The organism is Lentzea sp. CC55, assembly GCF_021056325.1.
In the GTDB taxonomy this organism is placed as follows: domain Bacteria; phylum Actinomycetota; class Actinomycetes; order Mycobacteriales; family Pseudonocardiaceae; genus Lentzea; species Lentzea jiangxiensis.
On sequence record NZ_JAJCXE010000011.1, the window covers coordinates 171573 to 227950 of the forward strand.

The following is a 56378-nucleotide window of genomic DNA, read 5'->3' on the forward strand; positions in this document are numbered from 1 at the left end:
GCGCAACGCGCCCACGGCCAGCACGACCGCGTCGAACTCGGCGCGCAACTGTTCGACCGTGACGTCGACGCCGACCTCGCAGCCGGTGACGAACTTGGTGCCCTCGCGGCGCAGCTGCGTGAGACGGCGGTCGAGGACCTTCTTCTCCATCTTGAACTCGGGGATGCCGTACCGCAGCAGCCCGCCCAGGCGGTCGTCCCGTTCGTACACCACGACCTCGTGGCCCGCGCGGGTCAGCTGCTGCGCGGCGGCGAGCCCGGCGGGACCGGATCCGACGACCGCGACGCGCTTGCCCGAGGTCACGGCTGCCTGGGACGGCTGCACGTAGCCGTTCTCCCACGACATGTCCGCGATGGTCTCCTCGACCCGCTTGATCGCGACCGCACCGCCCGCGTCGTGCGAGATCGACAGCACGCAGGCGGCCTCACACGGTGCCGGGCACAGCCTGCCCGTGAACTCCGGGAAGTTGTTGGTGGCGTGCAGGCGGTCCGAGGCGAGCTCCCAGTCGCCACGGCGCACCAGGTCGTTCCACTCGGGGATCAGGTTCCCGAGCGGGCAGCCCGCGGTTCCGCTGTGGCAGAACGGGATTCCGCAGTCCATGCACCTCGTCGCCTGCGTGCGCACGGCGGCGTTGCGCTCCTCCGGGGTTTCCTGGAGGTAGACCTCGTTCCAGTCCTGCAACCGTTCCGGCTTCGGACGCTTCGGCGCGTCGGAGCGGGAGTGCTTGAGAAAACCCTGTGGATCAGCCACGAGACGCCTCCATGACAGCCGCGTCAACGTCCCGGCCCTCAGCGCGGGCGAGGCGCATGGCCTCGAGAACGCGCTGGTAGTCGCCGGGCATGACCTTCGTGAACGCACCGGCCCGACGGGTCCAGTCACCGAGCAGCGACGCGGCCACCGCGGAACCGGTGTGCCGGTGGTGCTTGGTGACGGCGTCCTTGAGCCAACGCAGGTCCTCGGCGCTGAGGCGCTGCAGTTGCACCATCTCCTGGTTCACCGACAACGGGTCCAGGTCGAGCACGTACGCGATTCCGCCGGACATGCCGGCCGCGACGTTGCGCCCGGTCGGCCCGAGCACCACTGCCCGGCCACCGGTCATGTACTCGAACGCGTGGTCGCCCACGCCCTCCGCCACGAGCAGCGCGCCGGAGTTGCGGACGCAGAAGCGTTCGCCGACGCGGCCGCGCAGGAAGACCTCGCCGGACGTGGCGCCGTAGCCGATCACGTTGCCCGCGATCACCTGGTCCTCGGCGCGGAACGGCGCGTCGTCGTGCGGCCGGACGATGATCCGCCCGCCGGACAGGCCCTTGCCGACGTAGTCGTTCGCGTCGCCGACCATCTCGAGTGTGATGCCGCGCGGCAGGAACGCGCCGAGCGACTGGCCGGCCGAACCGGTCAGCTTCACCCGGATCGTGTCGTCCTCCAGGCCCTCGCCGCCGAAGCGGCGGGTGACCTCGGCGCCGAGCAGCGTGCCGACCGTGCGGTTGACGTTGCGGACCGGCAGCTCCAGCTTCACCTGGTGCGCGTCCTCCAGCGCCGCCTCGGCGAGCTGGATCAGCGTGCGGTCCAGGGCCTTGTCGAGACCGTGGTCCTGGTCGCGGACGCGGCGCTTCGCCGTCGGGTACGGGGTCTCGGGCACCTCGAAGACGGGGTCCAGGTTCAGGCCCGCGGTCTTCCAGTGCTCGATCGCCTCGTCCTTGTCGAGCAGCTCCGCGTGACCGACGGCCTCGTCGATCGTGCGGAAGCCGAGCTCGGCCAGGATCTCCCGGACCTCCTGCGCGATGAACTCGAAGAAGTTCACGACGTGGTCGGCCTGACCGGTGTAGCGGGCGCGCAGGTCGGGGTTCTGCGTGGCGACGCCGACCGGGCACGTGTCGAGGTGGCAGACGCGCATCATCACGCAGCCCGCGACGATCAGCGGTGCCGTGGCGAAGCCGAACTCCTCGGCGCCGAGCAGCGCGGCCACCACGACGTCGCGGCCCGTGCGCATCGCGCCGTCGACCTGGACGGTGATGCGGTCGCGCAAACCGTTGAGCAGCAACGTCTGCTGGGTCTCGGCGAGGCCGATCTCCCACGGCGTCCCGGCGTGCTTGAGCGAGTTCATCGGCGAGGCGCCGGTGCCGCCGTCGTAGCCGGAGATCAGCACGACGTCCGCGTGCGCCTTGGCGACGCCCGCCGCGACCGTGCCCACGCCGATGGACGAGACGAGCTTCACGTGAACCCGTGCCTGCTCGTTCGCGTTCTTCAGGTCGTGGATGAGCTGCGCCAGGTCCTCGATCGAGTAGATGTCGTGGTGCGGCGGCGGCGAGATCAGGCCGACGCCCGGCGTGGAGTGCCGGGTGCGCGCGACCCACGGGTAGACCTTGAAGCCGGGCAGCTGGCCGCCCTCGCCGGGCTTCGCGCCCTGCGCCATCTTGATCTGGATGTCCGTCGAGTTCACGAGGTACTCGCTCGTGACGCCGAACCGTCCACTCGCGACCTGCTTGACCGCCGAGCGGCGCTCGGGGTCGTACAGGCGCTCGCGGTCCTCGCCGCCCTCACCGGAGTTCGACCGGCCGCCCAGGCGGTTCATCGCGATCGCGAGGGTCTCGTGCGCCTCGGCCGAGATGGAGCCGTAGGACATGGCGCCGGTGTTGAAGCGCTTGACGATCGCGCTGACGGGCTCGACCTCGTCGATCGGGATCGGCGTGCGGCCCTCGCTGCGGAACTTGAACAGGCCGCGCAGCGTGCCGCCCTGCCGCGAGATGCGCTCGACCTCCGCCGTGTACTGGCGGAAGACGTCCTCCTTGCGCGTCTTCGTGGCGTGCTGCAGCAGGAACACCGTCTCCGGCGTGAACAGGTGCAGCTCGCCCTCGCGGCGGTAGGAGTACTCGCCGCCGACCTCGAGCCTGCGGTGCTCGCGCGCCGTCGGGTTGTCCGGGTGGGCGCGGCGGTGGCGCAGCGCCACCTCCTCGGCGAGCACGTCGAGGCCGGCGCCGCCGAGCTTCGACTGCGTGCCGGTGAAGTACTCGTCCAGCAGGTCGTTCGACAGGCCGACCGCCTCGAAGATCTGCGCCGCGGTGTAGGCGCCGACGGTCGAGATGCCCATCTTGGACATGATCTTCAGGACGCCCTTGACGAGCGCCTTGACGTAGTTGCGGATCGCCTTGTGCGCCGGGACGCCGGTGATGGCGCCCTGGCTGATCAGGTCCTCGATCGTCTCGAACGCGAGGTACGGGTTCACCGCGGCGGCGCCGTAGCTCAGCAGCGCGGCGACGTGGTGGACCTCGCGGCAGTCACCGGACTCGACGACGAGCGCGACGCGCAGGCGTTCCTTGGTGCGCACCAGGTGGTGGTGCACCGCGGAGACCAGCAGCAGCGACGGGATCGGCGCCATGCGGTGGTCCGAGTCGCGGTCGCTCAGCACCAGCGTGCGCGCGCCGTTCGCGATGGCCTCCGACGCCTCGCGGCGCACGCGCTCGATCGCCGCGGCCAGCGCCTCACCGCCACCGTCCACCTCGTACAGTCCGGACAGGACGGTGCACGCGAAGCCCGGCAGGTCGCCGTCGTCGTTGATGTGGATGAGCTTGGCGAGCTCGTCGTTGTCGATGACCGGGTAGTCGAGCGTGACGTGGCGGCACGACACCGGGCCGGGCTCCAGCAGGTTCTGCTCGGGGCCCATCACGCGCTTGACCGACGTGACGATCTCTTCGCGGATCGCGTCCAGCGGCGGGTTCGTGACCTGCGCGAAGTTCTGCACGAAGTAGTCGTAGAGCAGCCGCGAGCGCTGGCTGAGCGCCGCGACCGGGGTGTCGGTGCCCATGGACGCGAGCGGCTCGGCGCCCGAGATCGACATGGGCGTGAGCAGGATCCGCAGCTCCTCCTCGGTGTAGCCGAAGGTGAGCTGGCGGCGCACGACGGACTCGTGGCTCTGCACGACGTGCTCGCGGTCCTGCAGGTCGGCCAGGTCGAGCAGGCCGGCGTGCAGCCACTCGTCGTAGGGCTGCTCCGACGCGAGGGTCGACTTGAACTCCTCGTCGTCGATGATCCGGCCCTGGGCGGTGTCCACGAGGAACATGCGGCCGGGCTGCAGGCGGCCCTTGGCGACGACCTGGTCGGACGGCACGTCGAGCACGCCGGTCTCCGACGCCAGGACGACGCGGCCGTCGGCGGTCTGCCACCAGCGGGCGGGACGCAGGCCGTTGCGGTCGAGGACCGCGCCGACGATCTCGCCGTCGGTGAACGTGACGCAGGCCGGGCCGTCCCACGGCTCCATCAGCGAGGCGTGGAACTGGTAGAACGCGCGGCGCTTCGGGTCCATCGTGGCGTGGTTCTCCCACGCCTCCGGGATCATCATCAGCACCGCGTGCGGCAGGCTGCGGCCGCCGAGGTGCAGCAGCTCCAGCACCTCGTCGAACGACGCCGAGTCCGAGCCGTCCGGGTTGCAGATCGGGAACAGCCGGGCGAGGTCGCCGGGGATCAGGTCGCTGTCCAGCAGCGCCTCGCGGGCGCGCATGCGGTTGCGGTTGCCGCGCACGGTGTTGATCTCACCGTTGTGGGCGACGAACCGGAACGGGTGTGCGAGCGGCCACGAGGGGAACGTGTTCGTGGAGAAGCGGCTGTGCACCAGCGCGATCGCCGTGTAGAGGCGCTCGTCGTGCAGGTCGGGGAAGAACGCCGGCAGCTGCTCGGTCGTCAGCATTCCCTTGTAGACGATCGTGCGCGCCGACAGCGAAGGGAAGTAGACGCTGCCCTCGTGCTCCACGCGCTTGCGCAGGCAGAAGGCGAGGCGGTCCAGGGCGATGCCGGACTCGTCGCGCGTGCCCTTCACGAACAGCTGTGCGAAGTGCGGCGCCACCGACATGGCCGTCGGGCCGACGCCGGCGGACTCCGGGGCGACCGGGACGTCGCGCCAGCCGAGGACGACGAGGTTCTCCTCCTCGGCGATGCGCTCGATCTGCCGCATGGCGGCTTCGCGTTCTTCGGCCTCGAACGGCAGGAAAGCGATTCCCGCCGCGTACTGCCCGCGCTCGGGCAGGTCGAACCCGGCCACCGCGCGGAGGAACTCGTCCGGCAGCTGCAGGAGGATGCCCGCACCGTCGCCCGAGGTGGGCTCGGCACCGGCGGCACCCCGGTGCTCCAGGTTGGCCAGCGCCGTCAGCGCATCGCTCACGATGCCGTGCGAACGCCTGCCCTGGATGTCGGCCACCATGGCGACGCCGCAGGCGTCGCGCTCATCAGCCGGGTCGTAGAGACCCTGGGGGCCGGGGATGGCGGAGAAGATCACTGCGCAGACCTCCTTCGTCGTCCTCGCGAAAGAACAATGTCCTCGTGCTCAGACCTCGAACCAACAGGTGGGAGCACGGGACGACGATGGCCCGCGTGTTGACGCGACTTTAACAGCCGCGAAACCCAGGGACACCCGCCAATGGGTGATCTAGGTCATGGATGTGTAACGATTCCCCGCTGCGGAGCGACATTGCGGCCAACGTCGGCGTTCGTTACATCCGGGTTAGCGTAACCGAACGTTCAACTGGCGCCAGTCCGATGAGAGCTGCACTACATTCGGTGCTTCCCACTGGATCAGCACGCGCTACCGGCGTCTTCGCTGGTCAGCGCCTTATCGTCTCAGTTAGCGGACGCTCACGTCGTCCCACTTCAGATGGTACGCGCACCGTGCAAACCGGGTCGCGGCAGTTGTTTCCGGTCAAACGACAGCGAGGCCCCGTTCATCCCGCGCCGCAGGCGGGAGAGCGGGACCTCGCTGTTCGCGGAGGTCGTGGGTCGCGTGGCCGGAGGCGGGAAGAGACGCCTCCGGCCACGGACGTCTCAGTGAGCCGCGACCGGCTCCTTCTCGTCGTCGCCGGCGCCGGTCTGCTTGGCCAGCAGGTCGTCGACGTCGACGCTGTCGGGGTTGTTCAGCACCTCGGTCAGGCGGTCCTTGTCGAGGGCCTTCTGCCACGCGGCGACCACGAGCGAGCCGACACCGTTGCCGATCACGTTGGTGATGGCGCGGGCCTCGGACATGAAGCGGTCGATGCCGACGATGAGCGCGATGCCGACCGCGGGGATGGCCGAGTGGGCCTCGAACGCCTGCAGCGAGGCGGCCAGGGTGACGAGGCCGGCGCCGGTGACGCCCGCCGCGCCCTTCGACGCGATCAGCATGAACAGCAGCAGGCCGATCTGGACGCCGATCGACACGTCGTGACCCGTGGCCTGGGCGATGAAGATCGCGCCCATGGTCAGGTAGATGCAGGTGCCGTCGAGGTTGAACGAGTAGCCCGTCGGGATGGTGAGGCCGACGACCGACTTCTGCGCGCCCGCCGCCTCCAGCTTGACCATCATGCGCGGCAGCACCGACTCGGACGACGACGTGCCGAGGACGATGAGGATCTCGTCCTTGATGTAGCGCAGGAACTTGAAGAGGCTGAAGCCCGCGAACTTCGCCACGAGGCCGAGCACCACGACGACGAACAGGATGCAGGTCGCGTAAAACGAGCCCATCAGCCAGAGCAGCTTGCCGAGGACGCTGCCGCCGAACTTGCCGACGGTGTAGGCGATACCGCCGAAGGCGCCGATCGGGGCGACGTACATGACGATCTTGATGATGCCGAACATCACCTTGGACAGCGTCTCCATCGCGGAGACGACCTTGGCGCCGCGCTCACCCATGCCGGCGACCGCGACGGCCACGAGGATGGCGACCACGAGCACCTGGATCAGCTGGCCGTCGGTGAACGCGCTGACGAACGACTTCGGCACCAGGCTCAGGATGAAGCCGGTGACACCGGTCTCCGCGTTCGCCGCGGACTTCAGCGTCGCGTCGGCCTGGCTCGCGTTGAGCTGGATCTCACCACCGTGGTGACCCGGCTGGACGATGTTCACGACGACGAGACCGATGGCGAGCGCCACCGTGGTCATCGCGGTGAAGTAGAGGATCGTGCGAAGGGCGAGGCCACCCGCCTTGGCGAGGTTCCCGAGGCCCGCGATGCCGACGATGATCGTCGCGAAGATGGTCGGCGCGATGACGACCTTGACGAGGTTCACGAAGAGGTCGGCGAGCCACTTCATCTCGGACGCCTGTTTGGGGAACAGGAACCCGACGGCAGCGCCCAGAACGATGGAGACGAGCACCCAGAAGTAGAGGTGCTTGTAGATCGGTTTGCGCCCTGTGGTCGTGGTGGCCACTGTTCCTCCTTGAACTACGTGTTGGGAGAGAGAGTGAGCCGCGCCACCAGGCCCGACAAGCGGACGTCCGGAAACTTCAGACAGCCCTGACGTAACAGCTAGGCTTCATCGGTGTCGTTCAGCCGTCGCACGCTTCTGCTGGGGGCCGGGCTGGCTCTCGCCGGGTGCACCCCGCGCAGGGTCGACGCCCCCGCTGAGCTGGTGCTCGCGACCGGTCCCGAGGGCGCGGTGTTCCGCGAGGTGGGCGGAGCACTGGCCGCCGCGCTGGCCGAGCAGCTGCCCGGCACGAAGGTCACCGCGATCCCCACGGCCGCGTCGGTGGAGAACCTGCAGCTGCTGCGCTCCGGCGAGGCCCAGCTCGCGCTGTCCTCTTTGGACCCGATCGACGACCCGCAGAGCGTGCGCGCGGTGGGCAGGCTCTACGACAGCTTCATGCAGATCGCGGTGCCGGTGGCGTCGCCGGTCCACACCTTCGCCGACCTCGCGGGCAAGCGGATCTCGCTGGGCCCCATCGGTTCCGGCACGGAGTTCACCGCCAAGCGGATGCTGGACGTCTTCAACGTGTCCGCATTGGACGAACGCATGGCGCACGCGGAGGCCTCGCGCAGGGTCGCGAACGGGTCGCTGGACGCGTTGCTCGCGCTGACCGGGATCCCGACTCCCGCGATCTCCGACCTGGTCGGGAACGTGCGGCTGGTGAACATCCCGGCCGAGGCCGTCCAGCTGGCCGACGAGTACAAGGGCCCGTACATCCCGGCGACGATCCCGAGCACCACCTACGAGGGCGTGCAGGCGAACCAGACGTTCGCGGTGCCGAACCTGCTGCTGGCGCGGGAGTCGCTGAGCGCGGACGTCGTCGAGGTCGTGACACGCACGGTGTTCACCGAGACGGCGCGGATCGTGGAGGGCCACCCGGAGGCGTCGCGCATCAACGTCCGCACCGGCATCGCGACCGGTCTCGTGCCGCTGCACGAGGGCGCTATGCGCTGGTTCCGTTCCGTGAAGCGCTGAGGGCGACCTTCACGTCCAGGCCCGGGCCGGCGTCGTGCAGCGAGAGCGTGCCCCCTGCCGACTCGATCAGCTCGGCGCAGATCGCGAGCCCGAGCCCCGTACCGGCGATGTTCTGGTGCTTGGTCGCGCGCCAGAACCGTTGCAGCGCGAGTTCGCGCTCCTCGTCGTCCAAGCCGTCGCCGTTGTCGACTACGTGCAGCTCACCGGGCTTGCCGGTGACCACGACCTCGGTGGCGTTGGAGAGGCGGACGGCGTTGCTGACGAGCTCGTCGAGGACGCTGCCGAGCCCGCCCGGCGGTTCCTGCATGGTGAGGCCCGCCGGCACGTCGATCTTCAGCTCGACCCCGCTCCTGCTCGCGAGCGCCTGCCAGGCGGCCCGGTGGGTCGTGATGAGCTGGTCGATCTCGACGGGTTCGGTCTGCCGCGCGCTGTCGAGCCGGGTCGCGGCGAGCAGCGTGTCGAGCACGCGACCCATCTCCTCGGCCTCCTCGACGGCGATCTGGTGGGCCTCTCTCGCGTCCTCCCCCTGGACGTGCGGCTCCAGGTTGTCCACGGCGAGCCGCAGGCTGGCCAGCGGGTTGCGCAGCTGGTGCGAGGCGTCGGCGACGAACGCCTTCTGCCTGTTCAGCGCCCTGCCGACCACGTCGACCATCGTGTTGAAGCTCTTCGCGAGCCTGCGCAGCTCCGCCGGTCCGCCGACCTCGTCCGCCCGCACGTCGAGGTTGCCCTGCGCGACAGCCGCCGTGGCCTCGTCGAGCTTGCTGACCGGCCGCAGCACCCACCGCGACATCGGCCAGGCCGCGGCGACCACGGCCAGCATCGGCGCGAGACCCGCGAGCGCCAAGAGCCCCCACTGCCGCAGCACCTCGGCGCGCAGGCCGTTCGTCCGCGAGGTGGTGACCACCGCGGCCACCACCTCGCTGTCGCGCCCGACCGGTTCGACGACGACCATCGGCCCCGTGCGCCACGGCCAGCCCGTGTACTCCGGTTCGGGCCGCACGCCGCCGTTCAGGGCGGTGTTCAGCAGTGCGGTGACCTCGGGGTCGCTGCTCGGGTTGAAGCCCTGCCGTGACGCCAGCACGATCCGCCGGTCGGCGCTGACGATCGCGACGGGGATGTCGTAGAGGGTGTCGTAGCGCTGGATCTCCTGGCTCAGCGCCTCCAGCCGGTCCGACTGGAGCGCGCTCTCGGCGAGGGAGGCGAACCTGCTCGCGTCACCGAGGCGGTCGAGGTAGGTCGTCTGCGTCTCCCGCTGCACCACCGCGGACGCCAAGGGGATGCCGAGCGCCGCGACCAGGGCGACGAGCAGCGGAACGGTGATGACGAGCAGTCGGCGGAGCATCGGTGGGAATTGTTCCGCACCGGCCTGTGGATGTCTCCCGGAGACTCGTCACGTGGCGAGCCGGTACCCCACCCCGCGGACCGTCTCGATCTTGACCTGGTCGCCGAGCTTCCCGCGCAGCGCCGCGATGTGCGTGTCCAGCGTCCGCGACGGCGCCTCCCAGTGCGCCTGCCACACCTGGTCCACGATGAAGTCGCGGCTCACCACCTCGCCCTTGCGGGCGGCGAGCAGGGCGAGCAGGTCGAACTCCTTGCGCGTGAGCGCGAGAGCCTCGCCGGCGAGCGTCGCGCTGCGCGTCGAGGCGATGATCCGCAACGGGCCGACCTGGATCGGCCCCTCGCTGTCGGGCTCGGCCCGGTGGGTGCGCGTGCGGCGGAGCACCGCCTCGATCCGGGCGAGCAGCTCGGACGTGCCGAACGGCTTCACCACGTAGTCGTCCGCGCCGGCCCGCAACCCGAGCACGCGTTCACGTTCCTCACCGCGCGCGGTGACCGTGATGACGGCCGTGCCCGGCCGGTGCCGCAGCTCGCGCAGCACGTCCAGGCCGTCGCCGTCGGGCAGGCCGAGGTCGAGCAGGACCACGTCCGCCGGCGCCGCACGCAGCGCGTCAGCGGCCGTGGCCACCCGATGAACCTCGTAACCCGCGTGCCGCAACGCGGTCAGCAGGCCCCTGGCCACCCGGTCGTCATCCTCGACGACGAGCACGCGCACAGATCACTCCGGTTTGACGGACTCCGAGGAGTTCTTCTTGTCCTTCTCGGCGTCTTCCTCGACCGCCTCGGCTTCTCGCGACGGGGTCTCGCCCGGTTCGACGGGCTCGCCGTCGGTGGGGTGGGCGGTGCGCACCGCCGCGACGTCCTCACGCCCACCACGCGAACGGGCGACGACGAAGTACGCGATGGCCCCGAAGAACACCAGCGCCGACACGAAGACGTTCACCCGCTGCCCGAAGACCAGCGTCGCCTCGTCCGTGCGCATCAGCTCGATCCAGAACCGGCCGGCCGTGTAGCCCGCGACGTAGAGCGCGAACACCCGCCCGTGCCCGAGCCGGAACTTCCGGTCCGCCCACACGATCAGCAGCGCGACACCGAGGTTCCACAGCAGCTCGTAGAGGAACGTCGGGTGCACGACCTGGATCGGCGTGTGGTCGATCGCAACGCCCGCCAGCGCGTCCTCGCGCCCCTCGGGCGTGACGCGGCGGTAGATCTCGAGCCCCCACGGCAACGTCGTGTCGCCGCCGTAGAGCTCCTGGTTGAAGTAGTTGCCGAGCCGCCCGATCGCCTGCGCCACCACGATGCCGGGCGCGAGCGCGTCCGCCATGGCGGGCAGCGGGATGCCCTTGCGCCGGCACCCGATCCACGCACCCACCGCACCGAGGGCGATGGCACCCCAGATCCCGAGGCCGCCATTCCAGATCTCCAGAGCCGCGAGCGGGTTCTTGCCCGGCCCGAAGTACTTCTGGTTGTCCGTGATGACGTGGTAGAGCCGCCCGCCGACGAGCCCGAACGGCACCGCCCACACGGCGATGTCCGTGACCTCGCCCTTGATGCCACCCCGCTCGACCCACCGGCGCTCACCCCACCAGATGGCGACGATGATGCCGGCGATGATGCACAGCGCGTACGCCCTGATGGGGAGCGGTCCGAGGTACCAAACACCACGGTCTGGGCTCGGGATCGTGGCCAGGACGGCGGCGTTCAACCCGTTCAACACGACGCCCACCGTACCGGTGGGCCTGTGTGCGCCTCGTTCGGACGCGCGATCGTTACCGAGCCGAACCTGTCGGTGCCGAACACTAGAATTGAATTTGGGGGTACCCGGCCGGACGCGTGTGTGTGGTAGCTGCGCATAGGCTCGTTGGACCTCGGCCGCGCGAGGTGCGGGAGGCTTGCTCAGCCGCTCGTCGGACGCGTGGGCCGTGCCCGTTCGATCGCTTGCGGGGCGAGTGCCGTGTGGGGCTGATCGGTGTGCGGCTGGCTCGCTGAGGTGGGCAGGGACGGCCGCGTCACGCTGCCCCGCCGGGTCGAGCCGGGAGTCTGGCCAGGCTCAGCGGACCAGGCGACGCCCGAGCCGAGTTGGGCCGAGCCTTGCTGGCCTGCTTCGCGGATGCACGCGACCGCCCAGCCTGCCGCACACCCGTGGACCCCGCGGCGCTCAGCCTCGCCCCGGCCATTTCCACGATCGCGTGATCGCGGAGCCGCAATACTCGGACGCGGTCTCTGGCGGGCTCACGAAAGGGCGGACATGACGGTCCTGGTGGTCGGCGGCGGCATCGGCGGTCTGGCAACGGCTCTCGGTCTCGCGCGAGCCGGGCACCGCGTGGCGGTGCTGGAGGCCGCGCCCGCGTTCGAGGAGATCGGCGCCGGCATCCAGGTCGGCCCGAACGGGTTCCGCGCGCTCGACGCTCTCGGCGTCGGCGCCGAGGTGCGGGCCCGGGCCGTGCACGTCGACGAACTGCGGCTGCGCTGCGGTGTGTCCGGGCGGCGGATCGCCGGACTGGCCGTCGACGAAGAGTTCCGAAGGCGCTTCGGGACGTACGCCGTTGTGCACCGCAACGACGTGCTCGCACCGCTGCTCAAGGCCTGCCGGAGCCACGAGCGCGTTGAGCTGAGGGGCGACAGCGCTGTCGAGTCCTACGCACAGGACGGTGACGGGGTCACCGCAAAGCTGCGGTCCGGTGAGCTCGTGCGCGGCGAAGCGCTCGTCGGAGCCGACGGGTTGCGATCCGCGGTGCGTCGGCAACTCGTGGGTGACGGGGAGCCGCGGGTTTCCGGGCACACCGCCTTCCGCGCGGTCATCCCGGCGCAGGACGTACCTCGGTCGTTGAAGGAGAACGTCGTCACCCTCTGGGCCGGGCCTCGGTACCACGTGGTCTGGTACGTGATCGCCGGCGGGCGGTACGTGAACCTCGTGGCCACGACGGACAACGGCGCCACGGAGCCCGTCACCGGCAAGCCGACCGAGCACGCCGAGGTGCTGCGGCACTTCGCGCCGTTGTGCGACGACGCTGCTCGCGTCATGGCGTTGGCGCGCGAGTGGCGGGCGTGGGTGTTGTGCGATCGGGAGCCGGTCGCGACGTGGCAGGACTCGCGGGTCGTGCTGCTCGGCGACGCCGCCCATCCCGTGCTGCAGTACGCGGCGCAGGGAGCTTGCCAGGCGTTGGAGGACGCCGTGTGCCTCTCCGAGGTGTTCGACTCACGGGACGTGGCCGGCTCTTGTGCGCGGTACGTGGCGCTCCGCTCGGAGCGGACCGCGCGCGTCCACCACGTGTCGCGGTTGATGGGCCGGGAGGTCTACCACCCGGCTGGTGGGGCGGCGGAGGCCCGTGACGCGCTGTTCGCCTCGTGGACCACGGCCGACCTGCACGAACGGCTGGAGTGGCTCTACGGCTAGGAAGGCAGCTCGATGGTGACCGGGAACGGTCGCTCGATGGTCAGGACGCCCTCCTCGCTCCGGGCGATCTCGGCGTACTCGCCTTCGTCGTCCAGTTCGAGCAGCACCGCTTCCGGCACGCCCTTCGCCGGATCGATGATCAGGTAGTAGGGCACGCGTGCTTCCGCGTACACCTGGCGCTTCACCACCAGGTCCTTCAGCTTGGTGCTCCTGGAGATCACCTCGCCGATGAGGAGCACGTCGGCCACCGGAACGGTCAGGCCCTTCGCACCCTTCCTCTTCAGCACGGTGAAGTCGGGGATGAACAGACGGCGGTCGTCGAACTCGACGTTCAACTCGATCGTCGCCTCGTAGTCCTGCGGACAGGCTCCGCGCAGCGCGTACGACGCCTCGAACACCAGTCTCTGATGTGCGGCCGTGCCCAGCGGGCTCACGTAGAGCATCCCGTCGACGAGTTCGATCCGCTGGCTGTTGTCCTCCGGCAGGGCGAGGACGTCCGCGATCGTCCAGGGCCCCTCGTGGCTGGGCAGCAGGAAATGGGTCTTGGCTTCGGTTGGCGCCACCACCGGGCATCACCTCCGTTGACCACCTGCGCACCACCAGTGTGGCACGCCGGGCGGGCGGCTGACTCGTGCATGAGGACAGGTTCGCAGGTGGGACCGACGCTCAACTGGGGTTCTGACCCCACCGGCCGCAGATTCACTCGATCAGGTGTTCGAATTCGTGTCATGCTCATGGCGGAACATCGAGGACTCCGGAAGGAGGCGGGTCCGACATCCGCGCCGCACAGGACGAAGCCGCCCGGTTCCGGAGAACCGAGCGGCTTCGCGAAGAGAGAGGAGGTTCAGACGGTCGCAGCCGCCGACCGCACGCCCTTGGCCAGATCAGCGGCCAGCGCACGCACAGCCGTCTCACCCTCGGCCACCGCCGACACGAACGCCGACCCCACGATCACCCCGTCCGCGAACCCGGCGATCTCCGCCGCCTGCGCACCGGACCGCACGCCGAGCCCGACGCCGACGGGCAGCGACGTGTGCTCGCGGACGCGGCCGACGAGCTCGGGAGCAGCGGACGACACGACGTCACGAGCACCGGTGACGCCCATGACCGCGGTGGCGTACAGGAAGCCGGATGAGGCGCGGGCCGTCATCGCGACGCGCTCCTCGGTCGACGACGGCGCCACCAGGAAGATCCGGTCGAGGCCGTGCGCCTCGGACGCGGCCATCCAGTCGTCGGCCTCGTCCGGGACGAGGTCGGGCGTGATGATGCCGAGGCCACCGGCGGCGGCCAGGTCGCGCGCGAACGCGTCCACGCCGTAACGCAGCACGGGGTTCCAGTACGTCATCACGACCGCACGCCCGCCGGCGTCGGAGACGGCGGACACCACGTCGAACAGGTCGCGCACGCGGAAGCCCGCGGACAGCGCCTGCTCGGCGGCGGCCTGGATCGTCGGGCCGTCCATCACCGGGTCGGAGAACGGCAGGCCGACCTCGACCAGGTCACAACCAGACTCGATCATCGAACGGAGGTGGTCCTTGGACCCGTCGACCGTCGGGTAGCCCGCGGGCAGGTAGCCGATCAACGCGGCACGCGACTCGGCGCGCGCGGTGGAGAACACGTCGGACAACGACATCAGGCCTGTCCCCCGTCAGCGAGGCCGAAGTACTTCACGGCCGTGTCCATGTCCTTGTCACCACGCCCGGAGAGGTTCACGACCAGCAGCCCGTCCGGCCCGAGCGACGGCCCGAGCTTCAACGCGCCCGCGAGCGCGTGCGAGGACTCGATCGCCGGGATGATGCCCTCGGTGCGGGAGAGCAGCGCGAACGCCTCCATCGCCTCGGCGTCGGTGACGGGGAAGTACTCGGCGCGGCCGATGTCCTTGAGGTGCGAGTGCTCCGGGCCGACACCGGGGTAGTCGAGACCGGCGGAGATCGAGTGCGCCTCGGTGATCTGGCCGTCCTCGTCCTGCATGACGTACGACATCGCGCCGTGCAGCGAGCCGGGCGTGCCGGCCGTCAGCGTGGCGCCGTGGCTGCCGCTGTCGAGACCGGAGCCGCCGGGCTCGACACCGACCAGGCGCACGTCGGCGTCGTCGATGAAGCCGTGGAAGATGCCGATGGCGTTCGAGCCGCCACCGACGCAGGCGACGACGGCGTCGGGCAGCCGGCCTGCCTTCTCGAGGATCTGCTCGCGCGCCTCGATGCCGATGACGCGGTGGAAGTCGCGCACCAGCAGCGGGAACGGGTGCGGGCCCGCGGCAGTGCCGAGCAGGTAGTGCGTCTCGTCGACGTTGGTGACCCAGTCGCGCAACGCCTCGTTGATCGCGTCCTTCAGCGTGCGCGAGCCGGACTTCACCGGGATGACCTCGGCGCCCAGCAGGCGCATGCGGGCGACGTTGAGCGCCTGCCGCTCGGTGTCGACCTCGCCCATGTAGACGACGCAGTCGAGCCCGAGGAGCGCGCACGCCGTCGCCGTCGCCACGCCGTGCTGGCCGGCGCCGGTCTCGGCGATCACGCGCTTCTTGCCCATGCGCTTGGTCAGCAACGCCTGGCCGAGCACGTTGTTGATCTTGTGCGAGCCGGTGTGGTTGAGGTCTTCGCGCTTGAGGAAGACCCGCGTGCCGGCGTGCTCCGCGAACTTCGGGGCCTCGGTCAGCAGGGACGGCCGGCCGGCGAAGTCCTTCAGCAGCCGTTTGAACTCGTTCACGAACTCCGGGTCCAGGCGGGCCTTGTCGTACTCGGCGGCCAGCTCGTCCACCGCCGCGATCAGGGCCTCCGGGACGAACCGGCCACCCCACGGGCCGAAGTGGCCGCGTGCGTCGGGATCGTGCGGTGTGGGCGTGAACTGGCCCATCGGGTAACTCCTCTAACGCTGTTGTCGACCGGTCCTCATCGGCTCGGCCGGGGGCACGCGGGGTGTGAGCCCGCGGTCACGAGCTTGTTCACGGCGGCCTTGGGGTCTCCGCTGGTCACCAGGCTTTCGCCGACGAGCACCGCGTCAGCACCCGCGCCGGCGTACGACATCAGGTCGCCGGGCCCGGTGACCCCCGACTCGGCGATCTTGATCGTCTCGAAGGGTAGTCCCGGCGCGATCCTGCCGAAAACGTCCTTGTCCACCTCCAGCGTGTGGAGGTTGCGCGCGTTCACGCCGATGACCGTCGACCCCGCTTCGAGAGCGCGGTCGGCCTCCTCGGCCGTGTGCACCTCGACCAGCGCCGTCATGCCGAGCGACTCGACCCGGTCGAGCAGCGACACCAGGGCGTTCTGCTCCAGCGCGGCCACGATCAGCAGCACCAGGTCGGCGCCGTGCATGCGCGCCTCGTGGACCTGGTACGGCGACACGATGAAGTCCTTGCGCAGCAGCGGGATCTTCACCGCCCGGCGCACCGCGTCGAAGTCCGCCAGCGACCCGCCGAAGCGGCGCTGCTCGGTCAGCACGCTGATCACCGACGCACCGCCCGCCTCGTACGCGGACGCGAGGTCGGCGGGTTCCGGGATCTCCGCCAGCGCACCCTTGGAGGGGCTGCGGCGCTTGACCTCGGCGATCACGCCCACGTTCGGCCCGCGCAGCACCGACAGCACGTCGAGCGGCGGGGCGGTCTTGGCCGCGCGCTCCTTGACGACGTCGAAGGGCAACCGGGCCTCGCGAGCGGCGAGGTCCTCACGCACACCTTCGAGGATCGACTCGAGAACCGTCACAGTCTTGCTCCCCTTCCCGCTATGGGGATGCTAACCCCGCCGGAGTAACGCCTCCGCCACCGGGGGTTCGGTGTCCACGCAGCTAACCAGGGCTGTGCACGTGTCACATGCGCGAACGTCAATGGATGATCTTCACTCGTTCGAGGATGGTCCGCCGCGGGGCTTATCGTCGGTCGGATCGTCCCCGCGCTCCAGCGCCCGCCACATGTCCGTCTCCGGGTCGTGCGCGCGAGCCTTCTGCCCGCCCACCCCGATCTTCGGCATGCGGCCCCCCAGAGCCACCTGGAGCACACCGGACCCCGCCAGGAGCACGCCTCCGACGACGGCCAGCCAGTGGCCGGAGAATCCCGCGACCAGACCCACGACGACGAGCAGCGCACCGAGGACGCGGCGCGCCACCCCGCTCAGGGCGACGACCGCCGCGACGGAGGCGAGGCTCAGCAGCGCGATCGGCACCGAGCCCGCACCCCAGAAGGCACCCGCCGCGCCCACCAGCAGGAGCGCGGCGATCCACAGTGGACGGCTACCGTTCAACGGCGGGGGCCATCGTCTGCGCGGTGGCGATCGCGGCCAGCACCGCGCCCGCCTTGTTCAGGCACTCGTTGTCCTCGGCCCGCGGGTCGGAGTCGGCCACGATGCCGCCGCCCGCTTGCACGTACGCCACGCCGTCGCGCACCAGGGCGGTGCGGATCGCGATGGCCGTGTCCGCGTCGCCGGCGAAGTCGAAGTAGCCCACGACGCCGCCGTAGAGGCCGCGGCGGGTGGGTTCCAGCTCCTCGATGAGCTCCATCGCGCGCGGCTTCGGCGCACCGGACAGCGTGCCGGCCGGGAAGCAGGCCGCGACCGCGTCGTAGGCGGTCTTGCCCTCGGCCAGCTCACCGGTGACGGTCGACACGATGTGCATGACGTGGCTGTACCGCTCGACCTTGAAGAAGTCGACGACGTGCACGGAGCCCGGCTTGCAGACGCGGCCCAGGTCGTTGCGGCCGAGGTCGACGAGCATCAGGTGCTCGGCGCGTTCCTTGTGGTCGGCGAGGAGGTCCTTCTCCAGCAGGGCGTCCTCTTCGGGGTCCTCGCTGCGCCAGCGGGTGCCCGCGATCGGGTGGGTGGTCGCCTTGCCATCGCGCACCGTCACCAGCGACTCGGGGCTGGACCCGACGATGTCGAACCCCTCGAGGCGCAGCAGGTACATGTACGGGCTGGGGTTGGTCGCCCGCAGCACCCGGTAGATGTCGAGCGCGTCGGCGTCGGTGTCGATCTCGAACCGCTGCGACACCACGACCTGGAACGCCTCGCCCGCGCGGATGGCCTCCTTGGCCTTCTCGACGGCCGCGAAGTGCTCCGCCTGCGTCCGGCGGCGCCGGAACTCGGGCTTGGGCCGCGAGAACACGGCCGCGGTCGGCGGCGCGGGCGTGTGCAGGGCCGTCGTCATCTCGTCGAGGCGGCGCACCGCGTCGTCGTACGCGGCGTCGACCCGCTCGGCCGAGTCGTCCCAGTTGATCGCGTTCGCGATGAGCGTGACGGTGCCCTCGTGGTGGTCGAGAGCGGCGAGGTCGGTCGCCAGCAGCATGACCATTTCGGGCAGCTTCAGGTCGTCCTCGGCGATGACGGGCAGCCGCTCGAGGCGCCGCACCGCGTCGTAGCCGATGTAGCCGACCATGCCGCCGGTCAGCGGGGGCATGCCGGGCAGCGGGTCCGTGCGCAGCACCTCGACGGTCTCGCGCAGGACCTGCATGGGGTCGCCGCCGTCGGGCAGGCCGACCGGTCGCGTGCCCGTCCAGAACGCGTCACCGCCGGTCGCCGTCAGCGCCGCGGACGACCGCACGCCGATGAACGACCAGCGCGACCACGAGCGTCCGTTCTCGGCCGACTCGAACAGGAACGTGCCGGGCTGGTCGGCCCCGAGCTTGCGGTACAGGCCGACCGGCGTCTCGGCGTCCGCGAGGAGCTTGCGCACCACCGGGATGACCCGGCGGTTGACCGCCAGCTCGCGGAACTCCTCACGCGTGGGGCTCACGGCCCCCAGACCAGCGGCGGCCACAGCCCCGATGACGCTCACCATGGGACGATTGTTGCATAAATTCAACATCTGTTGAAATATGGCCCGTGTGGAGCAAGTGAACCAGAAACGGCGAGGCCGCCGCGCCGCGGGCGAGGACACCAGGGCCGCGCTCGTCGCCGCGGCCCGCGAGGTCTTCGTCGAGAAGGGCTACGACGGTGCCACCGTACGCGCGATCGCCGCGAAGGCGGGCGTCGACGCCGCGATGGTCAACCACTGGTTCGGCGGCAAGGAGGGCCTGTTCGCCCAGTCCGTGCTGCAACTGCCGTTCGACCCGGCCGAGGTCCTCAAGCGCCTGCTCGACGGGCCGGTGGAGCAGGCGGGCGAGCGCATCATCCGCACGTTCGTGACGGTGTGGGACGCGACCGGCGGCGGCACGTTCGCCGCCCTGATCCGCAGCGTCACGAGCCAGCCGGAGGTGGCGGGCGCGCTGAAGCAGTTCCTGGTCAACGCCATCTTCAGGAACGTGCTCGCGGAGATCGGCGTCGAGCAGAGCGAGCTGCGCGCCACCCTGTGCGCGACGCAGATGGTCGGGCTGGGCATCGTCCGCTACGTCGTGCGGTTCGAGCCGCTGGCGTCGGCCGACGTGGAGACCGTCGTCAAGGCCATCGCCCCGAACCTGCAGCGCTACCTGACCGACGACCTCGGCTGACCGAGCAGCAGGAACCGCTGCGCCGCCTGCACGGCGAGGCCGACCCCGCTGTGCTCAGCAACCCGACCGCGTCGAACACCGGCTCGGCCGTGGCGGACGGGTCGAAGCCCGCGTTGAGCGCGATCTGGCGCTGTGGCTCCCGCAACGCGCCAGCCAGGCCGCGTGCGCGGGGTTCGACGCGTCGAGCACGTCGGCGGCGCCTGCCAGGGCGACGCCTCCGCCGAGAACCACGCCGTCATCGGCCGCGAGGCGCACCGCGAGCACCGCCCGCTCCAGCCGCCGGCGCCGCTCGGCCAACGCGGTGACCAGTTCCTGCTGAGCGCGCGTCAGCGGACCATCGAGGACGATCTCGTCGTCGCCAGCTTTCAGGGTCACCTTGCGCTTCGCGCGTCCCTGCAGCCACGACGACAGGACCGACGCAGCGGCGCGCACGGACGCGGCGGACAGCACACCCGTCACGACCAGCTCGCCGATCGCCAGACCGGCGGACTTCGCGCCGTCCGGTGCGGATCCGGTGACGGAGCGGGCGTCGACGCGGGCTGCCGTGGTCAGGAGTTCGAGCAGCTCCGCGGTGACCTGCGCCAGGTTTCTCGCCCGACGCCTCGACGCCGACCGTGATGTCAGCCATGAAGACATCATCGGGATCAGTGCGCCGTGCTTCACACGTCCGCGAGGAGAACCGTGGCGTCGAAGCACGTCCTGTCACCCGTGTGGCAGGCGGCACCGACCTGGTCGACGGTCAGCAGCAGCGTGTCGCCGTCGCAGTCCAGCCGGACCTCGTGCACGTACTGCGTGTGGCCCGAAGTCTCGCCTTTCACCCACAGCTGCTGGCGGCTGCGCGAGTAGTACGTCGCGCGGCGGGTGGTGAGGGTGCGGTGCAACGCCTCGTCGTTCATCCACGCCACCATGAGCACCTCACCGGTGCCGCGTTGCTGCGCGACCGCGCACACCAGGCCGTCCGGGGTGCGCTTGAGCTTCGCGGAGACGGCGGGATCGAGCGGGCTGCTCAACGGGATCCTCCCAGGTGTTCACGAGCCGGTCCGGTGTTCAGCAGGACCACACCGTAGATGTGCACAGCGGACAGCACGCCGGACGCGACACGGGCCCACGCCGGTCCGTCGGCGAGCACGATGACGAGGTGCAGCAACGCGACGAGGACGAACACGAGCATCGCCGGGTAGTGCATCAACCGCAGCCTGAGCAGCAACGCCGCCGCGACCGGCAGCTCGACGGCCGCGATGAACGACGGCAGCTTCAGCACGTCCGCGTCGCCGGTCGAGCGCCACAGGACCAGCCCGACCACGAAGAACACCAGGGCGCCGCCGAACGCGACCGCCGAGGCCACCCGCACCTCGACGGGCTTCACCGCACCACGACGCCCGCCTGGCGCAGGCCGTCCTTGACCTCACCGATGCGCAGCTGGCCGAAGTGGAACACGCTGGCCGCCAGCACGGCGTCCGCACCCGCGGCGACGGCCGGCGCGAAGTGGTCGACCGCGCCCGCGCCGCCGCTCGCGATCAGCGGGACGTCGACCTCGCGCCGCACCAGCTCGATCAGCTCGAGGTCGAACCCGGCCTTGGTGCCGTCGGCGTCCATCGAGTTCAGCAGGATCTCGCCGACACCCAGCTCCTGACCCTTCGCGGCCCACTGCACGGCGTCGATGCCGGTGCCGTTGCGCCCACCGTGGGTGGTGACCTCGAACCCGGTGCCGCCGGGCACGCGCCGCGCGTCGACCGACAGCACGATGCACTGGGCGCCGTAGCGCTCCGAGCACTCCTTGAGCAGTTCGGGCCGCGCGATGGCCGCGGTGTTGAGGCTGACCTTGTCCGCGCCGGCGCGCAGCAGCTTGTTGACGTCCTCGGGGCTGCGCACGCCGCCACCGACCGTGAGGGGGATGAACACCTGCTCGGCGGTGCGGCGGACCACGTCGAACGTCGTCTCCCGGTCACCGCTGCTCGCCGTCACGTCGAGGAACGTGAGCTCGTCGGCGCCCTCGGCGTCGTACGCCCTCGCGAGCTCGACCGGATCGCCCGCGTCGACGAGGTTCGTGAAGTTGACGCCCTTCACCACCCGGCCCCGGTCGACGTCGAGACAGGGGATGACACGAACCGCGACTGACATGCGGGAAAGCCTACAAGCCGCCGTCTCCGACTACGCTGCGCGGCCATGATCAGGGAACTGGGCGAGGGCAAGTACCTGCTGCTGACGACGTTCCGCAAGAACGGCACCCCGGTACCCACACCGGTCTGGGTCGTGCCGGGCGAGAGCGACGAGGTGATCTACGCGTGGAGCGCCTTGGACACCGGCAAGGTCAAGCGGATCCGGCGCAGCGGTGACGTCGAGGTCGGGCCGTGCGACGTCCGCGGCAATCCCAAGGGGCCGTCGATCAAGGCGCACGCGTCCCTGTTGGACGACACCGGTAGCGACGACGTGCGGGCGCGCATCTCGAAGAAGTACGGCGTGTTCGGGTGGATGACCGTGTTCGGCAGCAAGTTGCGGCGCGGACGGACCGGCTCGATCGGCATCCGGATCACGGCGGCGTCCTGACGTGGGCGGACCGTCAACGTTGATCTCATCGGGTCAACGTTGATTCGGTCCGTCAACGTGGAGTCGATGTTGACGCCGCCGATCGGCACGGAGGGCAACTGGTCGACATTGTCGAGAACCGTCCACGTTGATGGAGTCGTCAATGTGGACCAAGCCGCATCAACGTGGACGGGATGGCCGTCGGCATGGATCGACATGGTTGGCATGGGTCGATGTGGATGGCCGAGTCGATGCGGACAAGTCGATGCGGTCTAGTCATGTCGTGTCATGTTGCGTCGACCTCTTCGCAAGCGCTTGGCACCGGAGCAAATACCGATGACAACGTTGTCATCAGTACGCATGGATCCAGACGAATCGACGTTGATCAAGCCGTCCACCTCGAGTCGACATCGACCGCGAAATCGACATTGATTGAGCACGCCAGTCCGTCAACCCCAGGTTGACCCGCCACTCGACGTCAACCTAAAGTTGACGCATGATCCAGTTGACCGAGCTCATCGTCACCGTCGCCCAGGAGGCCGACGACGCTCTCGTGCGCCTGGCGAGAGCAGTGCAGATGAGCAGTCAGCTGAACGAGCTGGGCGACCACCTGATCGGTCACTTCGTGGACGAGGCGAGGCGCGGCGGGGCGAGCTGGGCCGAGATCGGCGAGAGCCTCGGCGTTACGAAGCAGGCCGCGCAGAAGCGGTTCGTGCCCAGGGAGTCACCGGATCTCGGCAAGCCCACCATGGAGCGCTACACGCAGCGTTCGCGGCGGGTGATCGCGCTCGCGAGGCACCACGCGCGGTTCAGCGAGCGGATCGGCACCGAACACCTGCTGCTCGGGTTGCTCGACGAGTCGGGCGGGCTCGCGGCCAAGACCATCGCGAAGCTGGAGTCGGGTGACGGCAGCACGCGCCTCGCCACCCTCAACCGGCTCGACACCGAAGCCAAGCAACGGCCGGAGAAGCAGCCGTACACGGCGCACTGCAAGAAGGCCCTCGAACTGGCCGTGCGCGAGGCGCTGCGGATGGGCCACATGTTCATCGGCACCGAGCACATCCTGCTCGGCGTGCTGCTCGAGGAAGGCGGGACCGCGGCCGACGTGCTGCACAACACCGGTGTGACGCACGCGGCCACGGCCGCTCACATCGAGTCCGTGGTCAGCGGACCGCGGCCAGCGCTTCCGGGAGCGTGAAGGCGCCGGCGTAGAGGGCCTTGCCGATGATGGAGCCCTCGACGCCGTCGCGCGACAGCTTCGCCAGCGCGACCAGGTCGTCCACGGTGGACACGCCGCCGGAGGCGATCACCGGGGCGTCGGTGCGGGCGCAGACCTCGCTGAGCAGGTCCAGGTTCGGGCCGGTGAGCGTGCCGTCCTTCGAGACGTCCGTGACGACGTAGCGGGAGCAGCCGTCGCGGTCGAGGCGGTCGAGGACCTCCCAGAGGTCGCCGCCGTCCGACGTCCAGCCGCGGCCCTTGACCCGGTGGCCCTGCTCGGTGATGCGGACGTCGAGGCCCACGGCGATCTTCTCGCCGTACGCGGCGATCGCCTTCGCGCACCACTCCGGGTCTTCCAGCGCGGCCGTGCCGAGGTTGACGCGGGCGCAGCCGGTGCCGAGCGCGGCCTCCAGCGAGGCGTCGTCGCGGATGCCGCCGGACAGCTCCACCTTCACGTCCAGCTCGCCGACGACGCGCGCGATGAGCTCGCGGTTCGAGCCGCGGCCGAACGCCGCGTCGAGGTCGACAAGATGGATCCACTCCGCTCCGTCGCGCTGCCACTGCAGGGCCGCGTCGAGCGGCTCGCCGTAGTTCGTCTCGGTACCGGCTTCGCCCTGCACGAGCCGGACGGCACGACCGTCGGCCACGTCAACAGCGGGGAGGAGTGTGAACGTCACCTGAGCAGCCTAGCGTCCCGCGGCACGGGCTCCGCCAAGTGCTCCTGGCGTCTGCGCCGACTGCGCACCGGGGCGTCACGCCAGGGTGGACAGCCAGTTCCGCAGCAGGTGTGCCCCGGCGTCACCGGACTTCTCCGGGTGGAACTGCGTCGCCCAGAGCGGTCCGTTCTCGACGGCCGCGACGAACTCGTCGCCCGAGTGGTCGGCCCACGTCACGAGCGGCGCCTTGATGTGGTCGGCCGCCTCCAGCTCCCAGCGGCGCACGCCGTAGGAGTGCACGAAGTAGAACCGGGTGTCCTTGTCGAGGCCCGCGAAGAGCTGCGAGTCCTCCGGCGCGCGGACCGTGTTCCAGCCCATGTGCGGCACGACCGGCGCTTCGAGCCGTTCGACGGTGCCGGGCCACTCGCCGCAGCCCTCGGTCAGCACGCCGTGCTCGATGCCGCGCTCGAACAGGATCTGCATGCCCACGCAGATGCCGAGCACCGGACGGCCGCCGGCGAGGCGCTCGCCGATGATCCGGGCGCCCCGCACCGAGTTCAGGCCCTCCATGCAGGCCGCGTACGCGCCGACGCCGGGTACGACCAGGCCGTCCGCCTCACGGGCGGCGCGCGGGTCGGACGTCACCTCGACATGGGCGCCGACACGCTGAAGTGCGCGCTCGGCCGAGCGCAGGTTGCCGGAGCCATAGTCAAGTACGACGACACGTGCCACGACGTCCAGGTTAGTCGGTCGGCACCGCACCCTGCGTAACCGGTATGACCGGCAACACGGTGTTGATGGGCTTCTTGCGCACGAGCTGCCGCCTGAGCGTCACCATCAGCGTGCACATCACCACGAGCAGCAGCGCGCCGATGAGGTAGTACACGGCCGCCGGGAGCTGGAGCAGGACCGTCGCCAGCGCCGCCACCACGATCAACGGGAAGATGAGCGCGAACGGCCACATCTGCGCGCGCGGCGGCTCCAGGGTCTGCAGCATGAAGTCCGCCCGGCCCTCCTCGGTGAGCTCGGCCACCTGCGCGACCTCCTGCAGGCCCGCGGCGCGGAAGAAGTCCGGGATCGCCGCTTCGGCGTCGGTGAAGTCGCGGATGCGTTCGAGCGGAGCCCGGCGGCCGGCGGCCGGGTGCAGCGCGGTGAGCTTGTCGATGGCGTCGAGCTGCCACCTCTCCTTCTCGCGCAGGTCGATCATGCCCGCGGTCGCGCGGTCGAAGAACTTCCCGACCGGGCCCGACTGCTTCGCCTGCGCCGACAACCGCAGCACCGCCTCGCGCGAGCCCCACATCGAGGCGCGGCCGAGCGTCGTGGTGAACAGGTAGAGCAACGCGGCCTCGTCGTTCCACACGGCCAGCGCGGCGCCGCCCCCGATCCTGCGCACCCTGCTCGTCATGTACGCGGCCTCGTTGAGCCTGGTGGCAGGCGGAGGCAGCAGCACCGTGCCGGTCTGCACCGGGACGAGCGCCGCGGGTCCCACGTTGCCGCCGTGCATGGCCTTCTGCAGCTCGGCGGCGTTCAACGGGGTCCAGATCAGCATTCTCACGCACAACATCATTCCTGGTCCGGTTCGGGGGCTCGTGGAGACATGCCACCGTCGTCGCGTTCCGGAGCGGACAGTCGTGCGGACAGCGGTGCGCGATCGGGCGCGCGGCCCAATCGCGCCTCGCTTCCCCTATGCGGCGCGGGAAGGCGCGCCGGTCCAGTCATCCCCCATGACTGCGAACATGTTCCTTCACCCCCTGAAGAAACTCCGCACAGCGCTGCCCAGCCCCACCACGTCGAGGTCGTGCGCGGCGTCGTGGTCCTCGGCCGTGCCGTAGTTGCGGAGTTCAGCGTGTCGTTTGACACCTGTAGAACGAATGCGGTGCGGGATTTGTTGCAGCGTCTCGGACACCAGATGGGATGACGTTCCCTCGAGGTACGGCTCCACGACCATCACGTCGGCGTGGTCCGTGTCCTGCACGGCGGCGCGCAGTCCGTCCGAGTCGAACGGTCGGACCGTGGCCGCGTACAGCACCGTGACGTCGGCGTTCTCGGAGTCGACCGCCTCGAGGACCCGGTCGAGCATCGGTCCGACGGCGAGCACGACGCCGCGCTTGCCGTGGCGCAGCGCGGTGAAGCCCCGGCCGACCGGGTGCGCCCGGCTGTTCTCGTGCAGCGAAAGCCTGACGTACACGCGGTTGTCGTCCTTCAGCGCCTGCCGCAGCAGGGGCGTGACCTCGTCCGGGTGTCCGGGCACGTGCACCGTCCAGCCGGGCAGCGTGTCGAACAACGCGACGTCGCCCGGCGACTGGTGCGTGCGGCCCCACACCGGGTCGTCGTAGGACGCGCCGATGCTCACGAACACAGCACCGACGTCCTGGTGCCCGATGTCGAGCTTGATCTGCTCGTACGGCCGTTCGACGAGGAACGGCGCGTAGCTGTGGACGACCGGTCGCAGGCCGGTGAGCGCCAGGCCGCTCGCGACGCCCACCATGGTCTGCTCGCGGATCCCGACGTCGACGACGCGCTCGTGCTCCTGCGGGAACTCGTTGCTGGAGATCACCGCGGTCACCACGGCGATGCGCGGGTCGGTGGCGATCTCGTCGTTGACGGTCTTGACGAACGCCTGGCGCATGGTCGTCATCAGCGGCCCTTCTCGATCTTGGCGACGACCGCGTGCGGGCGGTCGTGCGGAGCGGTCAGTGCGGTGAGGAGGGCCTCGTGGTCACGGCCGTCCACCTCGGCGGTCTGCCAGCCCTCGACGGCGAAGCGCCGGGCGATGCCGCCGGGCCAGCCGTACATCGCGGACTGGTTGTCGACGACGATCGCGGTGAGGTTCGCGACGCGCAGCCGCGCGGCCACGGCGATCGCCTCGTGGTTGCTGCCCTCGTCCAGCTCACCGTCTCCGACCAGCACGAACGTGCGCCCGCGGCTTCCGCCGATCCGCTGTCCGATCGCCGTGCCGACCGCGATCGGCAGCCCGTGGCCGAGCGAGCCGCTGCTGATCTCGGCGCCGGGCACGAGCACCCGGTCGGGGTGCTGGCCGAGCGGGCTGTCCCACGAGGTCCAGTCGTCCAAAGTGGACTCGTCGAGGAAGCCCTTCTCCGCCAGGACGGCGTAGTAGGCCATCGGGCCGTGCCCCTTGGAGAGCAGGAACCGGTCGCGGTCGGGGTCGTCGGCCGTGGCGGGCGTGACGTTGAGGACCTTGTCGTAGAGGACCCAGAGCACGTCGATCGTGGAAGCCGCCGCCCACTCGTGCTTCTCGTCCCCGGTCATCCTCGCGAAGAGTTCCGGTATCCGTTGCATGGCACCAACTGTTCAACCTCGACCATGCTGGAGGTCAAGCGGTTACCATGATCCGGTGAGCAAGTTGCCGGAAATGCTGACCATCGGGCAGGTCGCCGAACGCAGCGGTGTGCCCCACACGGCCCTGCGGTTCTACGAGGAGCGGGGTCTGATCACCTCCGTGCGCACCGCGGGCAACCAACGCCGCTACCCGCGCTCGGTGTTGCGCCGCCTGGCTTTCATCCGCACCGCCCAACGCGTGGGTCTCACCCTGGAGGACGTCCGCGACGCGCTGGCCCAGCTCCCGGACAACCGCACGCCGACCAAGTCCGACTGGGAACGCCTCTCCCGCGCGTGGCGCACCGAGCTGGACGCGCGCATCGACGCCCTGTACCGCCTGCGCGACCGGCTCACCGGCTGCATCGGCTGCGGCTGCCTGTCGCTGCGCAGCTGCGCGTTGCAGAACATCGACGACGAGCAGGCCTCACACGGGCCGGGTGCCCCCAAGCTCAAGCCCGTCCTCGAGGGCGGCACCTCCTAGGAACTCCCGCAGTGCGCGCAGGTACCCCTCGGGGTCGTCGACGTGCAGCATGTGGCCTGCCTCCAGCACGACGGCGCGGGCCCGCGGGATCAGCCGCAGCGTCGGCTCCACGAGGCTCACGGGGAACGTCATGTCATAGCGGCCGTGCAGCAGGAGCACGGGGATGTCGAGCTCCGCGATCCGTTGCGCAGCATCGGGGAGCCGGGGCGTGACGAGGGTGCCGGCCCGCAGCTGCCGCACCCACTCGGCGCCGAACCGGACGGCCTCCAGCCGCCGCAGGTAGCCCGGCATCGCCTCGGCACGCCAGATGTTGACGGGTGCCGCCGCGACCGCCTCGGCCTTGACGTCGTCCGGTGTCAGGTCCTCGCGCTGCCAGGGGTCCTCCCGGCCGGCGAGCAGCGCGTCGCGCTCCGCCCAGCCCTCGAACGCGTCCGGCGGTACCGGCAGCACGCTGCTGCCCGACACGACCAGGCTCCGCACACGGGACGGGTGGGTGATCGCGAACCGCTGCGCGACCATGCCGCCGTACGAGTGCCCCAGCACGTCCGCGCGTTCGACGCCGAACGAGTCCAGCACGCGCACGAGGTCGTCCACCACGCCGTCGGGGTGGTACTCGCCCACTCGGCCCGAGCGGCCGCATCCGCGCAGGTCGGGCAGGAGCAGCCGGCAGCCGAGCTCCGACAGCGGGTCGCGGAGGTAGCTGTGGTCCCAGTCGGGGCCGCCGTGGATCGCGAGCAACGCCCGGTCCTGCCGCCCTTCCCGCCACGCCACGAAGATCTCGGTCTCACCGGTCACCCGCCGCTCGCGCCACACCCGGCCATGAAATCGCGAAATCGATGGACGCGCTGTGGTTTCCTGGGAGCGAAATGGAAGACGAAAGAATGATCCGCCTCTCGAAGCGGATGTCCAAGGCGCTCCGGCACCAGCCCGAGCGCGTCGGCCTGACCCTCGACCCCGCGGGCTGGGTCCCGGTGACCGACCTCCTGACCGCGCTCGGCATCTCCGAGGCCGAGATGCTCGAGGTCGTGGCGCGCAACGACAAGAACCGCTTCACGGTCGTGGGCGACCGCATCCGCGCGAACCAGGGCCACAGCGTCGAGGTGGACCTCGGCCTGCCGGCGGCGACGCCGCCGGACCAGCTGTTCCACGGCACGGTCGCGCAGCACCTCGACGACATCCTGCGCGACGGCTTGCGCCCCATGTCGCGTCACGACGTGCACCTCTCCCCCGACCGCGAGACCGCGCGAAGGGTCGGCGCGCGGCGCGGGCGGCCGCTGGTGCTGACGGTCGACGCCAAGGCGATGCACGAGGACGGGCACGAGTTCCGGCTCAGCGCCAACGGGGTGTGGCTCACCCAGCACGTACCGGCGAGCTACCTGGCGACGCCGTGAAGCGGACCGTCGAGAACGGCTACGACGCGATCGCGCAGCGGTACCTCGAATGGTCCGCGCAGATCGCCGAAGACCCGCGCTCGCACTACCTCGCGGAGTTCGACCGCCGGCTGCCCGAGGGTGCGAAGGTGCTCGAGCTCGGCTCGGGGCGGGCGTCCCGTGCAGCCGCAAGCTCGCGGAACGGCACGACGTCCTCGGCGTCGACCCGTCGGCGCGGCAGGTCGAACTGGAGCGCGCGAACGTGCCGGGAGCACGGTTCGAGAAGGCCGACATGACGGCGCTCGACTTCCCGGACGGCGAGTTCGACGGCGTCGCGGCGTTCTACTCGATCCTCCACGTGCCCCGCGCCGAGCAACCCGCGCTCTTCGCGAGGATCGCGCGGTGGTTGAAGCCCGGCGGCCTCTTCCTGGCCTCGCTCGGCGTGGGCACACCCGACGTCACCGAGACCTGGCTCGGCGTGGAGATGTTCTTCGGCAGCAACACCCCCGAGAGGAACCGGGAGGTGCTCACCGAGCACCTGGAGATCGTCTTCGACGACCTCGTGACCATGCACGAGCCGGACCCGGCGACGTTCCACCGGCTCCTCGCCCGCAGGGGCTAGAGCAGCCAGAGTACGGCGCCGCCCACCGCCACCAGGGCCAGCACCAGCAGGACGACCGCCATGACCCTGGCGGTCTTCCACGTGGTGTAGACGCCACCGGCCAGGAAGCCCGCGAGGGCCAGCAGGCCGATGACGACGACTTCCTTCGGCATCAGAGAACGCCCTTGGTCGACGGGACGCCGCCGACGCGCGGGTCGGGCTCCACGGCCGCGCGCAGGGCGCGGGCGATGGCCTTGTACTCGGCCTCGGCGATGTGGTGCGGGTCGCGGCCGTACTCGACGCGCACGTGCAGTGCGATCTGGGCGTGGAAGGCGAGCGACTCGAAGACGTGCCTGTTCAGCACGAACGGGTAGTTGCCGCCGATCACGAAGCTGTTGAACTGCTCCGGTTCACCCCTGTGCACGGTGTACGGGCGGCCCGAGACGTCGACCGAGGCGTGGGCGAGGGTCTCGTCCATGGGGATCCAGCAGTCGCCGAAGCGGCGGATGCCCTTCTTGTCCCCCAGCGCCTCGCGCAGCGCCTGGCCCAGCACGATCGCGATGTCCTCGACCGAGTGGTGGGCGTCGATCTCGACGTCACCGGTGGCGCGGACGATCAGGTCGAAGCAACCGTGCACGCCGAACGCGGTGAGCATGTGGTCGTAGAACGGCACGCCGGTGCTGATCTCGACCTTGCCGGTGCCGTCGAGGTCGATCTCGACGTAGACCGACGACTCCCTGGTGGTGCGCTCCACCTTGCCGACACGACTCACCGGCTGACCTCCTTGCTGGCCGCGAGGAAAGCGTCGTTCTCCTCGGGCGTTCCGATGGTCACCCGCAGGTGACCCGCGATTCCGACGTCCCTGATGAGCACGCCGTGGTCCAAATAGGACTTCCACACCTCGCGCGCGTTCTCGAACCAGCCGAACAGCACGAAGTTCGCGTCCGACGGCACGACCTGAAAGCCCATCGCGCCCAGCTCGGCCACGACCCTGTCGCGTTCCGCGGCCAGCAGGGCCACCGAACCGAGCGTCTCCGAGGCGTGCCGCAGCGACGCGCGCGCGGCGGCCTGCGTCAGCTGCGAGAGGTGGTACGGCAGGCGCACCAGCTGCAGGGCGTCGACGACGGCCGGGGCCGCCGCCAGGTAGCCGAGGCGGCCGCCCGCGAACGCGAAGGCCTTCGACATCGTGCGCGAGACGATCAGGCGCGAGCCGAACTCGTCGAGCAGCTTGATCGCGCTCTCCTGCGGCGAGAACTCGGCGTACGCCTCGTCCACGACGATCATGCCGGTGGAGGAGGCGATCAGCAGGCGGAGGTCCGCGAGCGGGATCGACTGGCCCGTCGGGTTGTTCGGCGACGTCACGAAGACGACGTCCGGACGGGTCTCGGCGATGATCGCGGCAGCCTTCTCCACGTCCAGCGAGAAGTCGGGGCGGCGCGGGGCCGGCGACCACTCGGTGCGGGTGCCGGCGGCGATGATCGGGTGCATCGAGTACGACGGCTCGAAGCCCAGCGCCACGCGGCCCGGACCGCCGAACGCCTGCAGGACCTGCTGGAGGATCTCGTTCGAGCCGTTGGCGGCCCAGACGTTCTCCGACGTCAGCGTGACCGACGTCGCCTCCGTCAGGTACGCGGCCAGGTCCTCGCGCAACGCCACCGCGTCGCGGTCCGGGTAGCGGTGCAGCTCTCCGGCGATCTCGGCGACCGCCGCGACGACGTCCGCCGCGAGGGCATCCGTCGGCGCGTACGGGTTTTCGTTGGTGTTCAGGCGGTACGGGACGTCGAGCTGCGGCGCGCCGTAGGGCGTGCGACCCCTCAGGTCCTCGCGCAGGGGCAGGTCGGACAGCTCCACCCTCGCGCCGACAACTGGCTTCATCGGGAGAACCTCGCTGTGACGGCCTGCCCGTGCGCGGGCAGGTCTTCCGCGTTGGCGAGCGCGACGACCTTGTCCGCGACCTCGCGCAGTGCTTCCTCGGAGTAGTCGATGACGTGGATGCCGCGCAGGAACGTCTGCACGGACAGCCCCGACGAGTGCCGCGCGCAGCCGCCGGTCGGCAGCACGTGGTTCGAGCCGGCGCAGTAGTCGCCCAGCGACACCGGCGCGTACGCGCCGACGAAGATCGCCCCGGCGGACCGGACGCGGGCGGCGACGGCCCGGGCGTCGCGCGTCTGGATCTCCAGGTGCTCGGCGGCGTAGGCGTCGACCACGCGGACGCCCTCGTCCACGTCGGACACCAGGACGACACCGGACTGCTTGCCGCCCAGGGCGGTGCGGATGCGCTCGGCGTGCTTGGTCGCCACGACCTGCCGGTCCAGCTCGGCGTCGACCGCGTCCGCCAGCTCGGCGGAGTCCGTGACCAGCACCGAGGCGGCGAGCGGGTCGTGCTCGGCCTGGGAGATCAGGTCGGCGGCCACGTGCACCGGGTCGGCCGACGAGTCGGCGAGGATCGCGATCTCGGTCGGGCCCGCCTCGGAGTCGATGCCGATCAGGCCGCGCAGCAGCCGCTTGGCCGCCGTCACGTAGATGTTGCCGGGGCCGGTGACGATGTCGACCGGGGCCAGCTCGGCCCCGTCGGTGTCCACGCCGCCGTGCGCCAGCAGCGCCACGGCCTGCGCGCCGCCCACGGCCCACACCTCGTCGACGCCCAGCAGCGCGGCGGCGGCCAGGATCGTCGGGTGGGGCAGGCCGCCGAACTCGGCCTGCGGCGGCGAGCACACCACGAGCGACTCGACGCCCGCGATCTGCGCGGGGACGACGTTCATGACGACGGTGGACGGGTAGACGGCGAGGCCGCCGGGCGCGTACAGACCGACGCGCGCGACCGGCACCCACTTCTCGGTGACGGTGCCGCCGGGCACGACCTGCGTGGTCGTCTCCACCCGGCGCTGGTCGGCGTGCACGCGGCGGGTGCGCTCGATGGCCTCTTCCAGCGCCTCGCGCACGGCCGGGTCCAACGAGGACAAAGCGGACGAGATCTCCGGCACGGGCACGCGGACGGAGGCCGGGCGGACGCCGTCGAACTTCTCCGTGTACTCGAGAGCGGCTTCGACACCGCGGTCGGCGATCGCGTCCACCAGCGGACGCACGTGATGCAGCACCGCGTCCACGTCCACCTCGGCGCGCGGCACGACGGCGCGCAACTGAGCGGGGGTCGTGGTACGACCTCGCAGGTCGATGCGGTTCAGCATGTCCTACAGCCTAGTTCCCGCGGAAATCTGTCAACGGTCACCCCGCTATCGGCGCTACTCAGCCTGTGACGCCCCGGCCACGCTCGGTCGAGCACCACTCCGTCGCAAACCCCTGCTGATGATGGAGGAACCATGTTCACCAAGCGCCGCGGCATGATCGCCGCAGTGCTCGGGTTCTGCCTGCCCGTGCTGGTCGCGGGCATGGCGGCACCCAGCAACGCCGACTCCGGCCGCTACCTGCTGGAGGTCACGGCGAACACGTCCGCCGAACGCACGCAGGTCGCGCAGATCGGCGTCGACGTGCTCGGAGCGACGAAGCTCACCACGGTCCAGGTCGTCGCCGACAAGGCCCAGTACCGCGCCCTGCAGGCGACCGGGCTGCCGATCAAGTACGTCGGTGACTTCGAGGCCGAGCTCAAGAAGCTCGGCAAGGTCGACTTCGCGGACCCGCGGCCGGGCCAGGTCGGCACCCAGGACTTCCCGTCCGGCTACACCGGCTACCACAACTACGCGGAGATGACCGCGGAGCTGCAGCAGACCGTCCGCGACCACCCGACCCTGGCGAGCCTGCGCAGCATCGGCAAGAGCTACCAGAACCGGGACATCTGGGCGCTCAAGGTCAGCGACAACGTCGCGTCCGACGAGAGCGAGCCGGAGGTGCTGTTCGTCTGCGGCCAGCACGCCCGCGAGCACCTGACCGTCGAGCAGTGCCTGCAGATCATCAAGCGCTACACCGACAACTACGCCACCCCGGCGGTCAAGAACCTGGTCGACAGCCGCGAGGTCTGGCTCGTCCCGATGATGAACCCGGACGGCGCCGAGTACGACATCGAGACCGGCTCGTTCCGCGGCTGGCGCAAGAACCGCCAGGGCAACGGCACCGACCTCAACCGCAACTGGGGCTACAAGTGGGGCTGCTGCGGCGGTTCCAGCGGCACCAGCACGTCGGACACCTACCGCGGCACCGCGCCGTTCTCCGCGCCGGAGACCGCCCGCATCCGCGACTTCGTGAACTCCCGCGTGGTCGGTGGCACGCAGCAGATCAAGACGTTCATCGACTTCCACTCGTACTCGGAGCTCGTGCTGTGGCCGTACGGCTACACCCGCGCGGACACCGACACGGGCCTGAACGCCGACGAGGCGCGCGCGTTCCAGACGCTGGGCCGGCAGATGGCCGCCACCAACGGCTACACGCCGGAGCAGGCGAGCGACCTCTACATCACCGACGGCAGCAGCGACGACTGGATGTGGGGCCAGCACAAGATCTGGGCCTTCACGTTCGAGATGTACCCGGCGAGCGGCAGCGGCCTGAACGGCTTCTACCCGCGCGACACGGTCATCGGGACGCAGACCGCCCGCAACGACCGCGCCGTCGACCTGCTGATGAGCTACTCGGACTGCGTGAAGCGGGTCATCGGGCAGACCTGCTGATCCGCTCCAGCGCCTGATCGACCTCTTCGGGGGTGACGAAGTAGTGCGGGGAGGCCCGCACTACCTCGTCCAGGCCCCGCCGGGTCATGTCGATCAGCGTCGACCCGCGCTGCGACACGGTCACGGCGACGTTCTCCCGCCACAGCCGGTCCTTGAGTTCCACCGCGGGCACCACGTCGCTGGTGAACGTGACGATGCCGGACCGCCGTTCGCCCAGGTCGCGCACGGTGATGCCGGGGATCGCGGCAAGCCCCTCCCGCAGGCGCGCGGCGCGGTCGCCCACCTCGGCCTCGATCACGTCCAGGCCCTTGGCCAGCGCGTACCGGGCCGCGGCGATCATCCCCAGCCTGTCCGCGACGCTGAACTCCCACAGCTCGAACACCCGCGCGTCGTCACGCGGCTCGAAGCGGTCCGGCGCGACCCACTCGGCGGCGCTGTGGTCGATCAGCCTCGGCCGCAGCCTCCTGCGGGCCTCGTCCCGCACGACCAGCGCGCCCGTGCCGCGGGGCCCGCGCAGCCACTTGCGCCCGGTGCAGACGAGCATGTCGTAGTCGACCGCGCGGAGGTCGATCTGCCCGGTCGACTGGCACGCGTCGAGCAGCACCAGCGCGCCGGCCTCACGGGCCTTCGCGGTGATCTCGCCGACCGGGTTGACCAGGCCGCCGTTCGTGGGCACGTGCACGAGCGAGATGAGCTTGACCCGTTCGTCGAGGTCGAGGGCCTCGACGTCGACCTGGCCGTGCCGGTCGGACGGCATGACCTCGATCGTCGCGCCGGTCTCCTGCGCGCGGCGCAGCATCGGCACGGCGTTGCCGCCGTACTCGACCTCGGTGATGAGGATGCGGTCGCCCTCCGCGAGCGGCACGGCGTCGAAGGCCGCGAGCCACGAGCGGGTCGCGCTGTCGGTGAACGCGACCTCGGACGGCTCGCAGCCGAAGAGCTCGGCCAGCACGCCGTACCCGGCCGCGAGGTCGTCGCGGCGTTCCGCGGCGGCCCGGTAGCCGCCGATCTCGGTCTCCCGGCGGAGGTGTCCGACCACCTCGTCGACGACGGGTGCGGGCGGGATCGAGGAACCGGCGCTGTCCAGGAAGATCAGGTCGCTCACGGTTCGCACTCTGCCACGAAATAGGCTCGTCGCATGGTGGAGATCCCCTACGGCAAGCGCATGAAGCCGCGGTACGTGCGGTTCCTGATCATCACGGCGGTCGGGATCGCGCTGGTCGCGTTCGGGCTGGACATCCCGTGGCTGCTCGTCACGCTGATCGTCCTGGGCGTGCTGAACGCCGTCGTCTGCGTGGGCGCTCTCTACGTGCTGACGAAGCAGCCGCACACCGTCTCCGCCGACGAGCTGCGGTTGCGCCAGCTGGGGTTCTTCGACTGGCGCATCCCGACCGCGGACCTCGGTGCGGCCCAGGTCGCCGAGCGCAGTCACAAGGGGCAGCGCAGCGTGGAGGTGATCGGGGACGCGCTCGTCATCCAGTCGCTCACCAAGACGAACGTGTCCGTGCCGTTCCGCGAGCCGCAGCTCGTCGACCTCGGCAAGACGGGCGCGAAGCGGGTCGAGCGCGTCGAGTTCTGGGCGGACGACCCCGAGCGCGCCGTCCGCGAGATCAACGCCCGCACTACTTAGGCTCCCACTTCTCCAGGTTCCACCACGGGCCCCAGGCCAGTGCGCCGTAGGAGTTCGCGTCGACCACGGGCTGGTAGCCGTTCCACGAGTCGCGCAGCACGTACGCGTGCTCGGGGAAGACCAGCACCACCATCGACGGCGCGGCCACGAACGCCTGCTGGAAGAGCTTGTACGCCACCGCCCGCTGCGCCGGGTCGATGAGCTCGCGGCCGTTCTCGATCGCCGCGTCCGCCGCCGGGCTGCCCTGGCCGCGCAGGTCGTAGAGCATCAGGTCCGGGTCGAACGGCGAACCCTCGCCGTAGAGCAGGGCGTCCTGGTCCATCCGCGGGCGGATCGCCTCCCACGACAGGCCGGCGAGCTGCACGTCCACGCCCACCGCCCTGGCGTCGGCCGCGAACGCCGTCGCGAGGTCGGCTCGCAGGTCGTCGCCCAGCGGGTACATCAGCGTGAAGCGGGCCGCCACGCCTTCGCGGACCCGGATGCCGTCCGCACCGGGCGCCCAGCCGCCCGCGCCGAGCAGCCTCGCCGCCTCGTCCTTGTCGAACCGGAACCTCGCGGACGGGTCGAACTCCTCGGCCAGCGCGTCGGGCACGGGCGTGTAGCCGATGGTGCCCTTGCCGTCGAGCAGGCTGTCGATCATGCCCTGGCGGTTCGCGGCGAAGTTCAGGGCGAGGCGGACGGCGGCGTTGCCGGTGACCGGGTTCGCCGCGGGCAGCCGCACCGCGCGGTAGTCGGCGCTGCGGTGGTACCGCACGGTGAGGCCCGACCTGCCGGTGAACTGCTCGGCGGTCTTGGGCGGCAGCACCGTGCCGTCGAACTCGCCGTCCTGCATGCGGCGGGCGCGCTGGTTGTCGTCGGTGACGAAGACGACAGTCACCTTCTTCACCTTGGGCGCGCCGTCGAAGTAGCTCTCGTTGCTCTCCAGGAGCAGCCGGTCGCCCTTGCGCCACTCGGTGACCTTGTACGGGCCGGTGCCGACCGGCCGGCCGTCCGGGTTCGCCTGCTCGCTGGGCAGGATGCCGAGCACCAGCAGGTGCGGGAACGCGGCGTGCATCTGCTTCAGGGTGAAGCGGACCGTGGACGGGTCGAGCTGCTCGACGCTCTCGAGCGTGCTGAACCGCTCCTTGACCGGGTTGCTCAGCGCCGCGGTGTACGTCGCGACGACGTCCTCGGCCCCGAACGCGCTGCCGTCGGTGAACTTCACGTCCCCGCGCAGCTTCACGGTCCAGCTCAGGCCGTCCGCCGCCGGTTCGGGCAGGTCGGCCGCGAGCCGGGGGGTGAGCGAGCCGTCCTGGCGGTGCTCGACCAGGCCGTCGTAGATCTTGGACACGCCCTGCGCGCCGTAGCCGAGCAGCGGGTTCAGCGTCGTGGGTTCATCGCGGTCGGCCAGCACGATCGACGTGCCGTTCGACCCTCCGTCCGGGCGGGGCGTGGCGGTCTCGGTGCAGCCCGCGACGGCCAGCAGCACGACTAGGAGCAGTGGGGAACGCACGTCCCGGACCCTACAGTGATCCCCATGCGCATCGCCGTGAGTCAGATCAGCTCCACGACCGATCCCCGTTCGAACCTGGAGCTCGTCCGGGACGCGGTGCGCCGGGCCGAGGACGCGCGGGTCGTGGTGCTGCCGGAGGCGACGATGTGCCGCTTCGGCGTGCCCCTCGGGCCCGTCGCCGAGCCCCTGGACGGCCCGTGGGCGTCCGCCGTGCACGAGATCGCCGTCGCGCACGACGTCGTGGTGGTGGCCGGCATGTTCACGCCCGCCGGCGACCGGGTGGCGAACACGCTGCTGGTGACCGGGCCCGGCCTGCACGTCGGGTACGACAAGATCCACCTGTTCGACGCGTTCGGGTTCCAGGAGTCGCGGACGGTCGCGCCCGGCTCCTCACCGGTGGTCTTCGAGGTCGACGGCGTGACCCTGGGCGTCGCGACCTGCTACGACATCCGCTTCCCCGAGCTCTTCCGCGCGCTCGCGGACAAGGGCGCGTCCGCCGTGCTGGTCGGGGCGTCGTGGGGCGCCGGGCCGGGCAAGAAGGAGCAGTGGGAGCTGCTGGTGCGGGCCCGCGCTCTCGACTGCACCTCGTACGTCGTGGCGTGCGGACAGGCCCATCCCGGCGACCTGGGGTCGTCCGCGCCGACCGGCATCGGGTACTCGACGGTCGCGGACCCGTTCGGCAACGTCGTCGTGCAGCTGTCGGACCAGCCGTCCGGCACGGTCGTCGACCTGGACCTCGCCGTGGTCGAGCAGGCTCGCGAGGTGCTGCCCGTGCTGGCGAACCGGCGCTTGACCTCCAGTTAGGTCGAACCCGCAGGATCGCGGCATGACTCTTCCCGATCTGCCCGGATTCGTCCGCGACCGCAAGGAGATCGACGGCTTCGAGCTCTACCGCACCGCCGGCACGTCCTCCCCGGACAAGCCCGTCGGGTGCGTCGTCCTGGTCACGATCGACACCGACGACGAGGCCGCCGCGCGGGGGTTCGTCGACGCGGTCTTCGTGGCGCTGGCGAGCGAGCCGAACCCGCACCCCGGCGGCATCTCCGCCGCCTTCCACATCCGCGAGGACGGCAAGCAGGTCATCAACTACGCGGAGTGGGTGAGCGCGGAGGACCACGCCGACGCGCTGGCGAACGGCGTCGGCGTCGGCTCCGCCACCGCTGACTGGCGCCGGGCGCAGACGTTCCCCGGCACCCGGCAGGGCGGTTTCGTGCGCTACCGGCCGCGCGTCGAGTGACCTCGGCAGGGCGGCCCGCCTCGGGGGTGCGGGCCGCCCCCTGCGCTACTTCAGGTCCAGGCCGAGGTCGAGCGACGGCGACGAGTGCGTGAGCCCGCCGACGGCCAGGTAGTCCACGCCCGTCCCGGCGTACGCGCGGGCCATGTCCAGGGTGAGCCCGCCGGACGCCTCCAGCTTCACGCCCTCCGGCCTGCGCTCCACGGCCCGCGCGCACTGCTCGGGCGTGAAGTTGTCCAGCAGCACCAGTTCCGCGCCTTCGGCCAGCGCCTCGTCGAGCTGCTCCAGGCTGTCGACCTCGACCTCCATCAGCAGCTCCGGCGCGTGCGCACGCGCCGCGCGGATCGCGGCACCGACCGAACCGGCAGCGGCGACGTGGTTGTCCTTGATCAGGATCGCGTCGCCGAGGCCCATCCGGTGGTTGACGCCACCGCCCGCCCTGACCGCGTACTTCTGGAGCAAGCGCAGGCCCGGCAACGTCTTGCGCGAGTCGCGGACGGCCGCACCGGTGCCCTCGACCGCCTCGACCCACAGCGCTGTCCGCGAGGCGATGCCGGACAGGTGGCAGATCAGGTTCAGCGCCGTGCGTTCGACGGTGAGCAGGCCGCGCGTCGAACCCCTGAGCACCAGCGCGGGTTCGCCGGGCACGGCCTTGTCGCCGTCGGAGGCCTCGTGCAGCACCTCGATCTCGGGCAGGTAGCGCTGGAAAGCCGTGCGGGCCACGGAGACCCCGCACAGCACGCCGGCCGCCCGGGGGGTGATCTCCGCGGTGGCGACGGCCTTCTCCGGCACGGTCGCGAGCGTCGTGGCGTCGAGGCCGTAGCGGAGGTCCTCCTCGAGCGCGAGCTGGATGACCCGGTTCGCGTCGTCCCAGTCGATGCCGCTGTCGATGCTGCTCTCGGTGGTCATGCGACACCCTCCACCAGAACGGGATCGGCCAGCACGGGCTGACCGGTCGGGGTGAGCCGGACGAGCTGGCTGCGCTGCCACGCCCCGGAGCGCTCGGTGAAGTCCGTGCGGACGTGGCAGCCGCGCGACTCGGTGCGTTCCTGCGCCGCCGCGATCAGGGCGCGGGCGGCGATGGTCAGCGCCGCGTCCTCGACCAGTTCGCGCGACTCCAGCTGCTTGTCCACAGTGGACACGTCGAGCACCGAGCCGACGACGGCCAGACCTTCGGCGTCCCTGCCGATCGCGGCGTAACGCGACATCACGCGCTGGAGCATGTCCCTGTCCGCCACCGGCGCCGTCGGCAACGCGGGGTCGACGGCGCGGGCGGGGGCGACCAGGCCGATGGCGAGGTCGGCGGCCACGGTCTCGGCGGCACGGGTGCCGCAGACCAGGCCTTCGAGGAGGCTGTTGGACGCCAGGCGGTTCGCGCCGTGCAGACCGGTGCGCGCGACCTCGCCGACGGCGTACAGGCCGGTCACGCCGGTGCGGCCGTCGACGGTGGACACCACGCCGCCGCACGCGAAGTGCGCCGCCGGGGCGACCGGGATCGGGTCCACGGCCGGGTCGATGCCCACGGAGACGCAGGCCGCGTGGACGGTCGGGAAGCGGGAAGCCATGTCCCCCAACGACGTCGCGTCGAGGAAGACGTGGTCGTCGACGCCGCCGGGGCCCGCCGCCATGTGCCGGGTGATCGCGGCCGCCACGACGTCGCGCGGAGCCAGGTCCTCCAGCGGGTGCACGCCCTTCATCACGCGGGCGCCGGTCGCGTCGACCAGCACGGCACCCTCACCGCGCACGGCCTCGGTGACGAGCGGGCAACGGCCCCGCGCGCCGCGTCCGGTGTAGAGGACGGTCGGGTGGAACTGGATGAACTCGACGTCCGCTGCCAGGGCGCCGGCGCGCAGGGCCAGCGCCAGGCCGTCACCCGTTGCCACGGAGGGGTTCGAGGTCGCCTGGTACATCTGGCCGATGCCACCGGTCGCCAGCAGCACGGCGGGCGCGGTGAGCACGCCGGGTACGCCGTTGCCGTCCAGTACCAGCAGTCCGGCCACTGCACCGAGCGGCGTCTTGACGGCGTCGACCGCGACGTGGTTCTCCAGCAGGGGAACCCGTCCGTCCACAGTGGCCTTGAGCAGCGCGCGCTCGACCTCGGCGCCGGTCGCGTCACCGCCGGCGTGCACGACGCGGAACGCGCTGTGGCCGCCTTCGCGGGTGCGTTCGAGCAGGCCGTCCGGCTTGGCGTCGAACACGGCACCGCGCTCGCGCAGCCGGGCGACGGCCGCGGGACCGCCGGTGATGATCGCCGCCACGGCCGCGTCGTCGCAGAGGCCCGCGCCCGCCGTCAGCGTGTCCTCGACGTGCCTCGCGACCGAGTCGCCCGGGTCGTGCTGGTCCTCCAGGACGACGGCGACGCCGCCCTGCGCCCAGCGCGTGTTGCCGTCGTCCCCCGCGGCCTTCGTGACGACCAGGACTCGAAGTCCCAGCTCACGAGCCCGCAGCGCGGCGGTGAGACCCGCCACGCCCGTGCCGACCACGATCAGGTCGGCTCGCGCCTCCCAGCGCGCGGCCATCACTCACCGCCGCCGGGCTGGCCGATCTCGATCATGCGCTGCACGGCGCCCTGGGCGCGCTTGGCGGTCTCCAGGTCGACGTGCACCTCGTCCAGACCGTCGCGCACGCACCGCAGCAGCGCGGCCGGCGTGATCATCTTCATGTAGGTGCACGACGCGCGGTCGTTGACGGCGCGGAAGTCGATCTCCGGCGCGGCCTTGCGCAGCTGGTGCAGCATGCCGACCTCGGTCGCGACGAGCACCTTGCGGGCGTTCGTGCTGCGCGCGGCGGTGATCATGTCGCCGGTCGAGAGGATCTTGACCTTCTCCGCCGGCACGATGCCCTCGCCGCTCAGGTACAGCGCGCTGGTGGCGCAGCCGCACTCCGGGTGGATGAACAGGTCGGCGTCCGGGTTCGCGGCGGCGCGCTCGGCCAGCTCGGGACCGTTGATGCCGGCGTGGACGTGGCACTCGCCCGCCCAGATGTGCAGGTTCTCGCGGCCGGTCTCGCGCTTGACGTGCGCGCCCAGGAACTGGTCCGGGCAGAACAGCACCTCGCGGTCGGCGGGGATCGAGCGCACCACGTCGACGGCGTTCGACGACGTGCAGCAGATGTCGGTCTCGGCCTTCACCTCGGCCGTGGTGTTCACGTAGGACACGACGACCGCGCCGGGGTGCTGCGCCTTCCACTCGCGCAGCTGCGCGCCGGTGATCGAGTCGGCGAGCGAGCAGCCCGCGCGCTCGTCCGGGATGAGCACGGTCTTCTCGGGGCTCAGGATCTTCGCGGTCTCGGCCATGAAGTGCACGCCGCAGAAGATGATGGTCCGCGCGTCGGACTGCGCGGCGATCCTGCTGAGCGCGAGGGAGTCGCCGGTGTGGTGGGCGATGTCCTGGATCTCGGGCAGCTGGTAGTTGTGCGCCAGGATGACGGCATCCCGCTCCTCGGCGAGGCGCAACACCTCGTCCCGCCACGCTGCGTTCGGCTCGACTCCGCCGTACACACCCGACGCGGTTCGCTCCACGATTGCGGTAGCGACCATCACTGCCTCCTCGATCCGGGGTTTTCGCCTATTGGTCGAAAACGTGGCCGATAGTATCAGCCGAGTGGCCGGTGTGGGACATGAAGTTCTGGCAGCTGTGCTGCGGGTGAGAGGTGCGTCACTCCAGGTCATGCTGTGGGAGCGCGCTCGGGAGCCACACGCTCACCGCTGGTCGCTGCCCGGTGGGGAGCTGCGGGTCGACGAGGACGTGGAGTCCTCCATCCGCCGTCAGCTGGCGGAAAAAGTCGACGTGCGACAGTTGTCACACGTCGAGCAGCTGGCCGTCTTCAGCGCCCCGGACCGCGTTCCCGGTCCCCGCGTCGTCGCGACCGCGTTCCTCGGGCTGGTCCCGTCGGACGTCGACCCCGAGGTCCCCTCGGACACCACGTGGCACTGCGTCGACGAACTCCCCGCGATGGCGTTCGACCACGCCTCGATCGTCGGGCGAGCGCGGCACAGGCTCGGCTCGAAGCTGTCGTACACGAACCTCGGTTTCGCCCTGGCACCACCGGAGTTCACCATCTCCCTGCTGCGCGACCACTACTCCGCCGCACTGGGCTACCGCGTCTCCGCGACGAACCTGCAACGCGTGCTCTCCCGCCGCCTGCTGCTGGAACCGACGGGGGGCACCGCACCCCCCGGCCCGTCGGGAGGCAGGCCGGCCGCCCTGTTCCGGTTCAGCGCCAAGGGAATCAAGGTGACCGATCCGTTCGCCGTGCTCAGGCCGCCGGGATCCGGCCGTCCGGCAGGCGGAGTTGCCACCCCGTAACGTTGCACGCGTGGCAGAGACGCTTCCGTTGTTCCCCCTGGGCACCGTGCTGTTGCCTGGGGCGTCCCTGCCGTTGCACATCTTCGAACCGCGTTACCGCCAGCTGGTCGTCGACCTGATGACCGGCTCGCTGTTCGGCCGCACCTTCGGCGTCGTGTGCATCAAGGAGGGCTGGGAGGTGGGCGCCGACAACGTCCGCTCCCTGCAGGACATCGGCTGCTCGGCCGACCTCCTCGACGCACGTCCGCTGCCCGAGGGGCGCTTCGACATCGTGACGCGCGGGGTGCGGCGGTTCCGGTTGCTGGACGTGGACACCACCACCGCCCCCTACCTGCTGGCACACGTCGACTACGTGGACGACGCCCCGGTGCCCGAGGCGGCCCAGGAGGTCGTGCCCATCCTCGAACGCGGGGCCCGCGCGGCCCACGAGCGCTACTGCGGGGCGGCGTGGCACCGGGAGGACTGGTCCTCCCCCGCCGCGGACGTGGACCTCGGCGCGTTGTCGTACCTGCTGGCCGCGGACTGCCTGCTGCCCGTCGAGGACCGGCAGCGGCTGCTGGAGGAGAGGTCGCCGGCCCGCCGTTTGCGGCTGGTGCGGCGGATGCTGCACCGGGAGACCGGGATTTTGAGCACCTTGAAGGCCGTTCCGGTGCCGTTGACGGAGTTCGGGCACGTGCCTTCGCCCAACTAGGCGGCTCGGCCGGGGTCCGCACTGGGCGTGGGTGGGCCCGGAAGCCTGACCGCTGGTCGGCTTCGGCGACTGAACGCGCAGCCGGCCGCCGGTGGGCCTCGGCAGCGGAACGCACAACCGGCTGCCCAGTTGACCGGCTCGACGGCGGAGCACGCAGCCGACCGCCCAGTTGACCGGCTCGGCGGCGGAACGCGCAGCCGAGCGCCCAGTTGACCGGCTCGGCGGCAGTCCCGGCCAGGACGTGTCCCTTCACAGGGCTGTGCCCCATTTCGCCATGCTGCCTGCCGAACGCACCGCGCCCCCAGCCCAGTTCTCGCCTCGCCGCGCAGGTCGCCAGCCGGGGCTCATCCGCCACGCGAGCCGCCAGCGTCCTTATGGCGCACAGACAGCCGACGCCCACGTCTCCAGCTAGGTCTCACCTGCCACGCGAGCCGCCAGCATCCTTCTGGCACACAGACACCCCGACGCGCAGGTCCCGTCCCAGGCAGCCCGCATGCGGTTCCACGGCCACCTCGGCCCTCCGCCCCTGAGCCGAAGCCCGTTGAGCCGCAGCCCGTTGAGCCGCACCCAGGAGCGCCGCTCAGCCCATCCCCACCCACCGATCGTCGGATCGTTGAATTGTGGTCTTGTCGGATTGTTCAACAATCCCATACGCTGAGTCCCACATCACATTCGACCACTCCTCCACCACGCTGCGAGGTGTCGCATGAGCACGACCACGACCGAGGACACAGGCCGTTTCGCCTGGTTCCGCAGTCTGGGCCAGAAGGGCAGGCGCGCGTTCATCGGCGCGTTCGGCGGCTATGGGCTGGACTCGTACGACTACTGGGTTCTGCCGCTGAGCCTGGTCGCGATCACCGGCTATTTCGGCCTCACCAAGGCGGAAGCGGGCCTGCTGGGCACGAGCACGCTGATCATGAGCGCCATCGGCGGCGCGGTGGCGGGCGTCATGGCCGACCGGTTCGGGCGGTCGAGAACGCTCATCATCACCGTGGCGGCGTACGCGTTCTTCACCGTGCTGTGCGGCTTCGCGACGAACTACGAGACGCTGCTGGTGTTCCGGGCGTTGCAGGGCCTCGGTTTCGGTGGCGAGTGGGCGGCCGGGGCGATCCTCGTGGCCGAGTACTGCAAGCCGAAGTACCGCGGGCGCACGGTGGCGTTCATCCAGAGCGCGTGGGCCGTGGGCTGGGGGCTCGCCGTCGTCGTCAACACCCTGGTGGCGAGCTTGGCCGACCCCGCCATCAGCTGGCGGGTCATGTTCTGGACGGGCGCGCTGCCCGCGGTCCTCATCTTCTACGTGCGCCGCAACGTCGACGACGCCCCCGAGGTCAAGGCGCAGCCCAGGGCGCGCGGGACGTTCCCGAAGATCTTCCAGGGGCCGATCCTCAAGACCACGCTGTTCGCGGCGTTGCTCGCAACGGGTGTGCAGGGCGGGTACTACACGCTCGCCCTGTGGTTGCCGGCGTTCCTGCAGACCGGGCGCGGGCTCACGATCATCGGCACGGGCGGGTACCTCGCGTTCCTCATCACCGGTGCGTGGATCGGGTACGTGTGCGGCGGCTACCTGACGGACTACCTGGGGCGCAAGAAGACTTTCGCGCTGTTCGCGGTCACCAGCGCGTTGCTGATCGTGGCGTACACGCAGATCCCCAACGGTGCCAACACGTTGGTCATGTTCCTCGGTTTCCCGCTCGGGTTCTGCACGTCCGCCATCTTCAGCGGGTTCGGCAGCTACCTCAGCGAGCTCTACCCGACGCAGCTGCGCGGCACGGGGCAGGGCTTCACCTACAACCTCGGGCGCGCGTTCGGCGCCGTGTTCCCCGGGCTGGTCGGCTTCATGGCCGACCGGCTGGGCATCGGCGGTGCGATGCTGTTCGGGGCGGCCGCGTACGGGATCGCCGTCGTCGCACTGGTCTGGCTGCCGGAGACCGCCAACAAGGAGCTCGAATGACGACCGCGGGACAGGCGCCGGGCCAGGCGCAGGCCAACCTCATCGCCATCCCCAGGGACTGGGCGTACGACTTCCTCCTCTTCACCCACCGCAACCCCAAGCCGTGCCCGGTGCTCGACGTGCTGGACGCGGGCGAGACGGTCAGCGCGCTCAAGCGGGACGCCGACGTGCGCACGCACGCACCGCGCTACCGGGTCTGGGAGAACGGTGAGCTGACAGCGGAACCGGAGGACGCGACCGGGTTCTGGCGCGACGACCTGGTGACGTTCCTGATCGGCTGCAGCTTCACGTTCGAGACCGCGCTCGTCAACGCGGGGGTGCCGCTGCGGCACGTCGAGCAAGGCAGGAACGTCTCCATGTTCGTCACGGACATCCAGTGCCGGCCCGCCGGGAGGCTGCACGGGCCGATGGTCGTGTCGATGCGCTGGATCCCGGAGTCCCTTGTGGACATGGCGCACAAGGTCACGGCGCTCATGCCGTCGGTGCACGGGGCGCCGGTCGGCGCGGGCGACCCGAAGATGCTCGGGATCTCCGACGTCGGCGCACCGGACTTCGGCGATGCCGTGGAGCACGAACCCGGTGACGTGCCGGTGTTCTGGGCGTGCGGGGTGACGCCGCAGGCGGTGCTGATGAAGTCCAGGCCGCCGTTCGCGATCACGCACGCGCCGGGGCAGATGTTCGTGACCGACATGCCCGACTTCGCCTATCGGGTCGGATAGGCCACCACGAGGGCGGTGCCTCAGCCGAGGCGCCGCCCCAGGTCGTCCAGGCCGTTCCACGCCGCGCAGCAGCCGTAGGCGAGAGCCGCGCCCAGCGGCCACGCGAGGATTCCCCACCACGTCTCCAGGGCCGGGGCCACGAGCAGGGTGTCGTTCGCCTCGATCGTCGACGGCATCGGGTAGCGGCCGGCGGCCAGCGAGCCGCCCAGGTACTGCGCGAACCAGGCCGCGCCGAACGAGCCCGCGGTCATGCCGAGCATCGCCACGGGACCGCGCCGCTGCCTCAGCAGCCACACCGCGATGCCGGTGACCACGCCCGCGCCGAGACCGATCAGCACGAACACCATCAGCGCGTCGAGCCGGTGGTAGCTCTCCACGCCGATCGGGTAGAACTTGCCGTCCTGCGGCGAGACGATCTTGAGCTGCGCCGGGGCGAGCCACGACCACAGGTAGGCCGCGGGCAGCCCGGCCGCGAACGTCGTCAGCGCGACCACCAGGCCCGGCAGCAGGTCCCGCTTCACCACCACCTTCGGCCGTGGCCGGAGGTAGTAGTGGTAGACGTACGGCGGCTCCGGCACGGGTTCGGTGCGCACCGGCGCTGCGTTCTCGTCCATTCGCGAGAGGTTACTACCGAGCGGACCCGATCTCCCCGTGGCGGCTGCAGCGCGCCGTCCAGCCGTCCGGGGTCACCTGGACGACCATGCGGCGCGCGCATTCCCCGCAGTACCTGGGCGGATCGATCACCGACAACCGCTGACGGCAGACCGCGTGGTCGCCGTCAGCTTCCTCTTTGCCGCAGAAGGAGCAGTACACGGTAGTGATCATCACAGGGTCTGGCTCAGCGCCTTGATGGGCATCGACAGCTCCTCGAGCATGTCGAGGTCCTGCTGCGCCGGGCGGCCGAGGTTCGTCAGGTAGTTGCCGACGATGATCGCGTTGATGCCGCCGAGCATGCCCTGCTTCGCGCCCAGGTCGCCGAACGTGAGCTCACGGCCGCCCGCGAACCGCAGGATCGTGCGCGGCAGGGCGAGGCGGAACGCGCCGACCGTGCGCAGCGCCTCGGCGCCCTCCACGACCGGGTAGTTCTCGTACGGCGTGCCGGGGTTCGGGATGAGGAAGTTCAGCGGGACCTCGTCGGGCTCCAGCTCGGCGAGCTGCACGGCGAACTCCGCGCGCTGCGCCAGGGTCTCCCCCATGCCGATGATGCCGCCGCAGCAGACCTCCATGCCGGCGTCGCGGATCATCCGCAACGTGTCCCAGCGCTCCTCCCAGGAGTGCGTGGTGACGACGTTCGGGAAGTGCGAGCGGGCCGTCTCGAGGTTGTGGTTGTAGCGGTGCACGCCCATCGCCACGAGCTCGTCGACCTGCTCCTGCGTGAGCATGCCGAGCGAGCAGGCGATCTGGATGTCGTTGCCGTCGGCGCGGATGGCCTTGATGCCGTCGCGCACCTGCGAGAGCAGCCGCTTGTCCGGGCCGCGCACGGCCGCGACGATGCAGAACTCGGTCGCGCCGGTGTCGCGGGTCTGCCGCGCCGCGCGGACCAGGCCCGGGATGTCGAGCCACGCCGAGCGCACCGGCGAGGGGAACTGGCCGGACTGCGAGCAGAAGTGGCAGTCCTCGGGGCAGCCGCCGGTCTTGAGCGAGACGATGCCCTCGACCTCGACCTCGGGGCCGCACCAGCGCTCGCGGACCTCGTGCGCCAGCGCCAGCAGCTCGGGGATCCGGTCATCGGGGAGCTCGAGCACCTTCAGCACCTGGGCCTCGGTGAGCCCGACGCCTCGTTCGAGCACCTGCTCGCGAGCCTCGTCGAGCACGTCGATCTGTTCCGGTGCTGCGGTCACGGTCTCTCCTCCTCCTGTGGCCTGGCGTGCACTATGCCGCACTGGATCCTTCATCGTGGAGCGACGTAGGTCACTGGACCGCGAATCGAGCCGCGAACGTCTCCGGGTCGAACTCGCCCCCGAACCAGGGTGAGAACGCTCTCCTGGCCACCGGGAGGAAGTCCGCGGAGCCGAGCTTCGTCACACCCTGCGGCAGCGCGCCGAGCAGCGGGGCCCCCGCGGCCTCGGGCAGGTCGGCCAGGTTCGTGAGGGACGCGAGGTCGGGGTGCGACGGCCAGCTGCCGACGACCACGCCGACCGACTCCAGCCCGCGCCGTTGCAGCGCCTCCGCCGTCAGCGCCGTGGCGTTCAGCGTCCCGAGCCCGGCCTGGGCCACGATCAGGACAGGCGCGTTCACGGCCCACGCGATGTCGGCCAGGGTCGACCCGGCCTCGTCGAACCGCACCAGCAACCCGCCGGCGCCCTCGACCAGCACCAGGTCGTGGGTCTCGTCGAGCTTCGTCACCTCCGCGGCGACCTCTTGGGGGCGCAAGGTGGCCATGCCCGCGCGTCTGGCCGCGGTGGCCGGCGCCAGCGGGTCGGGGTATCTGACCAGCTCACGCGTCGTCACGTCGCCCGCCAGCCGCGCCACCTCCGCCACGTCGCCGGGCTCGCCGGGCAGCAGGCCGGTCTGCGCGGGCTTCAGCACCGCGACCCGTCTGCCCTCTGCCCTGGCCAGCGCCGCGATGCCCGCGGTGACGGCGGTCTTGCCGACCTCGGTCCCGGTTCCGGTGATCACCAGCACGCTCACGAACCATCACCTTAGGACGTCACCTACCGTGAGGGCATGACTGAGCAACCGATCGTGATGTACGGCGCCGAGTGGTGCGGTGACTGCCGCCGGGCCAAGTCCTGGCTGACCCGCAACAACGTGCCGTTCACCTACGTCGACGTCGCGAACGACGACGCGGCGCGTGATCGGGCCGTCGAACTGTCCGGACGCCGGAACATCCCCGTCCTGGTGCTGCCGGGCGGGGACGTCCTGGTCGAGCCGACCGACACGCAGCTCGCGGCCGCGATCGACGTCCAGCCCTCGCCGTAGAGGCGTACGGGGGGCGCCGTCGTGGCTCTCAGCTCTTGCCGTGCACACCGATCGGCGCGCCCTCGTAGACGCTCCACACGCCGAGGACCCCCTTGGTCGCCTTGCTCGTGAGGAACAGGTCGCCCTGGTGGTGGATGACCTCCCACCGCTGCTCCACGCGGCCGGTGCAGTCCCACATCTGGAGCCTGCCGCCCTCGGCGCCGAGCTCCTCCGGGGCGACCACGAGGCACTTGCCGTTGGCCTGGCTGACGACGTACGCGCCGGCGCCGATCTCGGGAAGGTGGTCGTAGCGCCACTGCTGCTCGTCACCGGCGAGGCCGCACGTCCACATCTGCACCTTGCCGCCGTTGCGGTCGATCTCCTCCAGCGCCGCGTCGAGGCACCTGCCCGTCCCGGGGAGGCTGATCGTGCCGCCGCGGCCCGAGCCGTGGAGCTTGGGGAACGTGACGGGCTCGTCCGACGCCCGCGCCGGCACGACGAGAACCGCGGCGAGCAGGACGACCGCGCCCAGGGCGGCCGGGAGTTTCCCCATGAGGTGTCACGTTAGCGGGCGGCGGCCACCACGGCGGCGGCGATCCGGGCCACGTCCTCGTCCGTGCTGATGAACGGCGGCATCGTGTAGACGAGGTCGCGGAACGGCCGCAGCCACACCCCGGCATCCACGGCGGCCTGTGTGGCGCGCGCCATGTCCACCGGCTCGTTCAGTTGCACGACGCCGATAGCGCCCAACACGCGCACGTCCCGAACGCCGGGCAAGGCGCGCGCGGGCGCAAGGCCCTCGGACAGCCCGGCCGAGATGCGAGCGACTTCTCTCCTCCAGTTCTGGGACAGCAGCAGGTCGATCGACGCCAGCGACACCGCCGACGCGAGCGGGTTGCCCATGAACGTCGGCCCGTGCGCGAGCACCGGCACCTCGCCCTTGCTGATCCCGTCCGCCACCCGTGACGTGCAGAGGGTGGCGGCCATCGTCAGGTAGCCGCCCGTCAGCGACTTGCCGAGGCACATCACGTCCGGGCTGACGTTCGCGTGGTCGGCGGCGAAGAGTTCGCCGGTGCGGCCGAATCCCGTGGCGATCTCGTCGAACACGAGAAGCACGTCGTGTGTGTACGCGAGCTCTCGCAGCACGTGCAGATATCGCGGGTCGTGGAACCGCATGCCACCGGCACCCTGCACGACGGGCTCGACGATGATCGCGGCGAGTTCGTCGGCGTGCTGCTCGACGAGGTCCGCGAGGTGCTGGACGTAGGCGGTGTCCATCTCGGCCGGCGGCGCGTCCGCGAACACCTGGACCGGCAGGATTCCACGCCAGAGCGAATGCATTCCGCCGTCGGGGTCGCACACGGACATCGGGTTGAACGTGTCCCCGTGGTACCCGCCGCGCCACGTCATCAGGCGGCGCTTCTCCGGCCGCTTGCGCGACCGCCAGTACTGCAGGCACATCTTGATCGCGACCTCGACCGACACCGAGCCCGAGTCGGCGAGGAAGACGTGCTGCAACGGCTCGGGGGTGATCTCGACGAGCTTCGCGCTCAGCCGGATGGCGGGCTCGTGCGTGAGCCCGCCGAACATCACGTGGCTCATCCGGCCGAGCTGCTCGGTGACGGCCGCGTCGAGCACCGGGTGGCGGTAGCCGTGGATGGCCGCCCACCACGACGACATGCCGTCGACCAGCTCCCGGCCGTCCGCGAGGGTGAGCCGGACACCCGAGGCCTCCGAGACGAGCAGCGGTTCCTGGGTGCCCGGCATCGGGCCGTACGGGTGCCAGACGTGCGCCTGGTCGAGCTTCAGCAGGTCGTCCACCCGCTGCACATTAGGCGAGGCGTACCGGCAGGGTGTGCAGGCCGCGGATCAGCGTGCTGTCCCGCCACACCAGCGTCTCCGGCTCCGCCGCCAGCGCCAGGTTCGGGAACCGCTCCAGCAGCTGCGTCAGCGCCACGTCGAACTCCAGCCGGGCCAGCGGTGCGCCCAGGCAGAAGTGGATGCCGTGGCCGAACGCGACGTGCCCCTGCGCGGACCGCGTCACGTCGAGCCGGTCGGGGTTCTCGTAGCGCTCGGGGTCCCGGTTCGCGGCGATCAGCGACACCATCAGGATCTCGCCCGCGGGCACGGTCACGCCGCCCAGTTCGAGGGGCTCCCTGGTGTAGCGGAAGGTCGCGACGTTGACCGGGCCCTCCAGCCGCAGGAACTCCTCGGTGCTCGCCGGGATCAGCTCCGGGCGGTCCTTGAGGACCTGCAGCTGGTCGGGGTTGCGCAGCAACGAGAGCACGGCGTTGCCGATGAGGTTCACCGTCGTCTCGTGGCCCGCCACGAGCAGCAGGAACGCCATCGAGATCAGCTCTTCGGTGTTCAGCCGGTCGCCGGAGTCGTCGGCGTGCACCAGGGCGGAGAAGAACGTGTCGTCCGGCTCGGCGTCGGCGATCGCCGTGACGTGCTGGAACAGGAAGCCGGCCATCGCGGACGCGGCGGCCTGGACCTGCTCGGGCGTGCCGAACGTCAGCAGCTGGTTCGACCACTCGCGGAAGTCGTCGCGGTTGTCGATCGGGATGCCGAGCAGCTCGCAGATCACCGTGATGGGCAGCGGGAACGCGAACGCCTCCAGCAGGTCGACCTCGTCGCCGTCGTTCAACTTCGCGATCAGCTCGGCCGCGATCTCCTGCACGCGCGGGCGCATCAGCTCGATGCGGCGGGCGGTGAACGCCTTGGTCACGAGCTTGCGCAGCCGCGTGTGGCCGGGCGGGTCCATGTTGAGCATGTGCACCGAGAGCGTGGGCTCGATCTCGCGGTGCTGGCCGCTTTCGGACGAGTGCACCGCCATGAGGTGACCACCCTCGGCGATGTTCTTGCTGACCTCCGCGGCGGTGAGGGCGATCTTCGCCTCGTCGTACCGAGTCACGAGCCAGACCTTGAGCCCGTGCGGCATGAGGACTTCCTGCACGGGGCCCTCGGCACGCAGCAGGGTGTGCACTTCGTGCGGGTTCTGGACGTAGTCGTCGGGCAACTGGGTGAGTGTCGTCACCTCACCCAGTTAACCCCGTTCACTGAAACCTCGCCACTACCGCTGGATGGTGATCCCGCGGATCGTCTTCAGGTCGCCGAAGAGCGAGGGCGTCGTGTTGACGCGGTAGTTGTCCACCACCAGCATCTCCTTCGACTTGTCGCGCTTCTGCACCTCCAGGTGCACGGCGACCTGGCCCGCGTGGGACTTGAGCGTGATCTTCAGTTCCTCGATCAGCTCCGGCGTCAGCATCTTGGTCTGCAGCCCGAGCACGAGCGGCGGCTCCGCGTCCGGGTTCATCTCCGCGTCGCTGATGTCGAGCGGGACGACACCGTCGCCGAAGATCGCCATCTTGTCCTCGCGCCAGTTCACCCGGCCCTTCACGCACACCGCGGAGTCGAGCTCCAGGTCGTCGCGCAGCACCTCGTAGGCCTTCGGGAAGAACAGCACCTCGATGGAGGCGTCCAGGTCCTCGATCACCGTGATCGCCCACGGCAGGCCGTTCTTGTTCACCCGGCGCTCGATCGACGAGATCATGCCCGAGACGATCAGCTCGCCCTCCTTGGGCGGGTCGTCGAGCACGACGGCGATCGGCCTCGGTGCGAACTTGCGCAGGATCCGCTCCGCGCCGTCGAGCGGGTGCGAGGAGACGTACAGGCCGAGCATCTCCTTCTCGAGGCTCAGCATCTGCTTGCGCGGGTACTCCTCGGTGCCGAACTTGAGGTGCGCGAGCGGCGAGGTGCTGTCGTCCTGGTCGTCGGCGCTGTCGCCGCCGAACAGGTCGAACTGGCCCTCGGCCTCCTTGCGCTTGATCGGGACGACGGCGTCGACCGCGTCCTCGTGCACCTGGATCAGCGCGAGGCGCGGGTGGCCGAACGAGTCGAACGCGCCCGCCTTGATCAGCGACTCGATCACGCGCTTGTTGCAGGCGACGAGCTCGGACTTGTCCATGAAGTCCGTGAAGGACGTGTAGGCGCCCTTCTCCTTGCGGGTCTTGATGATCGACTCGACGACGTTCGCGCCGACGTTGCGGATCGCGCCCAGGCCGAAGCGGATGTCCGTGCCGACCGCGCTGAACCGCAGCGCCGACTCGTTGACGTCCGGCGGGAGCACCTTGATGCCCAGCCGGCGGCACTCCGCGAGGTAGACCGCGGACTTGTCCTTGTTGTCACCGACCGACGTGAGCAGGGCGGCCATGTACTCGGCGCGGAAGTTCGCCTTGAGGTACGCGGTCCAGTAGGAGATCAGGCCGTACGCGGCGGCGTGCGACTTGTTGAACGCGTAGCCGGCGAACGGGAGGATCGTGTCCCACAGCGCCTGGATCGCCTCGTCGGAGAACCCGCGCGGGTCGTTGCGCATGCCCTCGCGGAAGCCCTCGAACTCCTTGGCGAGGACCTCGGCCTTCTTCTTGCCCATCGCCTTGCGGAGCACGTCCGCGCGCCCCATGGAGTACCCGGCGACCTCCTGGGCGATGAACATGATCTGCTCTTGGTAGACGATCAGGCCGTGCGTCTCGCCGAGGATCTCCTTGAGGGGCTCGGCGAGCTGCGGGTGGATCGGCTTGACCTCCTGGCGGCCGTTCTTGCGGTCCGCGTAGTCGTTGTGCGCGTTCACACCCATCGGACCGGGGCGGTACAGCGCGCCGACCGCGACGATGTCCTCGAACGACGTCGGCTGCATGCGGCGCAGCAGGTCGCGCATGGGGCCACCGTCCAGCTGGAACACGCCGAGCGTGTCACCGCGGCCGAGCAGCGCGTACGTCTCCGGGTCGTCCATCGGGAGGGTGTCGAAGTCCGGGACGGCGTCCTTGCCCCGGTTCATCTCGATGTTCTCGATGGCGTCGCCCATGACCGTCAGGTTGCGCAGCCCGAGGAAGTCCATCTTCAGCAGGCCGATGTTCTCGCACGACGGGTAGTCCCAGCCGGTGATGAACGAGCCGTCGTCGCGGTACCAGAGCGGGATCGAGTCGGACAGCGGGTCCTTCGACATGATGACCGCGCAGGCGTGCACGCCGGCGTTGCGGATCAGGCCCTCCAGGCCGAGCGCGGTGTCGAAGATCTCCTTCACCTGGGCGTCGGTCTCGAGCAGCGAGCGGACCTCGGCCGCCTCGTTGTAGCGCGGGTGGCTCTTGTTGATGATGCCGTTGAGCGGGATGTCCTTCGCCATGATCGGTGGGGGCAGCGCCTTGGAGATCTTGTCGGCGATCGCGAAGCCCGGCTGGCCGTGGTGCACGCGCGCCGAGTCCTTCAGCGCGGCCTTGGTCTTGATGGTGCCGAAGGTGATGACCTGGGCGACCTTGTCGGCGCCGTACTTCTCGCTCGCGTACCGGATCATCTCGCCTCGACGGCGGTCGTCGAAGTCGATGTCGATGTCGGGCATGGCGGTGCGCTCGGGGTTCAGGAACCGCTCGAACAGCAGACCGTGCGGGATCGGGTCGATGTTGGTGATGCCGAGCGCCCACGACACGGCGGCGCCCGCGGCGGAACCACGGCCGGGACCGACGCGGATGCCCACGCTGCGGGCGTAGTTGATCAGGTCGGCGACGATGAGGAAGTACGCCGGGAAGCCCTTGTCGATGATGACCTTGGCCTCGTAGTCGCAGCGCTCGATGTACTCCTGCGGCACCTCCTGGCCGCGGAAGCGCCACTCGAGGCCGCGCCGGATCTCCTTGCGGAACCAGGACGCCTGGTCCTCGCCCTCGGGGACCTCGAAGTTCGGGATCCGGTCCTTGATGCTCCAGATGTCGTCGTAGGACTCGACCATCTCCGCGACGAGCAGCGTGTTGTCGCACGCCTCCGGCAGGTCCTTCCAGATCTGCCGCATCTCCTCGGACGACTTCAGGTAGTAACCGTCGCCGTCGAACTTGAACCGGTTCGGGTCCGTCAGCATCTTGCCGGACTGCACGCAGAGCAACGCGGAGTGCGTGTCCGCCTGGTCCTTGGTGACGTAGTGGCTGTCGTTGGTGGCGAGCGGCGGGATGCCGAGCTTCTTGCTGATCTCCAGCAGGCCGTCGCGGACGCGGCGCTCGATGTCGAGGCCGTGGTCCATCAGCTCCAGGAAGAAGTTCTCCTTGCCGAAGATGTCCTGGTAGTCGGCCGCGGCCTTGAGCGCCTCGTCGACGTGGCCGAGCCGCAGCCGGGTCTGCACCTCGCCGGACGGGCAGCCGGTCGTCGCGATGATGCCGTCGGAGTGCTGCGCGACGAGCTCGCGGTCCATGCGGGGCTTGTAGTAGTAGCCCGTCTTGCTCGCCTCGGTGTGCAGCCGGAAGAGGTTCCGCAGGCCGTCCGCGTTGCGGGCCCACATCGTCATGTGCGTGTAGGCACCCGCACCGGAGATGTCGTCGCCGCGCTGGCCCGGGTCGCCCCAGAAGACCGGCTTCTTGTGCAGGCGGTTGTGCGGTGCGAGGTAGGCCTCGATGCCGATGATCGGCTTGATACCGGTCTTCTGCGCCGTTTGGTAGAACTCGTCGGACCCGTACATGTTGCCGTGGTCGCTCATGCCGACCGCCGTCATGCCGAGACGCCCGGCCTCCTCGAACAGCGGGGCCACCTTGGCCGCGCCGTCGAGCATCGAGTACTCGGTGTGCACGTGCAGGTGCACAAACGAGTCTGCCACCGGCAACCCCCTTGTGTAGCAAGCGTTTTAGCGCGAATGAGGGACGAACACGTCCGGGCGCCCGCCAACACTACAGGCACCGCTCGCGGCAGCCTCGGATTGGCCTCCGCGATTCGCGAACGCCTCGGCGACACGCCGTGGCGAAGGCCACGGCGCCCGCATGATCTCGATCAGGTATGCGGTGGCACACGCCTCCGCAGCGGCGGGTAGCGTTCTTTTCGTGGTGGTCCCCGATCCCGTAGACGCTCGCCTTCTCGCCGTTCTCGCCGAGTCGGGTCGTGCCGCCGTGCACGAGATCGCCCAGCGCCTCGGCATGGACCCGCGCGAGGCGGCCATGCGGTTGATCACCCTGTCGGGCAGCGGCCTGCCCCTGCTCGTGGGCGTGGAGTGCGACCCGAACGGCGTCCGCCGGGCGCTCGCGAACGCCGCCGCCTACGGCAACTACATGGGCGGCCCGCCGTCCGGGCCGTACGCGGTGCACCAGAGCGGCCCCCACCAGGTCCAGCAGTACGGTCCGCAGGGTCCGGTGAGCCAGCCGTTCCCGGCTCAGCAGCCGCCGCAGTCGACCTGGGGCCCGCCGCAGTCGGCGGGCTGGGTGCGCGCCGACCAGCCGCAGCCCAAGCCCCTCTCGCGGACCGGCAAGATCGGCACGGCGCTGGAGGCGGACAGCCTCGAGGGCGCCCGCCTGTC

The 56378-nt window shown here is 70.4% G+C and carries 56 protein-coding genes (2 of these 56 cut by a window edge); 18 read left to right on the plus strand and 38 right to left on the minus strand.

What is annotated here, in order from left to right; all coding sequences use genetic code 11:
• From L6E10_RS07945 to dctA, 3 genes are all read right to left on the minus strand, one after another.
• Nucleotides 1-750: the 5' end (the start) of a glutamate synthase subunit beta gene (locus L6E10_RS07945; protein WP_236218271.1), read on the minus strand. 756 nt of this gene lie to the left of the window's left edge; 750 of the gene's 1506 nt are visible here — the first part of the coding sequence; it begins with the start codon at nucleotides 748-750; its stop codon lies off the left edge, out of view.
• Nucleotides 743-5266 (minus strand): glutamate synthase large subunit, encoded by a 4524-nt coding sequence (gltB, locus tag L6E10_RS07950; protein ID WP_236218272.1) that lies wholly within the window; start codon nucleotides 5264-5266, stop codon nucleotides 743-745. The genes L6E10_RS07945 and gltB overlap by 8 nt, the downstream gene beginning before the upstream one ends.
• 542 nt (nucleotides 5267-5808) lie before the next feature.
• A complete protein-coding gene (dctA, locus tag L6E10_RS07955) occupies nucleotides 5809-7167 on the minus strand; it encodes a C4-dicarboxylate transporter DctA (RefSeq protein ID WP_236218274.1) in 1359 nt (452 codons plus the stop codon).
• 111 nt (nucleotides 7168-7278) lie between these two features.
• Here dctA and L6E10_RS07960 point away from each other — a divergent pair, with 111 nt between their 5' ends.
• Nucleotides 7279-8178 carry a TAXI family TRAP transporter solute-binding subunit gene (locus L6E10_RS07960; RefSeq protein WP_236218276.1) on the plus strand — a complete coding sequence of 300 codons (900 nt, stop codon included), beginning with the start codon at nucleotides 7279-7281 and terminating at the stop codon, nucleotides 8176-8178.
• Here L6E10_RS07960 and L6E10_RS07965 read toward each other — a convergent pair.
• From L6E10_RS07965 to lgt, 3 genes are read right to left on the minus strand one after another with little or no spacing between them, the layout of a single operon-like run.
• On the minus strand, nucleotides 8147-9520 hold the full coding sequence (locus L6E10_RS07965; RefSeq protein ID WP_236218278.1) for a HAMP domain-containing sensor histidine kinase: 1374 nt from the start codon (nucleotides 9518-9520) through the stop codon (nucleotides 8147-8149). The two genes, L6E10_RS07960 and L6E10_RS07965, sit on opposite strands and share 32 nt — an antisense overlap.
• A 48-nt stretch (nucleotides 9521-9568) precedes the next feature.
• Nucleotides 9569-10231: a response regulator transcription factor gene (locus L6E10_RS07970; protein ID WP_236218280.1), complete on the minus strand. Its 663-nt coding sequence runs from the start codon at nucleotides 10229-10231 to the stop codon at nucleotides 9569-9571.
• 3 nt (nucleotides 10232-10234) lie between these two features.
• On the minus strand, nucleotides 10235-11230 hold the full coding sequence (gene lgt, locus L6E10_RS07975) for a prolipoprotein diacylglyceryl transferase (protein WP_236218421.1): 996 nt from the start codon (nucleotides 11228-11230) through the stop codon (nucleotides 10235-10237).
• 534 nt (nucleotides 11231-11764) lie between these two features.
• Between lgt and L6E10_RS07980 the strand changes: the two genes are divergently transcribed.
• Nucleotides 11765-12913 (plus strand): FAD-dependent monooxygenase, encoded by a 1149-nt coding sequence (locus tag L6E10_RS07980; protein ID WP_236218282.1) that lies wholly within the window; start codon nucleotides 11765-11767, stop codon nucleotides 12911-12913.
• Here the strand turns inward: L6E10_RS07980 and L6E10_RS07985 are convergent.
• The 6 genes from L6E10_RS07985 to L6E10_RS08010 form a co-directional block, all read right to left on the minus strand.
• Nucleotides 12910-13476, minus strand: coding sequence for a Uma2 family endonuclease (locus L6E10_RS07985; RefSeq protein WP_236218284.1), 567 nt, complete (start codon nucleotides 13474-13476; stop codon nucleotides 12910-12912). The genes L6E10_RS07980 and L6E10_RS07985 overlap by 4 nt on opposite strands.
• A gap of 281 nt (nucleotides 13477-13757) precedes the next feature.
• The gene (gene trpA / locus L6E10_RS07990; protein WP_090095679.1) at nucleotides 13758-14546 is read right to left on the minus strand and encodes a tryptophan synthase subunit alpha; all 789 of its coding nucleotides are present in this window, start codon (nucleotides 14544-14546) and stop codon (nucleotides 13758-13760) included.
• Nucleotides 14546-15766 (minus strand): tryptophan synthase subunit beta, encoded by a 1221-nt coding sequence (trpB, locus tag L6E10_RS07995; protein WP_236218286.1) that lies wholly within the window; start codon nucleotides 15764-15766, stop codon nucleotides 14546-14548. Before trpB ends, trpA begins: the two co-directional genes overlap by 1 nt.
• Nucleotides 15767-15801: 35 nt before the next feature.
• The gene (gene trpC, locus L6E10_RS08000) at nucleotides 15802-16611 is read right to left on the minus strand and encodes an indole-3-glycerol phosphate synthase TrpC (RefSeq protein WP_236218288.1); all 810 of its coding nucleotides are present in this window, start codon (nucleotides 16609-16611) and stop codon (nucleotides 15802-15804) included.
• A 132-nt stretch (nucleotides 16612-16743) separates the two neighbouring features.
• Nucleotides 16744-17145 (minus strand): Trp biosynthesis-associated membrane protein, encoded by a 402-nt coding sequence (locus tag L6E10_RS08005; RefSeq protein WP_236218290.1) that lies wholly within the window; start codon nucleotides 17143-17145, stop codon nucleotides 16744-16746.
• Complete coding sequence (locus L6E10_RS08010; RefSeq protein ID WP_236218292.1) at nucleotides 17135-18673, minus strand: anthranilate synthase component I; 1539 nt, start codon at nucleotides 18671-18673, stop codon at nucleotides 17135-17137. Before L6E10_RS08010 ends, L6E10_RS08005 begins: the two co-directional genes overlap by 11 nt.
• 55 nt (nucleotides 18674-18728) lie before the next feature.
• On the opposite strand from L6E10_RS08010, the gene L6E10_RS08015 reads away from it, so the two are divergent.
• Complete coding sequence (locus L6E10_RS08015; protein WP_374236094.1) at nucleotides 18729-19322, plus strand: TetR family transcriptional regulator; 594 nt, start codon at nucleotides 18729-18731, stop codon at nucleotides 19320-19322.
• Between the two features lie 54 nt (nucleotides 19323-19376).
• Here L6E10_RS08015 and L6E10_RS08020 read toward each other — a convergent pair whose 3' ends face one another.
• Genes L6E10_RS08020 through hisF form a run of 4 tightly spaced genes read right to left on the minus strand, consistent with a single transcriptional unit; the run spans nucleotide 19377 to nucleotide 21443 of the window.
• Nucleotides 19377-19958: a hypothetical protein gene (locus L6E10_RS08020; protein ID WP_236218296.1), complete on the minus strand. Its 582-nt coding sequence runs from the start codon at nucleotides 19956-19958 to the stop codon at nucleotides 19377-19379.
• Nucleotides 19959-19981: 23 nt separating this feature from the next.
• Entirely contained in the window at nucleotides 19982-20332 is a 351-nt protein-coding gene (gene hisI, locus L6E10_RS08025; RefSeq protein WP_236218298.1) for a phosphoribosyl-AMP cyclohydrolase, read from the minus strand.
• Nucleotides 20329-20688 carry a hypothetical protein gene (locus tag L6E10_RS08030; RefSeq protein WP_236218300.1) on the minus strand — a complete coding sequence of 120 codons (360 nt, stop codon included), beginning with the start codon at nucleotides 20686-20688 and terminating at the stop codon, nucleotides 20329-20331. Before L6E10_RS08030 ends, hisI begins: the two co-directional genes overlap by 4 nt.
• Nucleotides 20685-21443, minus strand: a complete 759-nt coding sequence (gene hisF / locus L6E10_RS08035; RefSeq protein ID WP_090095669.1) for an imidazole glycerol phosphate synthase subunit HisF — start codon at nucleotides 21441-21443, stop codon at nucleotides 20685-20687. The genes L6E10_RS08030 and hisF overlap by 4 nt, the downstream gene beginning before the upstream one ends.
• Nucleotides 21444-21488: 45 nt before the next feature.
• Here hisF and L6E10_RS08040 point away from each other — a divergent pair, with 45 nt between their 5' ends.
• Entirely contained in the window at nucleotides 21489-21869 is a 381-nt protein-coding gene (locus L6E10_RS08040; protein WP_236218302.1) for a PPOX class F420-dependent oxidoreductase, read from the plus strand.
• Nucleotides 21870-22344: 475 nt separating this feature from the next.
• Nucleotides 22345-23046 (plus strand): Clp protease N-terminal domain-containing protein, encoded by a 702-nt coding sequence (locus L6E10_RS08045; RefSeq protein WP_236218304.1) that lies wholly within the window; start codon nucleotides 22345-22347, stop codon nucleotides 23044-23046.
• Here L6E10_RS08045 and priA read toward each other — a convergent pair.
• The 5 genes from priA to L6E10_RS08070 form a co-directional block, all read right to left on the minus strand.
• Nucleotides 23012-23743: a bifunctional 1-(5-phosphoribosyl)-5-((5-phosphoribosylamino)methylideneamino)imidazole-4-carboxamide isomerase/phosphoribosylanthranilate isomerase PriA gene (gene priA / locus L6E10_RS08050; protein WP_090095667.1), complete on the minus strand. Its 732-nt coding sequence runs from the start codon at nucleotides 23741-23743 to the stop codon at nucleotides 23012-23014. The two genes, L6E10_RS08045 and priA, sit on opposite strands and share 35 nt — an antisense overlap.
• A gap of 75 nt (nucleotides 23744-23818) precedes the next feature.
• Nucleotides 23819-24454 carry an imidazole glycerol phosphate synthase subunit HisH gene (gene hisH / locus L6E10_RS08055; protein WP_236218306.1) on the minus strand — a complete coding sequence of 212 codons (636 nt, stop codon included), beginning with the start codon at nucleotides 24452-24454 and terminating at the stop codon, nucleotides 23819-23821.
• Nucleotides 24455-24464: 10 nt separating this feature from the next.
• Nucleotides 24465-25277: a hypothetical protein gene (locus L6E10_RS08060; RefSeq protein ID WP_236218308.1), complete on the minus strand. Its 813-nt coding sequence runs from the start codon at nucleotides 25275-25277 to the stop codon at nucleotides 24465-24467.
• Between the two features lie 189 nt (nucleotides 25278-25466).
• A complete protein-coding gene (locus L6E10_RS08065; RefSeq protein ID WP_236218310.1) occupies nucleotides 25467-26360 on the minus strand; it encodes a transketolase family protein in 894 nt (297 codons plus the stop codon).
• Nucleotides 26360-26992 (minus strand): thiamine pyrophosphate-dependent enzyme, encoded by a 633-nt coding sequence (locus L6E10_RS08070; protein WP_308102682.1) that lies wholly within the window; start codon nucleotides 26990-26992, stop codon nucleotides 26360-26362. Before L6E10_RS08070 ends, L6E10_RS08065 begins: the two co-directional genes overlap by 1 nt.
• 103 nt (nucleotides 26993-27095) lie before the next feature.
• Here L6E10_RS08070 and soxR point away from each other — a divergent pair, with 103 nt between their 5' ends.
• Complete coding sequence (gene soxR / locus L6E10_RS08075) at nucleotides 27096-27542, plus strand: redox-sensitive transcriptional activator SoxR (protein ID WP_236218423.1); 447 nt, start codon at nucleotides 27096-27098, stop codon at nucleotides 27540-27542.
• Here soxR and L6E10_RS08080 read toward each other — a convergent pair.
• Nucleotides 27486-28337, minus strand: a complete 852-nt coding sequence (locus tag L6E10_RS08080; RefSeq protein ID WP_236218314.1) for an alpha/beta fold hydrolase — start codon at nucleotides 28335-28337, stop codon at nucleotides 27486-27488. The genes soxR and L6E10_RS08080 overlap by 57 nt on opposite strands.
• A 71-nt stretch (nucleotides 28338-28408) precedes the next feature.
• On the opposite strand from L6E10_RS08080, the gene L6E10_RS08085 reads away from it, so the two are divergent.
• Nucleotides 28409-28933: an RNA 2'-phosphotransferase gene (locus tag L6E10_RS08085; RefSeq protein ID WP_236218316.1), complete on the plus strand. Its 525-nt coding sequence runs from the start codon at nucleotides 28409-28411 to the stop codon at nucleotides 28931-28933.
• A gap of 49 nt (nucleotides 28934-28982) precedes the next feature.
• Nucleotides 28983-29534 (plus strand): class I SAM-dependent methyltransferase, encoded by a 552-nt coding sequence (locus tag L6E10_RS08090; RefSeq protein ID WP_236218318.1) that lies wholly within the window; start codon nucleotides 28983-28985, stop codon nucleotides 29532-29534.
• Here L6E10_RS08090 and L6E10_RS08095 read toward each other — a convergent pair.
• Genes L6E10_RS08095 through hisD form a run of 4 tightly spaced genes read right to left on the minus strand, consistent with a single transcriptional unit; the run spans nucleotide 29531 to nucleotide 32701 of the window.
• Nucleotides 29531-29686 carry a hypothetical protein gene (locus L6E10_RS08095; protein WP_236218320.1) on the minus strand — a complete coding sequence of 52 codons (156 nt, stop codon included), beginning with the start codon at nucleotides 29684-29686 and terminating at the stop codon, nucleotides 29531-29533. The genes L6E10_RS08090 and L6E10_RS08095 overlap by 4 nt on opposite strands.
• The gene (gene hisB, locus L6E10_RS08100) at nucleotides 29686-30285 is read right to left on the minus strand and encodes an imidazoleglycerol-phosphate dehydratase HisB (RefSeq protein ID WP_236218322.1); all 600 of its coding nucleotides are present in this window, start codon (nucleotides 30283-30285) and stop codon (nucleotides 29686-29688) included. The genes L6E10_RS08095 and hisB overlap by 1 nt, the downstream gene beginning before the upstream one ends.
• On the minus strand, nucleotides 30282-31388 hold the full coding sequence (locus L6E10_RS08105) for a histidinol-phosphate transaminase (RefSeq protein WP_236218324.1): 1107 nt from the start codon (nucleotides 31386-31388) through the stop codon (nucleotides 30282-30284). Before L6E10_RS08105 ends, hisB begins: the two co-directional genes overlap by 4 nt.
• The gene (hisD, locus tag L6E10_RS08110) at nucleotides 31385-32701 is read right to left on the minus strand and encodes a histidinol dehydrogenase (RefSeq protein WP_236218326.1); all 1317 of its coding nucleotides are present in this window, start codon (nucleotides 32699-32701) and stop codon (nucleotides 31385-31387) included. Before hisD ends, L6E10_RS08105 begins: the two co-directional genes overlap by 4 nt.
• A gap of 132 nt (nucleotides 32702-32833) precedes the next feature.
• On the opposite strand from hisD, the gene L6E10_RS08115 reads away from it, so the two are divergent.
• Complete coding sequence (locus tag L6E10_RS08115; RefSeq protein WP_236218328.1) at nucleotides 32834-34132, plus strand: M14 family metallopeptidase; 1299 nt, start codon at nucleotides 32834-32836, stop codon at nucleotides 34130-34132.
• On the opposite strand, the gene L6E10_RS08120 is transcribed toward L6E10_RS08115, so the two are convergent.
• Nucleotides 34113-35237, minus strand: a complete 1125-nt coding sequence (locus L6E10_RS08120; protein ID WP_236218331.1) for an aminotransferase class V-fold PLP-dependent enzyme — start codon at nucleotides 35235-35237, stop codon at nucleotides 34113-34115. The two genes, L6E10_RS08115 and L6E10_RS08120, sit on opposite strands and share 20 nt — an antisense overlap.
• Nucleotides 35238-35270: 33 nt before the next feature.
• On the opposite strand from L6E10_RS08120, the gene L6E10_RS08125 reads away from it, so the two are divergent.
• A complete protein-coding gene (locus L6E10_RS08125) occupies nucleotides 35271-35762 on the plus strand; it encodes a hypothetical protein (RefSeq protein ID WP_236218332.1) in 492 nt (163 codons plus the stop codon).
• On the opposite strand, the gene L6E10_RS08130 is transcribed toward L6E10_RS08125, so the two are convergent.
• On the minus strand, nucleotides 35755-37254 hold the full coding sequence (locus L6E10_RS08130; protein ID WP_236218334.1) for an ABC transporter substrate-binding protein: 1500 nt from the start codon (nucleotides 37252-37254) through the stop codon (nucleotides 35755-35757). The genes L6E10_RS08125 and L6E10_RS08130 overlap by 8 nt on opposite strands.
• 24 nt (nucleotides 37255-37278) lie before the next feature.
• On the opposite strand from L6E10_RS08130, the gene L6E10_RS08135 reads away from it, so the two are divergent.
• The gene (locus L6E10_RS08135) at nucleotides 37279-38058 is read left to right on the plus strand and encodes a carbon-nitrogen hydrolase family protein (protein ID WP_236218336.1); all 780 of its coding nucleotides are present in this window, start codon (nucleotides 37279-37281) and stop codon (nucleotides 38056-38058) included.
• A gap of 22 nt (nucleotides 38059-38080) precedes the next feature.
• The gene (locus L6E10_RS08140; RefSeq protein ID WP_236218337.1) at nucleotides 38081-38491 is read left to right on the plus strand and encodes an antibiotic biosynthesis monooxygenase; all 411 of its coding nucleotides are present in this window, start codon (nucleotides 38081-38083) and stop codon (nucleotides 38489-38491) included.
• A 45-nt stretch (nucleotides 38492-38536) separates the two neighbouring features.
• Here the strand turns inward: L6E10_RS08140 and nadC are convergent, their stop codons facing one another.
• From nadC to nadA, 3 genes are read right to left on the minus strand one after another with little or no spacing between them, the layout of a single operon-like run.
• Nucleotides 38537-39397, minus strand: a complete 861-nt coding sequence (nadC, locus tag L6E10_RS08145; RefSeq protein ID WP_236218339.1) for a carboxylating nicotinate-nucleotide diphosphorylase — start codon at nucleotides 39395-39397, stop codon at nucleotides 38537-38539.
• On the minus strand, nucleotides 39394-41007 hold the full coding sequence (locus L6E10_RS08150; protein WP_236218341.1) for an L-aspartate oxidase: 1614 nt from the start codon (nucleotides 41005-41007) through the stop codon (nucleotides 39394-39396). Before L6E10_RS08150 ends, nadC begins: the two co-directional genes overlap by 4 nt.
• Nucleotides 41007-42026, minus strand: a complete 1020-nt coding sequence (gene nadA, locus L6E10_RS08155) for a quinolinate synthase NadA (RefSeq protein ID WP_236218343.1) — start codon at nucleotides 42024-42026, stop codon at nucleotides 41007-41009. Before nadA ends, L6E10_RS08150 begins: the two co-directional genes overlap by 1 nt.
• A gap of 100 nt (nucleotides 42027-42126) precedes the next feature.
• Between nadA and L6E10_RS08160 the strand changes: the two genes are divergently transcribed.
• The 4 genes from L6E10_RS08160 (at nucleotide 42127) to L6E10_RS08175 (ending at nucleotide 46156) form a co-directional block, all read left to right on the plus strand.
• Entirely contained in the window at nucleotides 42127-42795 is a 669-nt protein-coding gene (locus tag L6E10_RS08160; protein WP_275676270.1) for an NUDIX domain-containing protein, read from the plus strand.
• Nucleotides 42796-42805: 10 nt separating this feature from the next.
• A complete protein-coding gene (locus tag L6E10_RS08165; RefSeq protein WP_236218347.1) occupies nucleotides 42806-43486 on the plus strand; it encodes an LON peptidase substrate-binding domain-containing protein in 681 nt (226 codons plus the stop codon).
• A 706-nt stretch (nucleotides 43487-44192) separates the two neighbouring features.
• A complete protein-coding gene (locus L6E10_RS08170) occupies nucleotides 44193-45437 on the plus strand; it encodes an MFS transporter (protein WP_236218350.1) in 1245 nt (414 codons plus the stop codon).
• Nucleotides 45434-46156 carry a putative hydro-lyase gene (locus tag L6E10_RS08175; protein WP_236218351.1) on the plus strand — a complete coding sequence of 241 codons (723 nt, stop codon included), beginning with the start codon at nucleotides 45434-45436 and terminating at the stop codon, nucleotides 46154-46156. The genes L6E10_RS08170 and L6E10_RS08175 overlap by 4 nt, the downstream gene beginning before the upstream one ends.
• A gap of 20 nt (nucleotides 46157-46176) precedes the next feature.
• On the opposite strand, the gene L6E10_RS08180 is transcribed toward L6E10_RS08175, so the two are convergent.
• From L6E10_RS08180 to bioD, 3 genes are all read right to left on the minus strand, one after another.
• A complete protein-coding gene (locus tag L6E10_RS08180) occupies nucleotides 46177-46770 on the minus strand; it encodes a DUF2567 domain-containing protein (RefSeq protein ID WP_236218353.1) in 594 nt (197 codons plus the stop codon).
• 210 nt (nucleotides 46771-46980) lie between these two features.
• On the minus strand, nucleotides 46981-47997 hold the full coding sequence (gene bioB / locus L6E10_RS08190) for a biotin synthase BioB (RefSeq protein WP_090095644.1): 1017 nt from the start codon (nucleotides 47995-47997) through the stop codon (nucleotides 46981-46983).
• A 70-nt stretch (nucleotides 47998-48067) separates the two neighbouring features.
• Complete coding sequence (gene bioD, locus L6E10_RS08195; protein WP_236218357.1) at nucleotides 48068-48787, minus strand: dethiobiotin synthase; 720 nt, start codon at nucleotides 48785-48787, stop codon at nucleotides 48068-48070.
• A 36-nt stretch (nucleotides 48788-48823) separates the two neighbouring features.
• On the opposite strand from bioD, the gene L6E10_RS08200 reads away from it, so the two are divergent.
• Complete coding sequence (locus tag L6E10_RS08200; RefSeq protein WP_236218359.1) at nucleotides 48824-49078, plus strand: glutaredoxin family protein; 255 nt, start codon at nucleotides 48824-48826, stop codon at nucleotides 49076-49078.
• Between the two features lie 28 nt (nucleotides 49079-49106).
• On the opposite strand, the gene L6E10_RS08205 is transcribed toward L6E10_RS08200, so the two are convergent.
• Genes L6E10_RS08205 through dnaE form a run of 4 tightly spaced genes read right to left on the minus strand, consistent with a single transcriptional unit; the run spans nucleotide 49107 to nucleotide 55643 of the window.
• Nucleotides 49107-49610: an RICIN domain-containing protein gene (locus tag L6E10_RS08205; protein ID WP_236218361.1), complete on the minus strand. Its 504-nt coding sequence runs from the start codon at nucleotides 49608-49610 to the stop codon at nucleotides 49107-49109.
• Nucleotides 49611-49621: 11 nt separating this feature from the next.
• The gene (locus L6E10_RS08210; protein ID WP_308102687.1) at nucleotides 49622-50878 is read right to left on the minus strand and encodes an adenosylmethionine--8-amino-7-oxononanoate transaminase; all 1257 of its coding nucleotides are present in this window, start codon (nucleotides 50876-50878) and stop codon (nucleotides 49622-49624) included.
• A 10-nt stretch (nucleotides 50879-50888) separates the two neighbouring features.
• Complete coding sequence (locus L6E10_RS08215; RefSeq protein ID WP_236218363.1) at nucleotides 50889-52094, minus strand: cytochrome P450; 1206 nt, start codon at nucleotides 52092-52094, stop codon at nucleotides 50889-50891.
• Between the two features lie 36 nt (nucleotides 52095-52130).
• Nucleotides 52131-55643 (minus strand): DNA polymerase III subunit alpha, encoded by a 3513-nt coding sequence (gene dnaE / locus L6E10_RS08220; protein WP_236218427.1) that lies wholly within the window; start codon nucleotides 55641-55643, stop codon nucleotides 52131-52133.
• A gap of 265 nt (nucleotides 55644-55908) precedes the next feature.
• On the opposite strand from dnaE, the gene L6E10_RS08225 reads away from it, so the two are divergent.
• A protein-coding gene (locus tag L6E10_RS08225) for an AsnC family transcriptional regulator (RefSeq protein WP_236218365.1) crosses the window boundary here: on the plus strand, nucleotides 55909-56378 show its 5' portion. The gene runs 361 nt beyond the window's last position; the window shows 470 of its 831 coding nt (coding positions 1-470); the start codon lies at nucleotides 55909-55911; its stop codon lies off the right edge, out of view.

Coding starts and splice junctions, on each gene's coding strand:
- L6E10_RS08010 (WP_236218292.1), bottom strand. CDS start 18,673: ATGGTGAGCGTCATCGGGGCTGTGGCCGCCGCTGGTCTGGGGGCCGTG.
- L6E10_RS08135 (WP_236218336.1), top strand. CDS start 37,279: ATGCGCATCGCCGTGAGTCAGATCAGCTCCACGACCGATCCCCGTTCG.
- L6E10_RS08105 (WP_236218324.1), bottom strand. CDS start 31,388: ATGAAGCCAGTTGTCGGCGCGAGGGTGGAGCTGTCCGACCTGCCCCTG.
- L6E10_RS08140 (WP_236218337.1), top strand. CDS start 38,081: ATGACTCTTCCCGATCTGCCCGGATTCGTCCGCGACCGCAAGGAGATC.
- L6E10_RS07980 (WP_236218282.1), top strand. CDS start 11,765: ATGACGGTCCTGGTGGTCGGCGGCGGCATCGGCGGTCTGGCAACGGCT.
- L6E10_RS07965 (WP_236218278.1), bottom strand. CDS start 9,520: ATGCTCCGCCGACTGCTCGTCATCACCGTTCCGCTGCTCGTCGCCCTG.
- nadC (WP_236218339.1), bottom strand. CDS start 39,397: ATGACCACCGAGAGCAGCATCGACAGCGGCATCGACTGGGACGACGCG.
- dnaE (WP_236218427.1), bottom strand. CDS start 55,643: ATGCTCGACGGCGCGGCCAAGGTGGCCCCGCTGTTCGAGGAGGCCGGG.
- trpB (WP_236218286.1), bottom strand. CDS start 15,766: ATGGGCCAGTTCACGCCCACACCGCACGATCCCGACGCACGCGGCCAC.
- hisD (WP_236218326.1), bottom strand. CDS start 32,701: ATGCTGAACCGCATCGACCTGCGAGGTCGTACCACGACCCCCGCTCAG.
- L6E10_RS08020 (WP_236218296.1), bottom strand. CDS start 19,958: ATGTCTTCATGGCTGACATCACGGTCGGCGTCGAGGCGTCGGGCGAGA.
- L6E10_RS08115 (WP_236218328.1), top strand. CDS start 32,834: ATGTTCACCAAGCGCCGCGGCATGATCGCCGCAGTGCTCGGGTTCTGC.
- nadA (WP_236218343.1), bottom strand. CDS start 42,026: ATGGTCGCTACCGCAATCGTGGAGCGAACCGCGTCGGGTGTGTACGGC.
- L6E10_RS08070 (WP_308102682.1), bottom strand. CDS start 26,992: ATGACCGGGGACGAGAAGCACGAGTGGGCGGCGGCTTCCACGATCGAC.
- L6E10_RS08205 (WP_236218361.1), bottom strand. CDS start 49,610: ATGGGGAAACTCCCGGCCGCCCTGGGCGCGGTCGTCCTGCTCGCCGCG.
- hisF (WP_090095669.1), bottom strand. CDS start 21,443: ATGTCAGTCGCGGTTCGTGTCATCCCCTGTCTCGACGTCGACCGGGGC.
- L6E10_RS08175 (WP_236218351.1), top strand. CDS start 45,434: ATGACGACCGCGGGACAGGCGCCGGGCCAGGCGCAGGCCAACCTCATC.
- L6E10_RS08180 (WP_236218353.1), bottom strand. CDS start 46,770: ATGGACGAGAACGCAGCGCCGGTGCGCACCGAACCCGTGCCGGAGCCG.
- L6E10_RS08090 (WP_236218318.1), top strand. CDS start 28,983: ATGGTCCGCGCAGATCGCCGAAGACCCGCGCTCGCACTACCTCGCGGA.
- L6E10_RS08045 (WP_236218304.1), top strand. CDS start 22,345: ATGATCCAGTTGACCGAGCTCATCGTCACCGTCGCCCAGGAGGCCGAC.
- L6E10_RS08095 (WP_236218320.1), bottom strand. CDS start 29,686: ATGCCGAAGGAAGTCGTCGTCATCGGCCTGCTGGCCCTCGCGGGCTTC.
- trpA (WP_090095679.1), bottom strand. CDS start 14,546: ATGTCGTTGTCCGACGTGTTCTCCACCGCGCGCGCCGAGTCGCGTGCC.
- soxR (WP_236218423.1), top strand. CDS start 27,096: ATGCTGACCATCGGGCAGGTCGCCGAACGCAGCGGTGTGCCCCACACG.
- L6E10_RS08125 (WP_236218332.1), top strand. CDS start 35,271: ATGGTGGAGATCCCCTACGGCAAGCGCATGAAGCCGCGGTACGTGCGG.
- L6E10_RS08150 (WP_236218341.1), bottom strand. CDS start 41,007: ATGGCCGCGCGCTGGGAGGCGCGAGCCGACCTGATCGTGGTCGGCACG.
- L6E10_RS08065 (WP_236218310.1), bottom strand. CDS start 26,360: ATGACGACCATGCGCCAGGCGTTCGTCAAGACCGTCAACGACGAGATC.
- L6E10_RS08170 (WP_236218350.1), top strand. CDS start 44,193: ATGAGCACGACCACGACCGAGGACACAGGCCGTTTCGCCTGGTTCCGC.
- L6E10_RS08200 (WP_236218359.1), top strand. CDS start 48,824: ATGACTGAGCAACCGATCGTGATGTACGGCGCCGAGTGGTGCGGTGAC.
- L6E10_RS08085 (WP_236218316.1), top strand. CDS start 28,409: ATGGAAGACGAAAGAATGATCCGCCTCTCGAAGCGGATGTCCAAGGCG.
- L6E10_RS08040 (WP_236218302.1), top strand. CDS start 21,489: ATGATCAGGGAACTGGGCGAGGGCAAGTACCTGCTGCTGACGACGTTC.